A 57,671-nucleotide genomic window follows, 5' to 3' on the forward strand; every position below is an offset into this window, starting at 1 on the left:
TCGCCCTCGAACAGCGAGTCGCCCTCGAACAGCGAGTCGCCCTCGAACAGCGAGTCGCCCTCGAACAGCAGGTCGCCCTCGAGTAGGCCGCCGCCGTCCGGTACAGCGTCGGCGGGCGGTGTGAGCAGGGCGGGGAGTCTTGCCGCAGGCAGGGCGCAGTGGCCCTCGGCGGCCTGGATGACGGTCAGCCGTCCCCCTCTGCGTTCGTAGAGCGCATCGCCTCGTCGCCAGGTCGTCGGCCCGGTCGGTAGCCGGCCCCCCGGGCGGTAGATGACGGTGACCTTGAGCGCCGGGTTGGCGTGCAGCCAGTTCATCCATGCCTCGACGTCCGGCGGACCATAGGTGGAGTCCAACGCCCACACCTCCGCGAGCCGGGCGAGGGCGCCCTGCTGCATCTGCGGGTCGGCGTGCAGCTGAGCCAGCGGCTCCAGCACGTCGTAGGCACGCGAATGCCCGGCCACCACAAGGTTGCGCAGGGCGGGCGTGCTGCGCGACTGAACCCGGCCCACCTCGGCCAGAACCTCGGCGATCAGGCCGTTCATCGTGGCGGGCCGGCCCAGTGCGTGCCAGCGCCGCCGGGCCGGCCCGAACGCCCGTTCCCCGCCGGTGTCGGCCCAGTTGAGGTACGGCACGGCCAGCACGACCGGCCGGCCCGAGCCGGTCACCGCATCACCCAGCCGGAACGGTGCCTCCGTGACGAACCCCGCCGGTACTTTCCGCGGCCGAGGACATCCGTGCAGCAGCCCATGGGCGAACACGAGCACGTCGACCTCGTCCACGCCGATCGCGGCGGGCGGGCAGAACACGGCCACCTGCGTCGGGAGGCTCTTGGCGCCGAACGTCCAGAGCCGGCCGCCCGCGTACGGGCTCGACGGTGCCTGGCCCACACCGCCCGCGCCGGCCCGGCCCGGTCCGCGTGCCCGCTGATAGTTCTTGATCTCGGCGACCCAGGCATCGCTGACGTTGCCGTACTTCCAGGCTTCGGCAGTCCCGCGCACGTCGATGTGGGCGAAGGTGGCGGCGAGTCCGATACCGATGCCCGGGCCGTACGCGTCGATGGCCGCCCTGGCTATTTCGAGCCCGTTCATGCCCGGGATGGTGATGTCCGCCGCCCGTCCGCCGCAGTGCTGACTCGCGGTGGGTTCGGACCCGCGCTGCCGGTAGACGTCCCGGTTGCGTTTCCACGAGCGATAGCCCGAGGTGATGTGGACGGATCGGCCGACGTGCTCGCGCAGCCGTTGCAGGCACTCCACGAGCTTCGGGTCGATGCGTGCCAGGTCGGCGGAGACCCCGCCCGAGGTGGTGAGTTCGCGCACGGTGAAGTTCGCCGACAGCTTCTTGTGCTTGTTCGCCGGTCCGGTGTCGAGCAGCGGGTTTCCCGATCTGGTCGGGTCCCAGAACTCCTGGTCCTTGCCCTCCGGCTGGCCCGGCACCGTGCGCAGCGACTCGCCGCTGGGAAAGACCACCTCGGTTCCCGACGGGCCGCCGGCCGCCGACTCCGGCATTACCTCGCCGGCCGTCGTCCCGGACGGGGGCCGCAGGCCACCGGCGAGTTCCGAGGGCGTGACGTTGATCTGGAAGTGCATGGTGTCCTTGATGGTGTGCCAGCGGCCTCCCCAGGCGAACACCTGGTGCCCGTCGACCGTCCGGATGGCCTCCACGGCGGCGATCTGGGCGGGGGTGAAGCTGGTGTCGGCGCGGCCGTCGCGGACGTCCCGGCACCGTTCCGCCTTGGTGGCCGCGGGCGAGAACCGGACCGCCCGCCCGCCCGGCGTCGCCCGGTTCACGTTGCAGACCGGCCGGGCATGGTCGATGTCGATCGCGATCCCGCAGGCGTGCAGCGACCGGGTCCGCCGGCCGCTGATGTCGCGGGGGTTGTAGACCCAAGCCCGGTGCGGCTGATAGCCGGCGCTGCCGAGGGCCTGCTCGAACGCGCGCCAGGCGTCGACGGTCTCGGGGTTGACCGGGGTGTCCCATCCGAACAAGCGAAGCGTCCGCATCTTCGGCCCGGCGTTCTCGTAGTCCCGCCAGGCCGTCCGCAACTGCGCCGTCCGCAGAATCGGCGGGCGGGCGGCCGGCGCCACCTCGAGTTCCCGGTCGCCGACGTCCCGGCCCGGGTCGTGGGCCTCGTCGGCGACCGCCTCGTAGAGGGCGTGGCGAGCGAACTCCTCGGCTTCGAACAGGTCGTCGGACTCGTAACCGGACTCCGGCTCGGGGGATGACTCCAAGTAGGACTCGTCCTCTTCCTCGAATTCCCGGTCCGGTTCCGTTTCGGCCTGCGCGGGCGCGAACGGCGACTCCAACCGGCCGGCGCGGAACGCGTCAGCCGAGGCCTCACGGTCGGGTGGGTACGCGGGCCACGACGGCGGCAACACCTCCGCCTCCGACGACGCGTCCGGGGGTGCCTCGCCGGCGAACGGAGACTCCGCCAAGCCGGCATCCGAGAACCAGGTGCCGCTCATCTCGCCGCCTCAGGTTCGGTGGCCGTTGGTGGACGCCGCGGCCAGCGCCGGCGGTCCCGGAGCCGGGGTCGGCACCCGCAGCGGCTGAGCCGGTGGCCGCGGCGCCGCGGGTACGCCCGAGGCGTACGGCATGGTGGTCTTGATGCGGGTGCCGGTGGCCGACTGCCAGAGGTCGATGATCCGATTGACCTCGATGTTCAGCGTGGTCGGCGGCCCGTTGGGCACGTTGGGCAGGTACAGCGACTCCGGGGCCGCGCCGGGGTTGAACAGGCCCAGCTCGATTCCCCACAGCAACGAGGACATCGGCTCGGCGAGCTCGAACAGCTCCCGGGAACGCGGCGCCGGCGTCATACCGACCCGCTCACCGAGTTTGGCCAGTCGTTCGGCCGGGCTGGTGGCGGTGGCCTGCAGGTCCTGCACCAGCGGTGTGTCGAATTCGACGGTGAGGTGGCACAGGCTCAGGCCGGCCACGAAAGACAGTTCCTCGCGGGCGAGAAGCCCACCCTGCCGGCGGTTGCCCAGCATGTCGTCGAGGGCCTCGGCCAGCAGACCGACGTACTGCGCGTCGGTGGCGTTCGCACCGACCTGGTTGGCCTTGTTCTCGAAGCCGGTCCAGACCTGGGTGAACAGCTCGTTCAGGCGAGAGGCGAAAGCCGTGTTGACGCCGTTGCCGACGTCGGCTTTCCAGCAGGGTCCGGACGCGCCGCCGGCGCAACCGCAGGATGCCGACATCGGGTGCGGCAGATCAAAGGCGAACATCCGCCAGTACGCGTTGCGGCGCCGGCAGTCGCCGTCTCTGCGCAGGCTGCTGTGGAGGCCGGCGATCGAGAAGTTCGGCTGGGCGCGGAAGAGCAACTCCTCCATGACCCGCGCCCACTGCAAGGTCTCCGGTCGCAGCCGGCCGAGCGTCTCACCGCGCACGATCCGAGTGAGGATCTTGGCCAGGATCTCGTAGATGCCGGTGCTCTCGACCAGGTACGCGTAGATGAGGTGGTCCCACAGCAGCGGCGTGTTCTGCCGGCCGGGGGGTGTGAAGTCACCCGGCCGAGCGAGGTTGACGCCGGGCTCGAGGGTCTTCAGCAGAGCCTCCGGCATGTCGAAGTCCGCGATCACCGTCGGGCTGCCGAGCTGTGCGAGGGCCGGGGTGGTGCCGATGACCGGAACGTTCGGCGCCGCCGCCCACGCCGTCTCCAGCCACCGGCTCAGTTGCAAGGGGTGAACCAGAAAGAGGTCGGACGGGGACGCGAACTTGGCAGCGAGATGGCGGTACATGGTCACTCTCCGGAGAAGTCGATGGTCGCCAGGAGGGATGGGCCGAACGCCAGAAACCTGCCGTCGCAATCGAAGACCTCGACGCGCGAGATGGACATGTCCTGCGTGATCTCATCCAGGTTCAGACGGTTGACGGTGGGGTCCGCGATGACGCGTTCGGCCACCGGGCCCGACGACGGGGTGCCGGGGCTCTCGACGATCGCGTAGGTCGCTGACACCGGCAGGGGGTTGTCGACCACGATGTCGGTCTTGTCGCGGTGCATGCTCAGGCCGTGCGGCGCTCCAGCTCGGCCCAGCACGCCGCGCAGAACGTCGTAGTCCCGGGCGGCCCGGGACCGGACCGGGTCCGGCACCGGGCCGGTGGGGTGGGCGAGCGCCCGGGTGCCGTTCCCCTGGCCCGAGTCGATCGCGGAACCGATCGTCTCCAGCGCGGCGACCAGACGGGCGGCTAGGTCGGCGTCGAGGGCGATCGTCGAGGGCGTCGAACCCCCGGTCGATTTGTTGGTGGCCATGGTGGCTCCTCCGGCGTTGTTCAGGCCGCGGTGGTCCGCGCGAGCACGGGTGACGTGTCGGGTTGTCGCAGGCCGCCCAGGGCGGCGACCCACTCGCGCAAGGTGCGCCAGTGCACGGGGGCGTTGCCCGGGTCGTCCAGGGCGCGACCGACGAGCCAGGCGAGGATCCGCACCGGGTCCTTGCGGGCCAGGTAGCTGGACGTGAGCAGCGACGGCCCGGCCCGGCGGGCCAGCTCTCCCAGCGCCGCCGGCGCGGCCCGCCGGGGATCGGCCACCGCGCAGAACGGTCGGCCCTGGAAGGCCTGCATCGGCCGTCGGGTGCAGACGTCGACCAGGTCGCCCAGCGCGCCGATGCTGAGCCGGGCCAGCCGGGCTCCGTCGGAATCGTCCGGCCTGCTCAGATGCCGTTCGGTCCAGGTGCGGGCCATGCCGTCCCACGGTCCCGGCCCGAACCACACCCGGCAGAGCGCGGCGTTGAAGAGCACCCGGACCAGCGGGAAGGGATGCGGGTCACCGGGGATGATCCGCAGCACCGCGTCGGTCGGGCCGTCGACGACGTTGGCCAGCGCCGGCACCGGCGACCACCCGCACAGCGCGATGGCATGCACGTCGGCGGCCACCTCACCGGCCCAGCTTCGCCAGAGGGCGGCCAGCTCGACCGACCGCCCGGCCAGCACGGAGTCGAGCGCGTCCGCCAGCTCGGCAGTCCACCCGGTGAGGTGGGCGAACTGGTGGCCGGTCTCGTGGAACAGCGACGTCGGATGCGGCAGCGAGTGCCAGGTGAGCTTGATCGCCGCCGCGGGCGACGGATTGGCGTGATCCCAGAGGCGTACGCCGGCCCGCAGGATCGCGGCGCCGGCACCGGCGTCGAGGTAGCAGAGCACGGGCGGGCTGTCGATGCCGAGCGGCCGGAGCAGTCCCTCCAGGCCTTCGGCGGCGAGCGTGTCGAAGCCACGCAGCAGTGCGGCGAGGGCGGGGTTGCTCCGGGTGGCCACCGCGTCGCCGTAGAAACCCAGGATGGCCTCCGCCTGGAAGTACCGGCGACGGAGCCGCAGGACGCGATCGCGCAGGTCGCGGGGATCGTCCCGGCCCGCGGCCGCCGCCACCAGCTCGGCCGCCTCCAGCCGGAGCCCGGTGACGATCGCGGCCAGCCGGTCCCGCACCTGTAGTCGCAGGTACTGCTCCAGGCCGTCCCAGGCGACGGGGGAGGCCACGATGTCGAGGTCCGCCATCGCGTCCACCGCGTACCGCCAGTGCGCGAGTTCCGCGGTGAGCTGATCGCCGCGGTCAGTCACGATGCCGGCCCGGGCGCACGGTGAGGTTGGGTGCGTCCGGCCGGCCGGCGGCCAGCGCCGCCCGGTCCGCGAATCCGAACTCGAACGTGAGGGTGAGACCCTCGGCGGGGTCCCGGGCGGCCGCGGCCAGGGCGGGCGCCAGCGATCGCAGTTGCTGGGCGACGGCGACCACCATCCGCTCGCCGACGGCGGCGGCCAGCGTCTGCGTCTGCTCGGCGGTGAGCGCCACGTCCGGGGTGCGTTGCGCCTGGCGCGCGATCCGCGCTGGCAGCGACTGCTTGGCGAGGCCGAGGATGAGCGACCGGAACCCGGTCACGATCCGGACGTCGGCGCCCTGCGCCAGCAGTTCCGTGAGCCGATGCGCGGCGCGCTCGCTGAGGCGCAGATGCACCCGCAACACCGGGCGGGGACCGGTGAGCACAAGCACCACCACCGCGCGCTTGAACTGGCGCGGGTGCCGCCAGCCGCGCCCGGGCACCACCCGGAAGTAGCGGCGGCCGACGCCGTACCCGGCTCGCCCGACGCCGGGCTGGCCGAGCAGCAGTGCCGCCGTGCCCGGCGTGAGGAGCTCGAACTCGCTCGTGTCGGCCCGATCCTCGGACGCGGCGAGCTGGCCGAGATGGGTGCCGGGGAGCGCCTCGTAGAGGTGCACCTCCGCCTCGGCCGGCCAGCCGGCGGTTCCCTCGTCGAGGAAACGCTGCTCGAGCGTGCCGCCGTCGGCAAGCACGACGGCCCGTGCGACGTTGCGGCTGATCCGGACGGGGAACGTCCGCGAGCACTTGCGGTAGCGGTAACGCCGGCCGGGGCCGCGAGGCATCATCACCCACACCGCCGACTCGCCGTCGATCTCGTTCGTGTCGAGGTCCGCGCGAAGCAACTCGGCCGGCAGATGACGCGCGGCGGCCTCACCGAACGCCTCCTGCAGCTCGGCACGCACCCGCAGCGGCTCCGCCAGTGACTCCGCCGGCAACTCGCCGACGGCCCGGATCGTGTCCTCCAGCATGGATACCAGTGCTTCGGCGCCGAGCCGCCCGTCCGTGGCGGACTCCGCCTCCAGGCGCAACAGCGCCAGTCCCTTGTCGGCGATGGCGCGCGAGAGCACCTTGGTGGCGTCCGGGCCGACCCGGCCCTTGATCAGCTCGGCCAGTGGCCGAGCGATCAGCCCGACGACCCGGTCCCGGCCGATCACCCGGATCCCGGCGCGGATCAGCGGAAGGGCAGCCATCACGGCGGGAATGAACTGTTCCACCTCGGTGGTCAGCACCGAGCCGGTCTCGGCCGCGGCGAGCTGCTCGGTGAGGGTGGCGCGGGCGGCGTCCAAGCCGGCCACCGCGGACCGGCCGTCCTCCTCGACGGTGACCTGCGCCTCGGCGGTCAGCCGGCTGGTCGCCGGCTGGTCGCCGCCGAGGACGGCCTCGGCGAGGTGGGCGTCGAAGAGCTCGGCGAGCGCGGCGCCGGCGGTGGGTTCCGCGCCGGCGGCCGGGTCGGCGGCACCCGCGGGTACGGGTTCGGTGGCGGCCGCCGCCGGAGCTGTCGGGGCGGTGGGAAGGGTGATGCCGAAGCTCGCGGCCAGTGCCGCCGCGTCATTGCGCATATTCTCCGGCAGCAGGTTCAGTGCCTTGCGGAGAACCCAGTTCAGCAGCGCGGGAACGATCCGCCGCAGCGCGCCGACCAGCGGCCCGAGCACCAGGCGGCCGGCGAAGGCGACACCGCGCTTGGCCAGCTTGGCCGCGCCCTTGAGCAGCGAGCCGGCCTTGCGGGCCAGGGCACCGAAGAAGTTCTCCCCGTCGAGGCGGGGCCCGGCCTCGGCGAGAAGCTCGGCGAGGGCCGCGTCCACCTCGCCGTCGGTCAGCGACTCTGGCGTCCGGGCCGCGAAGTGCTGTTCGACGTGCTCCAGCATCCGGTCGGCCTCGGCGGCGAGCTCGGCCATCCAGTTCTGCACCTCACCCGTCGCCAGATAACCGGTGGCCTCGGACGACCAGGTGCCGGCCGACGTCAGGTGCCGGCCGGCGGCCTCGTCGACCAGGTCCTGCACGGCCTCGTCGAAGCCCTCGTCGGTCAGCTCACTCACCAGCGCGCCGAAGGCCTCGTCCGCCTCCGACCGGCCGCTGCCGAGCAGCCCGTCGGCGAACGGGCTGGACACCAGCCCCATCGGGCCCTGCTCGCCGGAGCGGTAGTCGGCGGCTTCGGCGATGCCCGGGGCATCCATCGAGCGCGCACCGCCGACGAAGGGCGACGACGACGTCTCGGTTGCCGGCACGTCGGGGTAGGTCAGGTTCGAGTGCCCGTTCATAAACGCCTCCTGAACAGTCCGGCCGACCGTACGGAGGCAGCGTCCCCGCCACCGTCAACGTCGCGTCAGCCGTACGTCTGCGCTGTCGTCAACGGCCACCGTCTTCGCCCGGCGGACCCGCCAGTTCCGCGAGCAGCGCCTCGACCACCGCGGCCGCCTGCTTCGCGCCGACGACGACCCATTGCCGCCGGGCGCCGTCGGACACCAGGATGCGGACGCGTACGCCGTCGTGCTCCAGCCATCCACGCAGGACGATGACCCGGTTCCCGGACTCCACGCGTTCAGTCTCCGCACCGGCGTGCCAGGCAGCGTCAACGTCGTGTCGGGCCCATGACAGCGGCGTTGACGCGCGCGCACACGGAGCACAAGCATCGTCGGTGAAGTCTCGGGCGCCATGTGACCAGGGGGAGGCGCCGATGTCACGGACAAAAAACGCGGCTGGCCCCGAAGCGATGCCGGACCGGCCGCGGATCTCCTTACTGGGCGGCTTCAGCCTGCAGGTCGCCGATCGGCCGGTGGCGCTGCCGGTCCAGGCCTCGCGGGTGCTCGCCTACCTGTGCCTCGACCGGTTGAGCCGGCCGGCCTGCGCCCGCCGTCAGCTCGCCGAGCGACTCTGGTCCGACGTGATCGCCGAACGTGCGCGAGCCAGCCTCCGGACGGCGCTGTGGCGGATCCGGCGGGCGGACCCCCACATACTGCTCGTCGGCCGCGAGTGGGTCCGGCTGGACGACGTCGTGGACGTCGACGTGCACCGCGGCCGGGCGCAGGCGACCCGGCTGCTCTCCGACGATCCCGACCTGCGCCCGGCGGACGCCCAGGTCACCACGCTGGTCGGTGACCTGCTTCCGGGGTGGGACGAGGACTGGCTGCTGCTCGAACGCGAGCGAATCCGGCAGCTGCAGATGCATGCGCTGGAGGCGCTGGCCGGCCGGCTCTGCCGGACCGGCTGCTACCTACAGGCGATCGACGTGGCGTACGCCGTCATCGAGGCCGAGCCGCTGCGCGAATCGGGACACTCCGCCTTGATCGACGTTTATCTGGCCGAGGGCAACGTGGCACAGGCGTATCAGCAGTTCGATCGCTACGCCACGGTGCTGCGCGACGAACTCGGCCTGCGGCCCTCACCCGCGTTGCTCGCCCGGGTCAGCCCCTCCGCTCCGGATGCCCGCCGAGCCCAGCTCCACCGGGCATGATCACCGGTTGACCGCCAAGGTACTCACACCGGTCCGCGCATTCGGCGGCCGTTGCCGTTCAGGCGCGCGGGGCCAGCCGGATGCCGTTGCCAAGGCGAAGGGCGTGGCGGAGCTCCACCGACTTCTGCCGCTCCAGCAGCGGCTGGCCGGCGACCTCGAGCGCGCCGCTGAAGTCGGCCGCGCCGATCCGGACGCGGGTGAGCCGGCCCGCCTCGACCACCGCCAGCAGGCCGCGCACCGCGATGTCCAGCTGGACGTGCACGGCCACCGTGGCGACCGCCAGGTTTGCCACCTGGATCTCGACGCCGGGATCCTGCTCGAACGTGACGCTGTGGGTGGCCAGCGGGACCACCTGCTCCGCCGGATCGTCCAGGCTGGCCTCGGCCGCCGCGCACAGTGCGGCGTGCTTGGTCCAGGCGGACCGGAAGATGTCGGTGACGTCCATCTCCAGCACCCCGGCGGCCACCTTGCCGGCCTCGCCGAGCACGGCGTCCTTGGCGGCGCCGGGCATCCGGCCCAGCCGGCCGCGCACCTCGTCCGCGGCCGCACCGGAGCGGAGGGCCGCACCGAGCGCGGTCGCCGCGTCCGCGGGGCTGTCGAAGAAGATGCTGCGAACCGTGGTGCTCTCGTCGGTCATGGTGGCTCCTCCCGGAGGGTTGCCCGGGGACTGCCGCCGATCGGGGACAACCGGATCACCGGATGCGGCTCCCGGGTAGGTGCACCGAGGTCGGTGCGGAACAGTCCGGCGTCCGGCAGCGGCCGGACGTCCACGTCGTCCGGCAGCTCGGCGGATCGAGCTCGACGTTGCTTCCATCGCTCCCGCACGCGGCTCCCGACCGCGCGGTACGCGACGAAGCCGACCAGCGCCACGGCGCCGAGGGTGATGCGGCCGCCGAAGCCGGCCAGCTTGCCCCAGAAGGACGGGCCGGCGGTCGGCATCACCTCGAGCCGGGTGAACCCGTCGGCCGTACCGGGACCGGCCCGGTCGTACGCGACATTCCACAACACCGCCCCGGTGCCGGCCGGCGCCTTCTCCGGCACCGTCACGTCGGCCACCCAGCCCTGCCCGGTGTCGCGGCAGCTTGCCATCGAAGCCCCCACGCTGAACCCCGCCTCGCACCCGGTGATGGTCACCCCGTCGTCCAGGGCGCTCTGGGTAACCGCGACGTGCTCGCCGGGCTTCGCCTTCGGCGGCGTCACCTGCACCCGGAAGGCCGGTTGCAGCCGGGTACCCGGCTCCGACACCCGATAGGCGATCGTGCCGGCCTCCCGGCCGGCGTGCCCGGTGGTGTCGCTCCAGGTGACGTGCCAGTCGAGCGGCTGGTCGCCGGGGCCGGCCGAGGTGGGCACCAACGGCCGGGCCGTCCACGCCCCGCCGCCGGCGCCGGAGCAGCCCGGGCCGGCCACGCCGCGGAAACCGGCGGTGCAGCCGGTGATCGTGACGCCCGGGGTGAGCGGCGCGACCGAAACGGTCACCGCCGTCCCGGGCGCGGCGGTCTCCGGGTCGGACGTCGCCACGAACGTCGGCGGCCGCGGGTCGGCGTCCCGCGGCGGCGTGAACTGCCGCACCGGATCTCCCGGCGGATTCCCGGGCGGACCGACCGGCGCGTCTCCGCCGGCGCGCGCCCGGACGGTGAACACGAACGCGCCCGAGTCGGCGATCGGCCGGCCGCCGGCCGTGATCGACGCCGCTCCCCAGCGCAGCAGGGTCGGCCCCGGCGGGGCGTTCGGCGGCACGTGCGTACGGGCGAACCAGCGTCGCGGCGACTTCTGGCAGATGCCGCCGGGGTCGTTCGGGAAGAACGCCAGGCATTCGACGATCGACACCCCGGGGCGCAGCGCGGCGAAGCTGAGCACGACCTCGTCGCCGGGGTACGCCTCCGCCGGCTGGACGGTCACCGCCAGCTCCGAGGTTTGTGCCTCGACCAGCAGGCGCAGCTCGCCCGTCGCCGTGGGCGCCGGGTCCGTCGGTTCGCCGGGTCGGGTACTGGAGTAGGTCAGGTCCCACGGAATCGTGAGCCTCGTGCCCGACGGCGTGTCCGGCGGGATCATCACGACCGCTACATCGGAGCTACCGCACGCGGAGCGGTCGCCGAGCGTGAGTCCACAGCCGGTGATGGTCACGCCGGGGGTGAGGCTGCGGAACGTCGCGATGAACGGCTGCCCGGGCCCGAGCGTGTCGGCCTGCCCGCGCACGTCGAACTCGGCCGGCGGCAACGGGCGGATCTTGACGCCGATGTTCCCTCCGGTCGAGTGCCCGAAGCCCCGCGGACCCGATTCGGCGTACCAATGCAGCGCGACGCTGCTGCCGGGGAGGGCGTTCCCCGGCACCGTGATCTGCGCCTGCGAGACGTCCGTCTCCGTCGGGCAGGCCGCCTTCACCGGCTCGTCGATGCCGCAGTCGCCGATGCCGACACCGGTGCCGACCGGGGTGAAGGTGACGGTTACCAGGTCGCCGGGCTCGGCCTCGACGTGGTCGGCGGCCGCGCGGACACCGTTGACGGTGAAGGGAATCTCGTCGCCCATGTGCTCGCCGTCCGGGCTGGGACTGGCCGGTGGCCCGTACTCCATCTCCCACCTGAGCCCGGTCGGCCCGGGCGGCAGATCGGGCACGTCGATCACGGCGTGGTGTTTCCCGTCGCAGTCGGCCTTCTTGTCCTCGGCCGCCGCCCAGTACAGGCGGCAGTCGACCACGTTGTACTGGGAGTTGGCGAAGTACACGTTGACCTGATCGCCCGGCCAGCCCGCGGTGATGCGGACCAAGGGCTTGAACGGCGCCGGGTCGGCATGAGCCGGCAGCAGGGCGATCACCATCGCCAGGGCGCAGAGCGCTCGGCGGGCGATCGTCGTGCGGGCAGCCAGGATGGGCACATCACTCAACGTCGCGCCGTGGCCGCGGGGCGTCAACGGATTTAACGGCCTTGTCGATGATTCGACAGGCTGCCGGACGATTGTCCCGGCCCGAGGGGGCGCCGTCGGTTTGGCCCTGTCCAGCCGATTCATCGTAAATATCACGCATCATCCACAAGTTTCAATGCCGCGCCAAGGCCCAGCTGATCGTCGTGGTGGTCCGAACCCAACCCGCTGGCCGCCTCGCGCGCCTGATGCGAGAATCAGCCGGTGGGTATCAACCAGAGGCTGGCCCGGACCGGGGACATGGCTGACCGGATTCCGGCCTGGGATGAGTTCGCCGGTCCGCAGAGCGGTGTCGTCGAACTACCGAATCGCCTTTGCTGGTCTGGTGCGCCGGACTTCGACGTGGAGAACCCGCCACGGCGCTTGACGCTGTAGACGACGCTGATCGGTGATGGTCAGCGTGCCGACCTGGCCCGGTGGATCAATCGTGACCTTCTCATCGGGGACTGGCCGAAGATCCGGATGCTGACCGCCGGTGTGCTCGTGCGGGCGTGGGAGAGCCTGCTGCCCGAGCTGGCTACGGCCTGACCTGCGTAGCCTCGAACGGCTCGGAGCGGCACATCTGCCTGACTTCTCGCTGCGAGAGCTGCTGTTCAAACTCGACGGACTGGCCTTCCTCGACGACAGCACATTCAGTGAGCCTTTTCCAACCTGATCATGCAGGTCAGGCCGGTGTGTATGTCCCGGTGATCGATGCTCGAAGATCTGTTCGCCTGATACGACCTCGTTTCACAAACGCCACCGAAGATCAGGGCGATCCCCCGCCAGTCGTGGAGCACGCCAGCGATGCAATCAGAGTCCGGAATCGTCAACGGTACGAACAGAAGCCACGAAAGCATCGGTACGGCGTTGAAGGCATCCCCAGGATCTGGGCGCGAGGTCGCCGGTCCATGCACCAGGAGAGGTGGACGGACCGGCGGGCCTTGCTGGAGGTGTCAGAGCTTTCCGGTGCCGGCGCCGGCCGTGACGGTGGCCTTCACGGTGTTGTTGGCCTCCGGGGTGTACGAGTACGGGATCGCGGCCACGCTGCCGGGGTTGCGGGTTTCCTCCGTACCTGAATTGACCTTGTAGTTGTTGAGGACCTTCAGGTTGCCCGGGTCGGATTCGGCGACGGTGGTGATCGTGGGCTTGGCGACGTTCTCGAAATAGTTGCGCTCCACGAAGACGCCGGCGTTCATGGCCGAGCCCACGCCGTACGATCCGATGTTGCTGTAGTAGTTGTTGAGGACGTGGACCGGGTTGCCGAAACGCACCCGCGGGTGGCGCTGGTTGGTGCCGTCGAACCAGTTGTGCACGTAGGTGACCCGCAGATGCCCGATGTCCTGGGCGCCGTTGGCGTCGTCGTGTCCGAGCAGCATCGACTTGTCGTGGTCGTGCAGGTGGTTCCAGGAGACGGTGATGAAGTCGGAACCGCGTTTGATGTCGATCAGCCCGTCGTAACCGTTCGACAGATCGTTGTGGTCGATCCACACGTTGGTGGTGCCGGACTGCACGTTGATCGAGTCGTCACTGGCGTTCTTGAACACCAGGTTCCGGATGATGACGTTCTTGACGCCGGAGAGGTTGAGTCCGCCGCCGGTGATGCCGGAGCTGGCGCCGGAACCGAGGACGGTCTTGTTCGAGGCGACGGTGTACATCCCGGCGATGGTGATCATCCCGGAGATCTTCACGGTCTGCGAGGTGGTGGAGGTCAGCGCGGTCTTGAGCGCGGCCGCGGTGGTCACGGTCACGACGGTGCCCTTGGCGCCGCCGGCGGTGCCGCCGTTGAGGCCGGCGAAGCCGACCGGGCTGGATTCGGCCGCGGACGCGTCGAGCTGGCCGACGGCGAGGAGGGTGCCGGCCGCGAGGACGGCCGCGGAGGCGGCGGCGACGGCGAGGACGCGGCGCCGGGGGGATGTTCCGGACATGGGGGTGTCCTTCAGTAGGGGGCGGTGGTGGGCCAGACGATCTTGCTGTCGGGGATGTTCATGTTGGTGAGCTGTTTGAACACCTCGGTGGGCAGGATGCCCTGGCTCTGCAGCGCGGTGCCGATCAGCCGGGCTACCTCGATCGCGCCGTGGGCCTGGAAGTGCGTGTTGTCCTCGACGCCGGTCGGGTAGTTGGCGCTCTGCCCGGCGGCCAGGAACAGGAAGCACGTCTTGGTTCCCTCGACGCCAAGCCGGCTCCACAGCGCCAGGCTGGACGCGCTGAGGTCGACCAGCGGCACTGCCTTCGCCGTGGCCAGCTGGCGCATCGCGGCCGGGTAGGCGCCGTGCGAGGTGGTGGCCACGCCGGCACTGGTGAACCGGCGGCGCTCGACCGGGGTGATCAGGACGGGCTTGGCGCCCTTGGCCCGGGCCTTGTCGATGTACTGGCTGAGGTACGACTTGTAGGTCGTCGACGGCTCGGTGTAGCGGGTCGGGTCGTCGACCTTCTCGTCGTTGTGGCCGAACGAGATCAGCAGGTAGTCGCCGCTCTTGATCAGGCCCAGGATGTGGTCGAGCCGGCCCAGGTCGATGAAGCTCTTGGAGCTGGCGCCGGACTTGGCCACGTTGACCACTGTGGCGTCGGGCGTCAGGAACAGCTGCAGCGCCTGCCCCCACCCGGTTCTCGGCTTGTACCCGGTGACGTACGTCGACGCCGTCGAGTCACCGGCCACGTACACCTTCACGGCGGTCGCGGCCGACGCCGGCAGCTCGCCGAAGGCAGCGGCGGTCACCCCGGCCAGGCCGGCCGCCAGCACGAATCTGCGGGTGGCCATCAGCGGGCGGGGTCGGTGTCGGGGACGGCCGGGAGCGGCCGCCTTCTTTTTCTGATCCCGGACATGTCCAGGTTCCTTTCGCATCGTCGGATGGCGGCGGCTCCCCCGGCCGAGGATGAGCCGGGGAGGACGCCTTTTCGGATACGTATTGGTAGATGCCGGTCGATGTCGCCGACAACCGGAAGTGGGCCCGGAATCTCGGTGGCGAGCAGCGGGCCGTACTTTGTTACAGACTATTACTAATCGATGACCAGGAAGTCAAGGCCGTCGATGGATGAGTCGGCGGGATGTGTTTATCCTGCTGACGGATCACGAGCTGGGAGAGGCGGTCGAGCCGTGCGTATCGAGCCGGCGGTGTTACGTCTCGGGGACCGGACCGTCGCCGAGTACGTGTGGTGCCCGGAGCTGCCGGCCGCCGCCGCACCACGTCCCTACCTGCATCCGGTACGGACGATGGCCGGCACCGTGGTCACCGCGCTGAAGCCGACCTCGCACCTGCACCACCTCGGCGCGAGCATCGCGGTGGCGGACATCGACGGCCACAACTTCTGGGGCAGCCGGACGTTCGTCGAGGGCCACGGGCCGGCCTGGCTGAACAACCACGGCACGCAGGAACACGTCCGCTGGGCGCAGCGCACGCCGAGCCGGCTGCGGCACTCGCTGCGCTGGTTGTCGATCGATCGCGAGCAGCTGCTGACCGAGCGGCGCACCTGGTCGGCCCGGCCGGTTGATGCCGGCGTGTGGGCGCTCACCTGCGAGTTCGACCTGACCAACAGCACCGCGCGCACCCTGCGGATCCAGAGTCCGGCCGCGGTGGGCCGGGCCGGGGCGGGGTTCGGCGGGTTCTTCTGGCGGGCGCCCTCCGGGCCGGGCGAGTGCCGGGTCGCGGCCACCTCCGGCGACAGCACCGATGCCATCCACGGCTCCCGATCCCCATGGCTCGCGGTGTCCGCCCCGGCCGGCGAACAGAGCTGGTGGACCCTGGTCTTCATCGCCGCGTCCCCACAGACCCGGGACGACCGGTGGTTCCTGCGCACCCGGGACTACATCGGCGTGGGTTCGGCGCTGTCGTGGGAGTCGCCGCTGATGCTCCCGCCGGACGCCACGCTGCGCCGCCGGATCGTCGTCGCCGTGGCGGACGGCCTGCTGCCGCCGGACCGGGCGGCCGCGCTCGCCGCGGAGCTCGCGACGTGACAATGCCCGTACGCCGCGCCGGATCCGACTTCGTGGCGCCGGCCCGGCAGGAGCACGTCCGCGCCCACAATCTCGGCCTGCTCCTGCAACGGATCGCCGCCGACGCGACCCCGGTCTCCCGGATCGAACTGGCCCGCGCCACCGGCCTGGCCCGGCCCACCATCTCCCGCCTGGTCGACGACCTGCTGACCGGTGGCCTGATCACCGAGGTCGGCCCGGACCGCTCGCGCAGCGCCGGCCGGCCCCCGATCGGGTTGACGTTGTCCCGGACCGGACCGGCCGGGCTCGGCCTGGACATGCGCACCGGCAGCCTGACCGCGTGCATCGTCGACTTCACCGGAGCGGTACGCCACCTGGAGTTCGCCCCGCGCACCCACCCGGTCACCGCACCGGAGCAGACCATCGACGACCTGGCCGCGATCGCGAAGAACGCCATCGGCACCGCGGCCGCCCAGGGGCTCACCGTCGCCGGTGTCACCCTCGCCGTCCCGGGGCCGGTGCAGGACCGCAGCCGGGTCCGCTTCGCGCCGGCCATCGGCTGGCGCGACTTCGACGCCGGCGCCCGCCTGCGGGCCGCGCTGGGATCGGACGAGGTGGCCGTCGCCGTCGACAACGAGGCCGGCCTGGCCGCTCTCGCCGAGTGGCACGCGAGCGACAGGCAACTGCGCAACTTCGTCTGCCTGTTCGGCGACTTCGAGCTGGGCGCGGGCATCGTCCTGGACGGCGAACTGCTGCGCGGGGCCCGCGGCTGGAGCGGCGAACTCGGGCACGTCACGGTGGAGCCCGACGGCTCGACCTGCGCCTGCGGCGCCAAAGGCTGCCTGCAGGAGTACGCCGGTCTGGCGGCGATCCTCGCCGCCGTACCCGACGCCGAGCAGCGGTCCGGTGCGCTGTCGCACCAGACCCCGGCGGTCACCATCGGCGTGCTGGCCGACCGGTTGCCGGAGGTCCGCGCCGCGCTCGCCCGAGCCGGCACCGCACTGGGCATCTCGGTCGGCGCGCTGATCAACCTGATCGACGTCGACACCGTCCTGCTCGACGGCAGCTACTCGCTGCTCGCGACCTGGCTGACCGACGAGATCCAGACCCAGATCCGCGACCGGGTGCTGACCGCCCGGTGGTCGCCGGTCGAGGTGCGGGCGGCGCCGATCGGCCCGGACGCCGCGGTGATCGGCGCCGCCCTCACCGTCGTCGACGACGTACGCCGGGACCCGTCCACCTGGATCACCCGTCCCCGGAGCTGAGGCCGGCCCGGCCGGGAGCCATTCGTCCGGACCGGCCTCAGCGGACTCAGCCGATCGGGTTCCAGCCGTCGGTGCCGGCCAGGTACTTCTGCGGGGTGTAGTTGGCCGCCTGCGCGTCGGTCAGCTGGGCGCGGTTGCTGTTGACGGTCGCGCCCGAGCCGGTGTTCTTGTATTCGTAGAACCGGGCGTTCTGCCAGGTGTTTGTGGACATGTCGGTCCACGGCTGGGCGATCTTGATGGTGGCGCTCAGCGACGACTCCCGGAAGGTGACCTGGGCGGCGGCGCCCCACGGCCGGCCGAGGTAGGTGAGGTTGGTGGGCAGGCCGGTGATCGTCGACTTGTAGATCAGGAAGCCGTACGTCTGGGTCGACGGCGTGTTGGCCGCCGTGAGGTAGCCGCCGGTGCTGCGCTTCTCGTAGATCTGGCAGGCGTTGAAGACCGCCTGGCCGTTGCCGTAGATGAAGTCGACGGTGCCCTCGATGTAGGAGTTCGCGATGTACGCCCTAGCGCTGTTGTAGATCAGCAGCGTGTCCTGGTCGGCGGTGATCCGTACGTTCTTGAGGACTGCTTTGTCCCCGTACAGTGCCAAAGCGAGGGCCTGCGAAGCGGCCACCGTCTCGTCGTAGTCGTTGTTGAAGGTCAGATTGGTGGCATTGAATTCCTTGGCCTGTACGTAGACGGTGGCCGAGCCGGTGGTCCCGGCGGTCGAGGCGGGTTTGTTGTTGACGATCACCGTGGCCGACGGCGCCGACCCGAGGCCCTGGAAGGTGATGAACGGCTTGGTCGACGGGATGACCACGCTCTCCCGGTAGGTACCGGCCTTGATGGTGATGGTCCGCCGGGTGGTGTTGCCGGCCGGCACCGCGTCGACCGCGGCCTGCACGGTGGTGTAGCTGCCGGTGCCGTCCTTGGCGACCGTGGGCTTGGTGCCGGTGGTCGGTGACGTCGTCGGCGCGGTGGGGCCGGAGACGTAGTTGAACGACCACTGCATCCGGGCGATGTCGGAGCAGGTCTCCTCGACGATCGGGTTGTTCCCCGCGGTCGACCCGTCCTTGTCGCTGATGCACAGGCCGCTCGCGACACTCTTGATCTGGTACTTGCCGGCGGCCGCGGCCGACGCGGTGAACGTCCACAGCTGGTTGTTCTTGGTGGCGTCGCCGCAGCTGTACTGCTGCAGCTGGGTGCCCGAGGTGGTGGACGAGCTGGGCACGTCGATGCACTTGGTGCTGTTGCCGTTGACGAGCTGGAACTGCCCGGAGTTCTGCGCGGTCACCGTCCATTGATGGTTGGTGGCCGCGGCGTTGCACGCGGTCTGGATCAGCAGGGCGCTGCTCGCGGTGGAGGCACCGGTGACGTCGACGCACTTGCCGCTGGCCCCGGACGCCAGGGTGTAGACGCCGGTCGCCACCGGGGCGGTGGCGGCGGCCGACGGCAGGGCCGCATAACCGATCAGGAGGGCCGGGACGGTCAGCACCACGGCGGCGAGGCGCAACCGGAACTTGGTTCTCGTGGATCCGGACACTGCGGGTCCTTTCTGCCACCGCGGGTGCACCGGGGCACGGCGCGGCTTCCGACGCGAGGACGGCGGAGAAGTCGCGGAGTGGCACGCCCGCAGGCGGCGAGACATATGGGAACGGAAATGCATCGTTGGTGGTCGATGCGCCGCCAGGCTATGCGGGCCTCAACCATTACGTCAACTGGTGTTACAAATAGGTTCGGCGGCGCTCACCCGACCTGGCTGACGGAAGTTCCCGCCACGGCCGCCAGTGATCCGTACCGGCCAGGTAGGTCCCGATGGTGAAGTCCGCCGCGGCGGCCGGGTCGAGCTGGGGGCGGTTCTCGCTGACGGCGGCGCCCGGGCCGGTGTTGCGGTATTCGAAGAACCGGGCCTGCTGCCAGGGGAAGCCGCTCATGTCGGTCCACGGCGGGTCGGCGATCTGCGGGCCGAGCCAGGAGTCACGGATGACCACCTGGGCGATGGCGCGCAGGTCGCCGCCCGGATGCCACGGCCGGCCCAGGTGGACGCTGCCCGCGGCGGCGTCGCTGGTGAACCGGCTGTGCGTGAACAGGAAGCCGTACGGGTTGTCGTCGCTGGTGCTGGCGGCGGTGGTCCAGCCGTTGTTGGCCGGCGTGCCCCGGTCGCTGGAGAAGATCTCGCAGCCGTCGAAGACCGCGGTGCCCCGGCCGTAGATGAAGTCGACGTCGCCCTCGATGTAACAGTCGTGCAGGTAGGTGCGGCTCACCCGGTCGCGGTTGGGGCTGTCGGCCTTGTAGGTGTCCTGGTCGGCGACGAAGCGGGTGCGGTCGAAGATCGCCCGGTCGCCGACCGTGCGGACGGCGAGGGCCTGGCTCGGCGTGACCGACTCGTCGTAGGAGTTGGCCAGCGTCAGGTTACGTACCGTCACGTCGTCGCCCAGCGTGGTGAACGTCGGGCTGCCGGCCGAGCCGTAGGTGCCGCCGTAGAACTTCTCGCCACCGGCCGGGAGGTCGTAGGTGATCACCACGTCGGACGGGTTCCGGCCGGCGCCGACGAGGGTCACCCCGGCCATGTCCTCCCAGACGCGGACAACTTCGCGATAGACGCCCGGCTTGAGCACGATGACCCGAGGGTGCGCGCCAAGCGCGCCCATCAGGCTGGCGTAATCGCCGCTGCCGTCCAGCGCCACCGTGACGACCCGGGCCGGCGGCCGGTGCGAGGCCGGTTGAGGTCCTGCTCCGGCGCGGACGATCGCCGGCACCCGGTCCGCCGGATCCAGCGCGAACGGGTAGAACGTGGCCGGATCGAACGCGGCGCCGGCGATGTCCCGGCGGCCGCTCGAGCCGTCGAAGACGTTGCCGGTCTGCACCAGTTCCGACGCGGCGTCCTTGGCCACGAGCGGATCGTTGACGTGGTCGAAGTAGGAGTTCTGGACGACCACCTTGGCCGCGTTGCGGCTCATCGTGCCGTACTGGCCGACGTCCTGCAGATAGTTGTTGTAGAGGTGCGCGGCGGCGGCGTTGTCGATGCTCCAGTTGCGCTGGAACGTGTTGCGGATCCAGTTGTGGTGCGCTGTCACGTGGGTGATCACGTTGGTGGTCCAGCCGAGGCCGAGCGCCTTGTTGGTGTCGGCGATGACGTTCCACGACACGGTCACGAAGTCGCAGTCCTTGCGGGTGTCGATCGCGCCGTCGCCGACCCGCTCGATGGTGTTGTGGTCGATCCAGATGTGGTGCGAGGTGTCGATCCGGATGCCGTCGTTGTCGTTTGTCGACTCCTTGCCGTCCCAGTCGCCCGGCAGATACGAGTCGCGGATGGTCAGGTTGCGCACGACGACGTTGTGCTGCTGATTGATGTAGAAGCCGCCGCCGACGATCTCCGCGCCCGGGCCGGCACCGACGATGGTCTTGTCCGACCCGACTTTGATCATGTCGCCGAACGGCGTCACGGCGATCGATCCGCGCACCCGGACGACGAGCGGTTCGGCCGCGGCGGCGTACGTCCGCAGGTCGTCGAGCGTGGTCGCGGTGACCGTCCGGCCGCCCGCCCCGCCGGTGGTGGTGGCGAGCCCGGCACCGGCGACCGCCGCGAAGCCGTCGACGGTGGCCGCCCTTTCAAAGCCGACGGCCGGGGAAGCGGGCGCGAGGATGGTGGCAGCGACAACCGCGGCCACGAGCAGGCGCGGCCCGATCATGACGCGCTCCCCGCGCCGTACTCGAGTGCACCGATGTCGGCGGCGCCGTTGTAGAGGGCGCCGCCGGTGTAGTCGACACCGCCGTTGCCGCTGATCGCCAGGCCGGTGTTGATGGCCGGCGAGCCGGCGGTCAGCGCGTAGGCCAGCGCCGTCTTCAGTTGGGGTCCGCTCGCCGCGGTGCCGTACGGGCCGGTCACCCCCGGGTTGACGAACTTCGGATCGCCCGTCCTCGCGCTGGTGTCGGTCGACGGGATGGTCAGCGTGCCCGCGTAGAGGTTGTTCTGGTACGTGATCGTGCTGCTGGCCGTGAGCACGGCGTTGGCCTTGGTGGAGTGGTAGATGTTGTTACGGATCGTGTACTTCGCGGTCAGCGAGGTGCCGTAGCCGTACGTCAGATAGCCGCTGACGTTGTTGTAGATCGTGTTGTTGTAGATGTCGGCGACCGCGGCCTTGTCCGAGTGCAGGTAGATCGGGTAACGGGTGTTGCTCTTGATGATGTTGTACCGGACGGTCACGCTGCCGAACGCGAACTGGCAGAGCAGGATGCCGTCGCCGTTGTCGTGCACGAAGTTGTACTGGACCAGGATGTTGGTGGTGGCCTTGTCCGGGTCGATGCCGTTGTAGTCGGCGCCGCCGGCCTTCTTGGACGTCTGGTAGATCTCGTTGTGCTCCACCGTGACGTTGTCGGCGAAGTACGCCTCGATGCCCGAGGTGCCGGCCTTGTAGACGGTGTTCCCGGTGATCAGCGCACCCCGGACGTCGGTGAGATAGACACCGTTGCAGCCGTACGCGGTGTTCGCCTGGGAGATGTAGTTGTTCCGGATCACCACGTTGGTGTGCGGCCGGAAGTTCGCGTCACTCACCGACGCGCGGTTGCCCCAGCCGGTAGCGGTGGCCCCCGTGGCGTCACCGCTGTACTGCTTGACGACAATCCCGGCGAACGACGTGTCGGAGATCGTCGAGTTCTGCACGGCGAGGTCGTTGAGGATGGTCGGCGTGCTGCCGGGGGCGGTGATCGAGGCGACGGTCGTGTCGAAGACTATGCCCCCGGTCTTCTTCGAGTTGTCCCAGCCGGTCTGGAAGGTGACGCCGGGTGCGTTGCCCGCGGCGTCGCCGCCGATCCAGTTGACCTGGCCGGTCACGTCGTGCACGTAGACGCCGTCGACGTACAGGTGATTGAGGGTGGTGCCGTTGTCGCCGTCGATGTGGATGCCGCGCAGGTCCTTCAGGTTCGCCCCGGCCGTGCCGGTGGCCGGCGCCGTGTTGGTGACCTCGAGGTTGCGGATCTCCCAGTACTGCTGGTTGTGCAGCTTCACGGTCGAGCCGACCTTCCCGGCCCCGTCGATCCGCGGGCGCGCGCCGGTGCCGTACGACGAGAGGACGATCGGGCTCCCGGTCACACCCGAGCCCTTCGGCCAGACGTAGCCGGACCAGACCTGCCCGGCCTTCAGCAGGATCTGGTCGCCGGCCTTGAACGTCGTGACGGTGAGCTTGCCCAGCGACTTCCAGGGCGCCGCCGAACTCGTGCCGGCATTCGCGTCGTTCCCGCCGGTGGCGTCCAGATAGTAGGTCGTCCCGGTGGCCGCCAGACCCGGTGTGGCCACCGAAACGGCAAGGACGCCGATGGTCACCACGACGGCGCCCAGGGCACCCCATCGTCGGCTGTTCACGAGCACGCTCCTCTCGAGGGATTCACCCCGTAGATGTCTATCGATGGTGTTTGACAACAGAAAGGCGCGCGCCTGCGCCGGCCGCCACCAGTCCCGGGACGGCCCGCGCCGGGTCGATGCGGGTGTGCAGGGTGGGTGCCCAGCCGACGTCGGGGCTCAGGTCCGGGTCGTTCGCGGCGTTGTAGGCGGCGAGAACGTCGACCGGCCGGCCGTTGACCAGCGTGCCGCTCTCGTGGATCGCGGTGCCGCTGGACACCCAGATGATGGTGGCGGCGGTGAACGGCGCGGCGAGCTGGAACGCGTTGTTCTCGGCGTACAGCTTGGACTCGATGCCGATGCCCCACGAGTACAGGTAGCCCGAGCCGGCGGTGGAGCGGTACAGGTTGTTGTAGACGTGCACCTGGCCGAACCGGACCCGCGGGCCTCGCTGCACGAGGTCCGTGATCTCGCTGTGGTGCATGGTGACGCGGATCTTGCCCCGGTCGGCGAGGACGGTGTCGCCGTTGCCCCACAGCATGCCCTTGTCGTGCCCGGAGAACCTGCTCCAGGAGATGGTGACCAGGTCGCTCTGCCGGGCGATGTCGAGCAGGCCGTCGTGGCGCAGCAGATGCTGGCCGAAGACCAGCGGCTCGGCCGCGTCCGGGTGATCGCCGTCGTCGATGCTCACGTGGTCGATCCAGACGTGCGAGGTGTGGCTGAGGGCCAGGTTGTCCCACTCGGTCTTCCAGGCGTCGCCGTTCCATCCCGGGAAGCAGGTGTACGCGTCATGCAGCGCCAGGTTGCGCAGGATGACGTTGTGCACCGACTCCAGCTCCAGCTGGGCCCCGGTGATGCTGGAATGCGGCAGTCCGACGATGGTGGTGTTCGACCCGACCAGGATCTTGACGCTTCGGCCCTGGTTGGCGTTGGAGGCCTTGCGGGCGTCTTCGAGGGGCCCGGTCGGCGCACCGGTCCAGACCGCCGGGTCGTACGCCTCAAGGTAGGCGCCGAGGTCCCAGCCGGGTGCGGCGTAGTCGGCGCAGTCCAGCGGGTTGCCGGCGGCGTCGACGTTGGCGTCGAAGCGTCCCGCCACGTAGACGATCTTCGGCTCGTCACCGGCCACGGCCGCGGCGAGTTCGTTGCGGTCGCGCACCAACCAGACGTGTTCGGCGGTGGCGGCCGACCCGCCGGTGACTCCCCCGTCGGCCGATCCCCAACCGTCGCGGGGCCCGAGGACCTCGCGCCCGATGTCGTGGCGCGGATCCGCGGCCCGCGCCGGGGCGGGTGCGATCCCGCCGGCCAGCAATCCCGCGATCAGCAGTACGGCTCGAATCCTCAGGCGCGCCATTCTCGTGTCCTCCTGACCTGACTGTCGAGGAAGGGCGCGACCAGGCCGGCCACCGCCCTCGCCCCGTTGTCCACGAAGTGGGTGTTGTCCTCGATGCCGTCCGGGTACCTCGGATACGTCGAGGCCGGGACGTGCAGGAAGTACTTCCTGGTGCCGGCCGGCCCCTCGGCGTTCCACAGCCGGGTGCTGGCCGCGGTCAGGTCGAACAGCGGCACGCTCCGGTCGGCGGCGAGGCCGATCATCGCGGCCGGGTACTTCCCATGGCTGGGCTCGATGGTCCCGGCGGTGTCGAAGTGACGGCGTTCGACCGGCGTGATCAGCACCGGGCTCGCTCCCCTGGCTCGCGCCTGGTCGACGTAGCGCGCCAGATGCTCCGGGTAGGTCGTGGCCGGCTCGGTGTACCGGGCCGGGTCCTCGGCCTTCGCGTCGTTGTGCCCGAAGGAGATGACCAGGCAGTCGCCCGCCGTGATCCGGCCCAGGATCTCATCGAGCAGGCCCAGGCCGATGAAACTCTTCGAACTCGCGCCGGGCCGGGCGACGTTCTCGACCTCGGCGTCGATGAGCTCCCCGAGGACCTGACCCCAGCCGGACTGGGGTGCCGCTTCGGCGGTGTACGTGGCGGCGGTGGAGTCACCGGCGATGTAGACGGTCACTGCGGTTCCCCTCCACGTCGGCCAGAGACAACGAAGTCTGTCGATGTCCGGCCACGTTATGCGAACCGCCGAGTTAAGGCAACTGGTGTAACAAATATCCGGTCGACGGTCGGCCTCGCCCCTGATCACGACCCCGGCGGGCCTTACCATGCCGACGGCTACCGGCCCGCGCTGTCAATGGCGTTGCGAGCGCCGACCGGCTTCGGCTTGGTGCTGGAGGCGCTTGTTCGCCTGTGCGCTTGCTGCGGTGAGGCGCGCCACGAACGCGGTTGCCTGACGAAGCTCCTCGGCGCTGGTGTTCTGCAGGACCTCGGCGATCTCGGCGCCCGCCGCGGCCAGGAACGCGCGGGCCTGTTCGCGAGCACCCGGCTCGGGCCGTAACGTGACGCGGCGCCGGTCGGCGTGTTCCCGGCTGCGGCGAACGTGACCCGCCGTCTCGAGCCGGTTGAGCAGCACGGTGGTGGCACCGGAGGTCATCCCGATCTGCCGGGAGAGATCGGCCGGCGTCAACGGCTGGTCGGCTTCGGCCGCCCAGATGATGTGCCCGAGCGCGTTCGCGTCCGAGTTCGGCAGACTCATCCACGCGGCCAGGTGCTGGTTGAGCTCGGCGAAGCTGACGGCCCAGTCCCGAAGTTGCTGCATCGCGGCCGTCTGTTCCGGCGACCAGTCGACCGTCAACGGATCTACGCTCACTGCCATCTTCCTTCACTCTGTAGTAGCTTCACTGTAAAGCATGACGGGAGCCGTCGTGCCCAGGAAGATCGGACAGACTATGACACCGCCTCGTGCAGTGATCTCCGGAGCCAGCATCGCCGGGCTCTCGGTTGCGTTCTGGCTGCGACGCACCGGTTGGAACGTGACCGTCATCGAACGCGCCCCGAGCTTCCGCGACGGCGGCCAGAACGTCGACATTCGCGGCGTCGCCCGCGAGATCCTCGACCGGATGGGCCTGTTCGACGCCGTCAAGGCCCAGAACACCACCGAGACCGGCACGGTGTTCGTCAACGCCACCGGCGAGGTACGCGCCGAGCTGCCCTCCGACGGCCCGAACGGCGCCACCGCCGAACTCGAGGTGCTCCGCGGCGACCTCGCCCGCACCATCCTCGACAACCTCCCCGAGGGAGTGACGTTCCGCTACGGCGACACCATCGAGGAGGTAACCGACGGCCCCGACGGCATCACCCTCACCACCGCCTCGGGCCGCTCTCTCGACGCGGACATGCTGGTCATTGCCGAAGGCGTACGCTCAACGACCCGCGACCGCCTCTTCGGCGCCGAGGTCGACCGCCGCGAACTGGGCATCACCATGGTCTTCGGCACCATCCCGCGCACAGCCGGCGATGACGACCGGTGGCGCTGGTACAACGCGGTCGGCGGACGCCAGATCCACCTGCGGCCCGACAACCACGGCACCACCCGCGCGATCCTCTCCTACGCCCGCGGCGACGACCTCACCCGCCTCGACCGGCCCGAAGCCCTGGCAAAAGTCCGGGAACGGTACGCCGACGCCGGTTGGGAGGCACCGCGCATCCTGGACGCGTTCGACACCTCCGACGACGTCTACATCGACCAACTCACCCAGATCCGCATGACCACCTGGCACCGCGGCCGAGTTGTCCTGGCCGGCGACGCCGGCTGGTGCGTCACCCCCATGGGCGGCGGAGGCGCCTCACTCGCCCTCACCAGCGGCTACGTCCTCGCCGCCTACCTCGCACAGGAACCCGGCAACCTGGAAACAGCCCTCACCGCGTACGAGAAATGGATGCGCCCGCTGGTCGACGACGTCCAGCACCTCCCCCGCGGACTCGAACACTTCGCCTACCCACAAACCCGATTCGGGCTGGCACTGCGCAGCCAGGTCGACCGGATCATGACCTCGCGTTTGCTCGCACCCCTGACCGCCAGGCTCACCCAGGTCGCCGAGACCAACCAGACCCTCCCGCAGATCCAGGTCGCAAACGTATGAGCCCGGCCATCGAGAGCTACGGACCTGCGTCCGAGGCCATCGACGCCCACACGGTGGGCGTCGAGGCCGCCCTCGCCGGGCATGAATTGGTACTGCGCAGGCTCAACGCTGGAGAAGCCACGACACGACAGCCCGATGCATCTTCGAGCTTTGCTTCTCACAGACGCGCCGCGAGTTCTCATCGATCGAATGACCAGAGCCGAACCACCGCCCTGGCACGCAGTCAACCCGTACTGCCCAGTGGACCCTTTCCGTTCGGCTTAGGCAGTTCGTCGTCCCAGCCATCGCCGTCTGCGGTCAGCTGAGAGGCTCGCTCCTCGCCGTCGGAGCGGAACCGTCTGCCTACGCTGATCACTTCGTCCGGCCGCATAAGGTTCTTGTCCGCCAGGTACTTGGCGCGTTCCCAGTCCCGGTTTTCGGAGTCCACGTCGTACTGGTGCTGCTGGGCCTGAACCTCGGCGGTCATCCTGATCGCACCCTCGATGTCTCCCGGATTGTTCTCCAGGTGCATCGCGATCAGGTCCTGCAGGCTCCTCGGGCGGCCGGCCAGCGCCTCCCGCTCACGGTCCGTCTGCTCCAGGCGGCCACTCTGTTCGATGAGGGCGAGGAGATTCTGGCGACGGGCCTCTTCAGCTTCCCGCTGGTGCTCCGCGGTTCGCGCCCGGTTCTCCAGCCTCGCCGCCTGCTCCCGGCGCAGGAGTCCGGCGGCCTCCGGGTCCGGATCCAGCCGGACCCGGCACCCGTATAGCTCGATGCAGCCCCCGACCGTGGCGGGGAGCCGGAACCGCTGGTTGACCGCGTCTTCGGCCTCCCGGACCTCGTCCACCCCGAACTTCGCGGTGACCCCGTGCAACAGCGGAGTGACGTAACCGGCCACCACAGCGATCCCGTTCTCGATGTTGCGACGGACAACCTCGATCGGATCGACGACCCGGAAGCCGACGTTCACCTCGGCTGGGAAGCGGTAGATGCCGCCCTGGGCGGGTGGCGCCGACCGGCGAAGGTGATAGCGGTGGTGATGGTCGCTCACGTCGACCTCGTAACGGTGCCGGAAGCGGCGGTTCCTGAGCTGCTCACCCCACGAGAGAGGCCGGCCGCCTTCCAGCATCTCGGCGCAACCGTCGGCCGTGGTGTAGACGATCGCGACGCTCGGCGGCCGGGAACGTTGTGCAGGCCCGTCGAATGCGGACACGTGGTCGCGCCGGAGAATCAGCGGAACTTCCATGGTGGTGTTCACCTCTCAATGCGCTCATGCGCCAGTACAGCCTGCGTAGCCGCGGCGACCTTCGGCATGGGAGTCAGACCGCCTTCGTCGCCCCACTTGCGGGCTTGACGCTCGATTGCCGAGCCTGCCCAACGGTCCGCCTCCGCGACCGCGCGGATGAGCCGGGCGAAAGCCGCTAGGACCGAGGGGTCGGACTCGGCGTCTCTCGCCCAAGAACGCAGCACCGTTTCGGCGTAGTAGATGTAGTCGCCACCCGCCAACATCCTGGCCCAGAGGAGGGAGAGCGGCCGGCGCAGATAATCGTGTTCTTGGGCGAGGAGCAACAGGGTCGGCCACCGGATGAGTTCGCCCTGTTCTCCGGGCACCTCGGTCGTCACGGTGTTGGCGACACGCAGGAAGATCAACTGCGCGCCGGCGACGCGGCGGGAGTCGAGCAGGCCGCGTTGCAGCACGTCGTACATAACGGGAGCGATCGTCTCGACCTCCTGAACCAGGAGGTTGGCAAAGGCCATGCCGACACTTCGGCGCACGTCCGGATCGTCGACTGCGGCGAGACGCTCCAGCGACCGGACCGGTGCGGCAAGATCCGCGTGTCCGAGCCGGTTGCCGAGCGCGAGTGCCGCGGTGCATCGTGCTCCGACCCCTTCCGAGCGGTAGAGGAGCTCTACGAACGCGGCGATCGCGGGCTGCAGCGCCGCCGACCGCGCCGCCACTCGCAGGACGTCCGCGACCGCCTCGTGCCGTTGGCTGTTACCGCTGGTTGCCCAGCCCAGCAATAGTCTGCGTCGTACGTAGTCGAAGCCGAAGGTGGCAAGCACGCCGACCGCGACACCGGCGCGGACCCGGACCTGCTCGGAGGACGCGACGACCAGCTCGCCCAGCCAGTCGAGCAGGTGCCCTTGAATCCGGTAGCCCTTCCAGGCCCGAGCAACAATTCGCGCTGAGTAACTGGTGTCGCGATAGGACACTGCGGTGGCGGGCACGTAGCCGGTGTCGGTACGTACCTTGGTATCGATCACCCGTGCCTGAAGCATCCGCCACAGCCGGTCCGGGGAGGTGCGGAAGGGGTTGTGGTGGAGGTCCTCCACCCGCAGCGTCCGGTCCGGGGCCAGTACGACCGGACCGCCGCTGGACAATCGCTCGCGTAGACGGCTCGCGGCGTCGGCCACATCCTCCAGCGGCAATCCGTCCAGCACGGCCAGCGCGATGGCGAAGCTCCACAGCTCCAGATCGTCGAGATTGTCGAACCAGGTATCGAATTCATCGGCGTGCCGGCGCAGCAACATACTTTTGATCTTGAGCGCGTCGACCGGGTCACCCGCTCGGCTCAGGAGCCTCGCCAGATCGGCCGTCACCTGACAGGTTATTCCTTCGCGTTCGAGCGTGTCCGTGATCAGCCCGGCCACGTCGGGCTCCGCCAGTGTTACTGCCGCTCGAGCCTCATCGTCCAGCCAATGGCCAAGATGTCGCCGGAGGATCTCCCGCAACGGCGGTGCGGACGGGAGAGTCATTTCGTATTGCAGCAGACCGCTGTCCCCCAGCGGGGAGTCCTGGGCCATGGTGATGACGAGACGCGCATCAGCAGCCTTGAGCGCCGCCTCCAGGCTGTTGACAAGATAGGCGTTAAGCTGAGCCGACTTCTCCGGGAGACAGAGCAGGAATCCCGCCCCGCGCGTCACTCGCCCGTGGGTCAGCTGCTCGGCCATCTTCTCCAGGTCGATGTGCGGGTCCAGGCTGTAGATGACGGTCGTCTCCACCGTCTGGAGGAGCCGAATGGCCATGGTGGAGCGGCCCTGTCCCACCGTGCCGCGCAGCAGCACCGTCCGTCGGTCACGGAAGTCGAGCCGGTAGCCGGTCCACCCGTCGGGCTCGACGAAGGCGAGACGGGCAACCTCCTCCAGAGTCGGCGACAACGGCCGAAGCGTCGTCGTCTGCCCGCTCGACAACTGGACGACGATCTTGTCACCGCTGACCGCGTCGCCGGCGATACGTTGCTGCGCGTCGCGAACCGAGCGGTACCGGTCTGACGCGGAGCCGGATCGGTCTTCCTCCAGCCCTTCAGCGGCCTTTGCCGGCGCCTCCGACGCGTTGTCACCACCGGCCGTGTCCGCCGTGCCGCCGCTCTCACCCGCGTTGCCGTGGCCGTCCGCGCCGCTGTCAGCCCCGCCGCTCGAGGACTCGTCGGACGCGGGCGCCCCATCGAGCTTCTCATCCGCGCTCACTGATGACCCTGCTCTCGGCTGGGTGAATGCTTGTCACCCCGCACGTAGTCACCGGCGATCTGGTTCTCGATGATCGAGTCGTAGTTGTTGAAGTGCACGCCGGCACCAGTGGGCGGCGTCGGCGTCGGCTTTGACGCGAGCCGCAGGCCGGGCGGCGACGAATAGCCCGGCACGTGCACCCATGACCGAGGCATGCCATCGTCGGAGGGCACCGGAAGGTAGGTAGCGGGGTCAGCCAGCTCAGGGTGGGTCCGCACATGCGCGTCGTAGAAATCGTTGGGGATGACCAAGACGAGGCCCGCACCGGTCGCACGGCGGCGCACAGCGGTCACGGCCGGTTGTGCCAGGAGCCGGGTCAGCTGGTCGCGCGGGTCCACGCCACGCGTTGTGGCGCTCTGTACGCCAACCAGCACCCGTAGCGGGGCGCCGTCTGGTGCGGAGCGCGTTGACAGGGCGTGTTCCATTGACGACAGGAACCCGGACACCACTCGGATCGGCTCTACGGTGGACGGGAATTCCGCGATCAGCCCGAACACCCGGCGAATGATCTCGACAGCGGGCAGGCCGGCATCAGAAGCCGCCAAGGTCACCGCCTCGCTCAGCCCAGACAAGTCCGCCTCGTGACCGGCAGGCTGCAAGACCATCACCGTTCCGGGCACTGACGTATCGGAGACGATCGACGCGATCTCGTCGATCAGTTGCGGAATGTCACGTTGCATCCCCCGGGTTCGCAACCGCCACCGCTGCCGATGCGCGAGGTCGGCAATGCCGCTCGGCAGATCCGACACCTTGAGGTCAGGCACGTCGCCGACCAAGACCGGTACAACGGCGATCCCCATGGTGAGGGCCCATTCAATCTCCCGGCGAACGAAATCATCCGGGTCGTCCACGCGCCGCCTGCCGTGCTCATCGGCGGCCAGCCACCGGGCTCCGCAGACCACCATCAGCACAGAGCTCTTGGCGAGTCTGCCCCACAGCTGGGGACGGAAGTCCACCCCGAGCCCGATCGAACGGTTGTCGCGGAAGACACGGTCCCGCCCGAAGCGCTCGCAGAGTTTCTCGTCGAGCAGGACGGCAACGCCAGGCTCGTCGTCGCTCCGATAATTGACAAAGATGTCCCCCACAAGCATTCCTCACCGTGATTGGTACGACGTTGATCGCAACGTGTCGGACGCGCGAAGCAATCGTTTCGAGGTCCCCGCCGGTCAACAAGGGATTCCTGGTGCCATGGCAAACGGGCAACGGGAAACGGCCACGCCTCACTCGACGGCGTTCGTCATCGGTGAATCGAAAGTCTGTAAAGGGTTCGCGCTGCCGACGACGGCGATGATGGGCTGCGGGTGACTCCCAAACCGAATTGTCGAAATTTGGACTTCAGGTTTGGGCCTCGTGCAGGCGGAGCAACATGCGCGCAGCCGCAGGCTGTGCGTGTCGACGGCGCAGGACCCCGCCTAGACGGTGCAGATCGGCGGCGATCGTGGACGAGCGCAGCACCGCCTGGTCGTCCAGCACCCCGTCCGCCACCGCGCAGGCCTCTTCCACTTGGTCCGAGGCCGCCAGAGCGAGGGCGCGCCGGGCGGCGAATCGCGCTCGCGCCCGTAAGGCATGCGGCGGCGTTCGCCGCACCGTCTCGTCCAGCATGGTGGCCGCGCCGGACGCGTCGCCCAGGTCGTACAGCGACCAGCCGGCAGCCGCCTGCGTGAGGTCGTCGACGTGGGTGCAGCCGATGATCGGCGCCTGCTTGCGTGGCGGGTCGGCCGCCAATAGCGTGCGAGCCGCGTCGAGCGCCCGGAGACAGTCGTCGCGCCGGTGCGCCAGGGCGTGTCCCTGAGCTTCCCGCTGCGCCCCCAGGCCTCGAATCCGAGGGCGGGATCCGCTGTGCTGAGCTTGCTGGGCCAGTTTGACAGTTTCCGACGCGTCGCCTCGGTACATCGCGATCAGCGCGCGACGGACCATCGCATACCCGGCCATTCCCTCGTTCCCCGCCGCGCCGGCGTAACGCACAGCCTGGTCGGTCCACCACAGCGCGCCAGCGTCGTCACCCGCTTCCTGCGCCATCCAGCCCGTGAATTCGGCGTAATCGGCGACGAGCGCCAAAGCGCGCCTGCGGTCGCTGCCGCTGTACCGGCCGGCGAGCAGGCTGAGGCTGTGCGCGTGAGCGGTCAGGATTGGGATCACCAACCTCGCGTCGACCTGCTGCCCGAGTGCGCGGAGCTGTTGGAACCAGCAGCTGAAGGTCTCCAGCGGCGACGAATTGACCAGAAGTGGTCCGGCGGTCGAATCTGCCGGGTCGCCCAGCCCGGCCGCGCTCAACAGACCGGTGGCAAGCAATTCACGACGGGTGGCCATCAGAAAGCGCATGCGTTCAGGCGAATTCAGGTTGAACACCAGCACCTCGATCTTGTTGCCGTCGACCAGGCGATTTCGCGCTCGGTCGCCTCCGCCTGCCACCATTGCGTCGCCATCGGCCAGCGAGATCAAGGCGCCGTCACATCCGAGGGCCCTGTCACACAGCCGGGCAAGATCTTCACTCGGCCCTTTGACGGCGTTCTCCACTTTGCTGAGGTGCCCCTTGCTGTAGTGGACAATCCGGGCAAGAGCATCCAGCGACAGACCCGCCTCCACGCGCCTCCGGCGCAGCTCGATACCGAACAGTCTGCCGATCTGCCCCACGAAAATCACCGCGTTTCCCGTTGTCGGCCTTACGCCATCGTGGGTGCATCGACGGGGATCGTCATCCCGAGGTAGTCGTCAGATCAAGGACAGTCGCTCGCTGAGCACTGCAAGCGCGGTCTGACAGGAGGCGGGCTACCACCCCCCTCTGCAGCGCGACCTGCACCGCCTGGGCGTCACGGTCCAGATGCCTGCGTCGAAGGTGACCGGATCATGACTGCAGGGCCGTCACCAGGGTGAACGTGAGCAGCAGGGTCAGCCAGTAGAACGCTTCCCGGCGGATCAGGAACCAGGCCGCCGCGGTCGCGGCGAGAAGGAAGGCGAAGACCACCGCGACCGTACGGGGTGCTACCCCGAAGATCTCGATGAGGTTGTCCGCGACCAGCGTGCCGAAGACGCTGACCAGCACCACGACCAGCCAGTGCAGCCACCGGACGTACCGGTCCACCGAGAGCTGGACCACCATCATCACGGCAAGCACCGTCGTGGTGAGCATGGTGGTGATGCCTAAACCGAGCACGGCTCGCAGTGCGTCGGTCACCGGCTCCCCCACCGCGGCCGCCACCACCAGGAGGATCCAGAAGAGGACGGTGGCCCTCGGCGTCTTGCTGGTCATGGTGGCACCCTCGCAGCGACTCGCTAAGAGATCGCTGAACGCCGGGCGTACAGCACCGCCGATCGTGACGCCGGCCCGCGACCCATGTCTGTTGCCGTTGCTCCACCATGCCGACCACCTTGCGACGGTCGAGCTGAAGGGGGGCTGAAGTCAGCCGGCGATGCGGTACCCCGCTCCGCGGACGGTCTCGATCGCGGCGGCGCCGATCTTCTTGCGCAGGTAGCCGATGTAGACCTCGACGATGTTCGGGTCGCCGCTGAAGTTGGCGTCCCACACGCTCTCCAGGATCGCCATCTTGGTCATCGCCTGCCCTCGGTGGCGCATCAGGAACTCCAGCATCGCGAACTCCCGCGGCGTCACCGCGACCGGCTCGCCCGCCCGGGCCACCCGCCGCTCCCCCGGGTCCAGGGTGAGATCGCCGGCCGACAGCACCGCCGGCCGCTCGGGCGCACCCCGCCGGATCAGCGCGCGCAGCCGGGCGATAAGCACCACGAACGAGAACGGCTTGGTCAGGTAGTCGTCGGCACCGAGATCGAGCGCGTCGGCCTGGTCGTACTCGCCGTCCTTGGCGGTCAGCATCAGGATCGGCGTCCAGACCTCGCGTTTGCGCAGCGTGCGGCACACCTCGTAACCGCTGAGGCCGGGCAGCATGATGTCCAGCACCACCACGTCGTACACCCCGTGCGGCTGCTCGGTGGCCTGCCACAGGCCGTCCACGCCGTCGTGCACGACATCCACCGCGAAGCCGGCCTCGACCAGCCCGTCCCGGATCGTCTCGGCCAGGCTGATCTCGTCCTCCACCACCAGAACACGCATGTGTCCACCCTGCCCGGTCCGGGGCTGAAAATGCGCTGAAGATCGCCACCGGGTCACCCTCGGCGCGGATACCGTGACGGCCATGCTGGGTTTCCTGCGCCGCCGGCGCGGCGAACGCCTGCGGCGCCGGCTCGGCGTACGCCTGCGGTCCGCGCTCGCCGCGGCCGTCGTGGTGGCCGTCGCGTCGCTGCTGGCCGGCGGCGTGCTGCTGGTCGCCGTGCGCGGCACCCTGCTCGACAACATCAACACCGCCGCCACCGACCGGTCCGCGCAGGTCACCGCGGCGGTCAAGGCCGGCTCCGACCTCACCACGCTGCTGCGCCCGACCGCCCGGGAGCGGACCGTCGTCCAGGTCCTCGACGCCTCCGGCCAGGTGGAATCGGCCTCGGACGCGCTGACCGGGCAAGGCCCGATCTCCGCGCTGCGCCCGGCCGACGGCCGCCGGGTCCGGGAAAGACACCATTTGCCGGGTACGGCGGACGAACCGTTCCAGATCGTCGCGGAGGGTGTCAGCACCGCCTCGGGCACCAAGACCGTGCTGGTCGCGGAGTCGCTGGACACCGTCGACGACGGCACCGAAGCCATCCTCATCGCACTGCTGCTCGGCCTGCCGATGCTCGCGGTGGTGGTCGGGTTCGCCACCTTCCTGTTCGTCGGGCGCACCCTGCTGCCGGTCGAGGCGATGAGCCGGCAGGCCGCCCTGATCACCTCGCGCAATCTGCACCAACGACTGCCGGTGCCGTCCGCCGACGACGAGATCGCCACGCTGGCCGCCACCATGAACACCATGCTCGACCGGATCGAGGCCGCCTCCGACGCCCAGCGCCGGTTCGTCGGCGACGCCAGCCACGAGCTGCGCAGCCCGCTCGCCACCGTGCAGGCCAACGCCGACCTGCTCACCGGCGCCGACCTGCCGGAGCAGGCAGTCCGCTCGATCGGCCGGATCCGCACCGAGAGCGCCCGGATGGCCCGCCTGGTCGAGGATCTCCTGCTGCTCGCCCGGATGGACGACGTCGGCCTGCGCAGCCGGCAGCAGGACGTCGACCTCGACGATCTGGTCTACACCGAGCAGGAACGCCTGGCCCTGGAACACCCTTCGCTCCAGGTACGGGCGACCGTCGAACCGGTGCGCATCACCGGCGACGCCGACGCGCTGCTGCGGGTGGTGCGCAACCTGATCGACAACTCGGCCCGGCACGCCGTTTCCACCGTCACGATCAACGTCAACAGCCGCGACGGGTACGCCGAAACAGTGATCGGCAACGACGGCCCGCCGATCCCGGCCGCCGACCGGGACCGGATCTTCGACCGGTTCGTCCGCCTCGACGACAGCCGGGCCCGCTCCGGCGGCGGCACCGGTCTCGGCCTGGCCATCGCGCGCGACATCGTCGCCGCCCACGGGGGCACGCTCACCGTCGACGACCTCGATGCCGGCGCGGCCATGCGGATTCGGCTGCCGCTTCCGGTGTCGTGACACAGACCCGCCGTTCGGCCCGGATATCCTGGCCGAGGAGGTCAGCGACAGTGACGAGCAAGGACGGCAGGCGACCGCCTGGAGGCCTGGAGGCCGCGGTCATGGGAGTACTGTGGGCCGCCGACGCCCCGATCACGGCGACGGAGGTGCAACAGGAACTCGGCGGTGACCTGGCCTACAACACCGTGCAGACCATCCTGTCCCGGCTGCACGACAAGAACGCCGTCGAACGGAACCGCACCGGGCGCCGGCACTCCTACTGGCCCACCCGGGACGCCGCCGCCGAGGCCGCGTCGCAGATGCAGGCCGCCCTGGCCGATCGACCGGACCGGCTGGCGGTGCTCCAACTGTTCGCCGCGTCCCTGGCGGACTCCGACGCCGCGCTGCTGCGCCAGGTGCTGGCCGACGGCGAACGGCCGCACCCCTAGCTCCAGATGTCCGGCAGGCCGGCGCGGCGCTGGGCGAAGCCGGTGAGCGGCAGACCGTCGGCAGCCGGCGATAGTCCGCCGGGAACGCGGTGTACGGCTGATTCGCCGTCGCCGGCACGTTGCTGAAGTTCACCCACGGGTTGTGCCGCCACACGTAACCCTGATCGGCGCAGCCCTGCCACCCGGCCTGCGGCAGGTCCTCCGAGTAGCCGGCGAAGGTGTGGCCGGCGTCGAGCAGCTGGCGGCCGAGGTTCGGCCGGGCGCCGAGATCGTGCGGGCAGTTGTTGTCGGTGACGGGACGGCCGCGCTTACGGCGTACGCCATGGGGCTGGAACCGATCACGGCGACCACCGCGGCAGCAAGCAACGCTCGCATTTTTGTCTCCCTCTGTCCGGTTACTCCTACATCTTGTAGGAGTAACCGGATTCAGTCGCGGGAGAAACGCCGGGAGCGCAGCAGTTCCACGCCGATCGGGATCACCGACAGGACCACGATGCCGATCAGGATGAACTCGATGTTCGACTTCACGAACGCGATCTGGCCGAGGAAGTAGCCGAGGACCGTCACGCCACTGCCCCAGAGGGTGCCGCCGATCAGGTTGTAGATCAGGAACGTGCGGTAGTGCATGTGGCTCGCCCCGGCCACGATCGGGGTGAACGTCCGCACGATCGGCACGAACCGGGCCAGCACGATCGAGCGGGCGCCGTACTTGGCGAAGAACTCCCGGGCCTTCGTGAGGTTCTCCTGTTTGAACAGGCGCGAGTCGGGGCGGCGGAACAACGCCGGCCCGAACCGGCGCCCGAAGAAGTAGCCGAACTGGTCCCCGGCCACCGCGGCCACCGACACCAGCAGGCACATCAGCCACAGCGGCTGGTGCAGGTAGGTGCCGTCGGCCACCAGCAGCCCGGCCGTGAACAACAGCGAGTCACCCGGCAGGAAGAAGCCGATCAGCAGGCCGGACTCGGCGAAGACGATGGCGAGGATGCCGATCAGGCCGAACGTCGAGATCAGCCGCTCCGGGTCGAGAAACGACGGGCCCAGCGCGGACGTCATCAAAAGGGAATTCCTCTCCATCGGCACCGCGGCTCACATGCCCGGCCTGAGGGCACGTAAACCTACATGCTGTAGGAGAGTACTTGACAAGCTCCTACATTCTGTAGGAGCTTCACCGAAGTCAGGCAAGCCTCACCAACTTCGGGAGTACGCACGTGGGCGGCGCCTTCTTCGCCAGTTATCTCATCGGGCTTCGCGACGGACTCGAGGCGGCGCTCGTCGTCTCGATCCTGGTCACCGTGCTCGCCCGGGCCGGCCGCGGGGACGGACTGCTGCCACTGTGGGCCGGGGTCGCCGCCGCTGTCGTGTGCGCCGCGGCGCTCGGGGTGGTGCTCACCTACGTGGCGACGTCACTGCTGTCCGGCGTACGCCTCGAATTGTTCGAAGCCGTCACGTCGCTGATCGCCGTCACCATGGTCACCTGGATGATCTTTTGGATGCGCAGCAGCGCGCGCACCATCAAATCCGAGATGACCGGAAAGCTCACCACGGCCCTCGGGCTGGGTAGGGCGGCGGTGGCCGGCCTGGCCTTCATCGCGGTGATCCGCGAGGGCGTCGAGATGGTCCTGCTGGTCTTCGCGGCCGCGCAGGCCGCCAGCGAGACCGTGGCGCCGCTGCTCGGCATGATCGCCGGGGTGGTGACCGCGGTGCTGCTCGGCTGGCTGATGTACGCGGCGGTGGCCCGGGTCAACCTCGGCCGGCTGTTCACCTGGACCGGCGCCCTGCTGGTGCTGGTCGCGGCCGGGATCATCAAGTACGCCGTGCACGGCTTCCAGGTGGCCGGCCTGCTGCCCGGCTCGACCACCGTCGCCTACGACATGTCCGGCGTCATCGAGCCCACCTCCTGGTACGGCACCCTGCTGGCCGCGACGATCAACATCACGGCCTCGGCCACCGTCCTGGAGGTCACCGCCTGGCTGGCGTACGCCGCCATTGTCCTGGTCCTGTTCTTCCGGCCCGCACCGAAACGCACCCCGGCTACCGCCTGACCTCGCTCAACCGCCCGGCGGCGCGACCGATACGGGGGTCATGCGTGCCCACCATGCCCTGCTCGGCCTCGCCGCCGTCGCGACCCTGAGCGGTTGCGCGACCGCCGCCACGACCACCACGACGGCGACCGCCGCGCCCGCCGCGTCGGTGAGCGGGTCGCCCAGCCCGGCCCGGGTGATCACGATCGCGATCCCCAAGGCCACCTCGGCCGCGCCCGCCCTCACGAACACCGGCACGTCCTGGATGCCGATCCTGACCTCGCTGTCCGCGTACGGGCAGTGGCTGCTGGCCAACCCCAACCCGGCCCTGGTCAGCAACATCGCCACCCCCGGGTGCGCGGTCGCGAACCTGCTCACCCAGCAGATCAACGGGCTGCTGAGCAGCAACGCGTACGTCCGGACGTCGCCGGCCGTGTTCACCAGCGTGCTCGGCCCCTCGCCCGCGCCCGGCCCGCAGGCGGTGATGGACGTGATCGCCTCCCGGCCGGCCGAGCCGGTGCTCAGCCGCACGGGCGCGAAGGTCATCAGCACGTTCAACGCCTACCCGCAGTCGACGCTCCAGGTCACCCTCGACCTGGGCGCCGACAAGCGGTGGCGGTTCTGCTCGGTGCAGGCGGCCACCGACGAGGGCTCGACCGACGACCCCTCGGTGCCGCTGATCTAACGGGCGACCACGCCGGTTTAGCGGGCGACCACGCCGGCGACCCTGCTGATCGGCTCGGACACCGCGTTGATCACGTCGGACAGTTCCTTCAGGTCGGCCTTCGACAGGTCGGTGTGCAGGCGGTAGCCGTCGCCGGCGCGGTGTTTGGCCAGGGCCGCGTCGACCGCCGTGAAGCCGGTGTCGATCTGCTTCACCAGGTCGGGGGCGCGTTCCTGGAGGACCGGGCGCAGCGCGGCGATCGCCGCCTTCGAACCCTCGACGTTGGCCGCGAAGTCCCACAGGTCGGTGTGCGAGTAGCGGTCCTCCTCGCCGGTGATCTTGCCGGTGGCCACCTCGTCGAGCAGCGACTTGGCCCCGTCGGCCAGGTTGAGCGGGGACAGCGTCGCGGTGTCGGCCCTGGTGGCGATCTCGGCGACGTCGGCGACGAGGCGGTCGGCGATCGGGCCGTCCTTCGCGACGTCCTTGGTGGACCAGAGGTCGCGTTCGAGGCGGTGGTAGCCGGTGAACTCGGCACCGGGCTCGACCGCGTCCTCGCGGCCGTCGATCTTCGGGTCGAGGTCACCGAAGATCGACGCGACCGGTTCGATCCGCTCCCAGTAGGTGCGGGCCACCGGGTAGAGCGCCTTGGCCTTGGCGAGGTCGCCGGCCTTGACCGCGGCGGCGAACTCGCCGGTCTTCTGCCGCAGGCCGGCGCTCTCGGTGCTTACGAATCTCTTATCCGGGCACCGTCACCGCACTTAGGAACCGGGCGCAGGCTGATTCCCGCCGACCGGGCAATGACCGGTACGAGAGGGTAGGTCCATGCGAGTACTGGTGGTTGACGACGACACCGCGGTCCGTGATTCGCTCGCGCGCACGCTGCGCTTCGAGGGACACGACGTCGAGACGGCGGCCGACGGCGGCGCGGCGCTGGAGGCCGTGCGCGGCAACCCGCCCGACGCGGTGATCCTCGACGTCAGCATGCCGGTGCTGGACGGGCTGGAGACCTGCCGGCGGCTGCGCGCCGACGGCATCCTCGTGCCGGTCCTGATGCTCACCGCCCGCGACGGCGTCGGCGACCGGGTCTCCGGCCTGGACGCCGGAGCCGACGACTACCTGGTCAAACCGTTCGCCCTGCAGGAGCTCCTGGCCCGGCTGCGGGCGTTGCTGCGCCGTTCGCTGATCACCGCGGCGCCCGCACCCGACCTGCTCAGCTACGCCGACCTGCGGCTGGACCCGAACACCCGGGAGGTCTGGCGCGGTTCCCGGCCGCTGCGCCTGACCCGCACCGAGTTCGGCATCCTCGAAGCGTTCCTGCGGCACCCGAAGCAGGCGCTCACCCGGACCGTGCTGTTCGAGCAGGTCTGGGGCTACGACTTCGGCGAGGACTCCAACAGCATCGCGGTGTACCTCGGCTACCTGCGCCGCAAGCTGGAGGCCGAGGGCGAGCCGCGACTGCTGCACACCGTGCGCGGCGTCGGTTTCGTGCTGCGCGAGGAGCCGTGGTGAGTGCCTGGTGGCGCCGGCGGACCCTGCACAGCCGGGTGGCGCTGCTGGTCACCGCCGCGGTCTCGGCCGCGCTGGTCGCCCTGTCGGTCGGCGCCTGGCTCGCGGTGGCCGAGATCCAGCACCATCAGACCCAGTCGCAGCTGACCGCGGACGCCAGCGCGATCGCCGCCCAGCCCGACCAGTGGCTGTCCGCCGGTGGCACCCTCCCCGACCCCGGGCAGGGTCACGGCGACGGGCACGGACCGCATCAGCTCGGCCCGCGATGGCAGATCCTCGACCGCACCGGCGCGGTCATCAGCGACACCAGCACTCCCCTGCCGGTCACCGCCCGCGCCCGCCAGATCGCGGCCGGCGGCAAGCGCTCCGCCGAGGAGAAGGTCGGTGATTACCTGATGCTCACCGTGCCGGCCACCGGCGGTGGCGCCGTTCAGGTCGCGATCAGCCAGGAACAGGACGACGACGTACTGCAGCTCTTCGGCGCGCTGCTCGCGGCCGGCTGCCTGCTCGGCGCGGCCGGTGCGGCCCTGCTCGGCCGGCTGGTCGCCCGGTCCGGGCTGGCCCCGGTGCAGCAGCTGACGGCGGCGGTGGAGAACGTCACCGTCACCATGGACCTCGAACAACACCTGGCCGTCGAGGGCACCGACGAGGTCGCCCGGCTCGGCACCAGCGTCAACACCCTCCTCGAGGCCATCGATGCCGCGCGGCAGGCCCAGCGGACCCTGATCGAGGACGCCAGTCACGAGCTGCGCACGCCGCTCACCAGCATCCGCACCAACATCGAGCTGCTGCTGACCGTCGAACGCAACCCGGACCTCGCCCATCGACTGCCGCCCGAGGAACGCGAGAACCTGCTCGCGGACCTCGACGCCCAGATCCGCGAACTGGCCACCCTGACCACCGAACTGGTCGAGCTGGCCCGGGCCGAATCCACCCGGGAGGACCCCGAGGAGGTGGACCTGGCGGAGGTGACCGAGGCGGCGATCAACCGGGTACGGATGCGCGCGCCCGGCCTGACCTTCGACGCCGACCTGCACCCGAGCACCGTGCACGGCCGCCCCGGCGAACTGGAACGCATGATCGTCAATGTGCTCGACAACGCCGCCAAGTTCAGTCCGCCGGCCACGACCGTACACATCAGGTTGTCGGCCGGCGACGACAGCGGAACCTGCACGCTCACCGTGGCCGACCGCGGCCCGGGCATCGATGCGGCCGATCGGCCGCATGTCTTCGGGCGCTTCTATCGCGCGACCGCGGCCCGTTCCATGCCCGGCTCCGGACTCGGCCTCGCCATCGTGGCGCAGACCGCCGCCCAGCACGGCGGCACCGTCACAGCCGAACCCAACACCCCGAACGGAACCGTCGTCACGATCCGGCTGCCGCGGCCGGCCTACCGGTGACACCGTTTGCGGTGCTGGTGGGCAAACGGTGTGAAGACCCCGAAAGTGGTCTTCAGCCAGATTTCAGGATCACCACCTCATCGTGGTGATCCTGAAGGCCGCCGCCGGCGGCCCGGGTCACTGACAGGAGACACGATGGGGTACGCCCGCGGCTGGCTCACCAAGGTTCCGGCGATCACCGCCACCTTCTGGGTCATCAAGGTGTTGTCGACGACGGTGGGCGAAACCTTCGCCGACTACCTGACGGTGAACGTGGGCCTCGGCCCGCTGGTCACCGACGCCGTGATGATCACGGTGCTGGCCGTCGCGCTCTTCATCCAGCTCAGGACTCGTCGCTACACCCCGTGGATCTACTGGCTGTGCGTGGTGCTGGTCAGCATCGTCGGCACCCAGATCACCGACTTCCTCACCGACACCCTGGGTGTCAGCCTGTACGTGAGCACCACGCTCTTCGCGGTCGTCCTCGCCGTGGTGTTCTTCGCCTGGTACCGCCAGGAGGGCACCCTCGCGATCGCCTCGATCGACACGCGGCGGCGTGAGGCCTTCTACTGGGGCGCGATCCTCACCACGTTCGCGCTCGGCACCGCCGCCGGTGACCTGGCCACCGAAGCGCTCAGCCTCGGCTTCCGGAACGGCACACTGATCTTCGCCGGGCTCATCCTGCTCACCTGGATCGCCCAGCGCGCCGGGGCCGGCCTGGTGCTGACCTTCTGGATCGCGTACGTCCTGACCCGCCCGCTCGGCGCCTCCCTGGGCGACCTGCTCACCCAGTCCACGGACTTCGGCGGCCTCAACCTCGGCGCCAGCACCACCAGCCTGCTGTTCTTCGGCGTCATCCTGATCCTGGTCGCCCGCGAGCAGATCCTGGCCAACCGGCACGGAGTGGCCGTCAAGGGCGACGGCCCGCTCGGCGGACGCCGCGCCGACTACTCCTGGGCGGCCGCCGGAGCGCTGGCGATCGCACTCGCCGGGGTGGGCCTGAGCACGCTGCACAGCACCCCGGCCGGCACCGCGGTCACCGCCGCCGACCGCACCACCGTCAAGCAGGCGCACCCCGCCACCCAGCTGGGCGATCTGACCAAGTTCGCCACCATCACCGCCGACCTGCAGTCCAAGGTCGCCGCCAACGACCTGGCCGGCGGCAAGACCCGGGTCAAGGACCTGGAGGTCAGCTGGGACGACGCCGAGGCCGGCCTGAAGCCGCGCGACTCCGCCAAGTGGCATGTGCTCGACGGCGAGATCGACGCGGTGCTGACCTCGCTGCGGGCCGCAAACCCCAGCCAGGCCGACTGCGCCGGCAGCCTGACCGCACTCACCACGACCCTGAACCAGTACGACGGCGTCTGACCGCTGGTGTCGCGCGGGGCTGAAGGCAGGCTGAAGAAACGTTCAAGCGACGCGGTCGTGAGTGCGCAGCTGCTGCAGCCAGCGAAGAGTCGCCTTCGCCACCTCGGTGTCGAAGGCACTTCGCGCCTCGGCCGGCGTGGTGACTCCAGCCCGGCGCGCAACGCGCGGGCGACGCCCCTCGAACCTGGTCAGGCAGGACTCGACGACGGCCTCGAAGGTGGCGCGATCGGTCGCCGCCAGGGCGATCAGCACCCGGGCCACGAGGTCCTCGACCGCTTCCTCCGGGCCGACGTCAACGATCCACGATCGTTGCCGGTGCCGGCCGGCCTCGGTGATCGACCACACCCGCTTCGCCCCGTGGGACAGGACCTGATCCGTGTAGACGTGGCCGACGCGCTGCAGGCGGACCAGCGCCACCTCCACCCGCCGGACGTCGAGCCGGTGGGCCGCGCCCAGGGCCTCGGCATGCCGCTGGCGCAACTCGTACGCGCTTGCGGGCCGGTCACCCAGCATGACCAGGAGAATGTCACCCAGAGTGGCGCTCACCGCGAGGCACGCCTCCCCTCTCCTACAAGATGTAGAAGGTAACACGCGGTCAGCTCGGCGCCGACCTTGCGCACGGCGAACCTCGGTCGAAGCTGTAGCGCGCCTCGATGGTGAAGGTGCCGGCGGCCGGGGCCACCAGTTCGGTCCACTCGCCGTTCTGGGTGAGGCACGCCCGCGGGGTGGCATCGTCGTCGACACCGTCGATCGCCAGCCACGGTGACCAGGCCACCCGCAGCAGTGTGGAGCCGGCCCCGGGCAGGTGGACCGTGACGGCCGCCGAGCCGACATAGGTCACGGTCGCGGGCGCGGACGCCAGCGGCGTGGAGTCCTGCACCCGGTACACCTGCCAGTCCGGGTCCGACCACACCAGCGACATCCACGGCTGACCGGCGGTGATGATCCGCGCCTCGGCGACCCCGGCACTGTCCGGCTCGGCGGTGGGCAGCACGACGTATCCGACGCTCCAGTCCTGCAGCCACCGCCGATAGGAGCCGGCGGTGAGCGTGCCGTCGTAGAACAGCGGGTTTCGCTCGACGTCCGCCTGCCGGTTCCACCCACGGGCCAGGTTGACGTGGGGTGCGATGCCGAACGCCTCCCAGTGCGTGCGCAGCGGCACCACCTCGACCCGGCCCTGCTCGGCGCCGAGGTTGCGCAGCTCGCGGATCAGCGGTTCGGCATCGGCGACGGTGGCCGCCACCGGCGCCGTCTTGACGTAGTCGGCGACCGGCTGCAGCGCCGTCCAGGCCACCAGCCCGGCGGCCGCCACGTACGTCATCGTCGCCCACCGGACTCCGGGACCACGCTCGGCGATGACGCTGATCATGATGGCCGCGCCGGCCAGCAGCGCGAGCCGTTCGACGTTGCTGCCGATCGGGGTGGGAATCGCCCAGCACAGGACGACACCGGCGAAGTACACCCAGGCCCCGGCCCGTACCGTCCGCCAGGCCGGCGGTGCCAGCACCGCGACCGCCACCGCGGAACCGGCGGTGACCAGCGCGGCGTACCAGGGAAACGGTTGCACTCCGGAGAACGGGAACAGCAGCGAGGTCGCCCCGATCACCAGCGGCGGGCCCGCGGCGAGCAGGTAGGCATGCCGCCGCCGACCGGTCAGGAACAGCGCCGCCGCCAGCACCTCGACGAACAGGCCGGCGACCGGGCTGCACAGGGTGGCCACCGTGCCGAGCACCGCCGCGAGCACCGGCCGGGGCCGGCGACCATCGGCGCCGGGCAGCAGGAAGAGGGCCGCCATCAGGGCGAACACCACGCCCAGCAGGTAGGTGACCCGGCCGGCGGCCAGATTGCCCCACACCGCGACCGCCAGCCCGAGGGCCGGCCAGAGCGGCCGGCGAACCCCGGACCGACTCAGCAGCAGGCCACCGACCACCGCGCCGGCCGTTCCGGCCAGAACCCCGGTGGTCCGAACACCGAACAGGGCCATGACGTACGGCGAGACGATGCTGTACGAAGCCGGGTGAATCCCGCCGTACCAGGACAGGTTGTACGCCGATCCCGGATGTTGCCGGATGAAACTGGTCCAGGCGTACTGGGCGGCGAGATCGCCGGCGTTGCGAGCCAGCCAAACTCCCCACAGGACACTCAGCACCCCGCCGAGCAGCCCGGCCAGCACGGCCGGGACGTCCCACCGGCGCGCGAGCAGAAATCGGATGGCTGAACCCACGCGGCGCAGGCTATTGGATCAAACCCAGGGAAACGCTGAGAGCCCCCCTCCCCGACGCTTGAGAATACTCACTGATCAACTCAACAGATTTGCGTTGATCTATCTTGTTCGGCTTTCTATCGTGAGGCCGAACGGGGGTAAGTCGATGTCGATCGAAGTTCACCTACTCGGTCCGGTGGAGTTACAGGGAGACGACGGTCCGGTTCAGCCGGGCCCGGCGAAACGGCGGGCGATCCTCGCCGCGCTTGCTCTGGAAGTCAATCGGCCGGTCACCTTGGACCGGCTCGTCGGTCTGCTCTGGGCCGGGCAGGCGCCCGCGTCCGCGGTCGCGAACATCCGTAACCACGTCGCGGCCCTGCGCGGCACGCTCGGCGACCGCATCGTCTCGCGGCCGAGCGCGTACCAGTTGAATCTGGAGCCGCATGAGCTGGACGTGGCGCAGTTCCGGCGGCTCGCGGCACAGGGCCGCGACGCGCTGGCCCGCGGCGAGCCGGCCGGGGCCGAACCGGACCTGGCGGCGGCCCTGCGGCTGTGGCGCGGGCCGGCCGGGCTCGGGCTGTCCGGCGGGGCCGAGCTGGACGTCCTGATCGCCGGGCTGGAAACCGACCGGCTGCGGGTGGTCGAGGATCTCGCAGACGTGCGCCTGACCCTCGGGTACACCGATGAGCTGGTCCCGGCGCTGCGCGATCACCTCACCGCCCACCCGCTGCGGGAACGGGCCTGGGCTCAGCTGATGCTGGCGCACTACCGCTCCAGCGATCTCGGTGCCGCCCTCGCCGCCTACCGCCAGGCGCAGGCCGCCCTGCAGAGCCAGCTCGGTGTCGAGCCGGGCAGCGCGCTGACCGGCCTGCACGTGGCGATGCTGGACCGCGCGCCACAGCTCGACCTGCTGGTCCGGCCGCCCGCCGGCCGCAGCCAGGCCGGCGGCCTCGAGGTGCCTCGCGAGCTTCCACCGGACCCGGCGCTGTTCACCGGGCGGGCCGGCGAACTGGCCGCGGTGCTGGCCGCCGCCCGGCCGGCACCGGGCCGGCGGGCGCCGGCCGTCGTGGTGGTGCACGGGCCGCCCGGCAGCGGCAAGACCGCGCTTGTCACCCGGGCCGGGCACCGGCTGGCGCACGCCTTCCCGGACGGGCAGGTCTTCACCGAGGCCGGCCCCGATGTCTCCGCGGCCGACCTGATGGCCCGGGTGTTACGGGCGTTCGGCGTCCCGGCCGCCGAGGTACCGGAGCACGTGGACGAGCGGATCGGCCGGTACCGGTCGCTGCTCGCGGCGCGCCGGGTGCTGATCGTGGTGCACGGCGCGGCCTGCGCCGGGCAGGTGCGGCCGCTGGTCCCGGGTTCGGCCGGATCCGCGCTGCTGGTGACCAGCCGATGTCCGCTGCCGATGCCGGAAGGCGTGCCGCACGTCGAACTGCGGGTCCGGCACCACTGATGCCCGGAAACGGTGAAGCCCGAGGCGACCAGCGCCTCGGGCTTCACCGTGGTTACGGGTTGGGTACCGGACCGGGTTGTGGGTTCGGCACGGTCGGAGCCGGCGGGGGCATGCTCGACGGCGGGGACATGTTGGGTGTGAACAGGCGGTAGAAGGACCGGAACTTGGTGCCTCGCGACCTGGTCAGCAGCTGGCCGCCGAGTTCGACCCGGTTGCCGAGCTCGGCGTTGCAGATGTACATGCACACGGCCCGGTTGGCGCCGCCCTCGACGATCACCTGGGTGTCGCCGAGGCTGCCGATGATGGTCTCCTCGGCGTGCTGCCCGGAGTCCTTCGGGTTGGTGACGAACTCGATCTCGATCTCGTTGCCGTAGACCGCCCGGATCTTGTCCTCCCAGCCGGCCGGCATGGTCGCCTCGGCGTCGTCGGGCTGAGCCACCGCCACCTTGATCTTGTAGGTGTTGGTCTCCGAGTCCCACACCTTGATCACCGAGGTGGTGCTGTTCTTGGCGAGGTACGGGCGCCGGGAGTCGTTCAGCTCCGTGGCCAGGTCGGCGGCCTGCTCGGCACCCTCCTCGGTGCCGTGGATGCCGGCCTGGTCGGCCTTGTCGTCGGCGCTGAGCTCGCCGTCGTCGGTGGCGATCGACCAGATCATCCAGCCGATTCCGCCGAGGGCCAGGGTCACACCAGCGACTATCGCCAGCTCGACCGCCGCCGCGGCCGCCGCCGCGAGCACGGCCTCGACGAGTCCGGCGATGATCGGAGCCGGGACGTCGGTGTGCCCGTTCAGCTCCACCCGGTTGATCGGGTTACCGCCGGCGAAGGCGTACCGGTTGCCGGTCCACGGGTCGAGCCCGAGGTTCATGTCGGCCAGGGCACCGTTGTAGCTGTCCCGGGTCTGGAACCGGTTCAGGCCCGGGTTGTAGTCCCGGAAACCCATGTCGTAGGTGCCCGCCTGCTGGTCCCAGCGCTTGGCGTTGAACCGGTAGACGTTGTAGGCCTCCTTGGTCGGGTCGGCGGCGTCCGGCTTGTCGATCCCGGTGAACTCGGCGTCGGCGTTCCGGCCGTACGCGGTGTAGCCGTACGTGGCCTTGGTGTTGCCGCTCTGGTCGGTCAGCTGGTCGACGTCGGAGTGCGCGTTGTACCCGTAGTAGTCGGTCTCGGTCGACCCGTTGTCGCCGTAGGTGATCTGGGAGAGCCGCTCCCCCCACGGCGAGTACTGATAGGACTTCTCGACGGTGCCGGCGACCTCCTCCTCGAGGACGTCACCGCCCAGGCCCAGGTAGTTGAAGACGGTGGTCTTGGCCTTGGATGTGCCGACGTCGGTGCTCTTCGACGAGGTCCGGTCCATCGGGTCGTAGGTGTACTTCGTGGTCGACGTTCCGCTGCCGTCGTTGCGCCGGTTCTGCACGATGTGGTCGAAACCGTCGTAGGTGTTGCGCTCGACGACCTGACCACCCGAGGTGACCGTGTCGAGCCGGCCGTACGGGTCGTAGTTGTACTTGGCGGTGGCCCCACCGGCCGTCGAGGTGAGCAGCCGGTTCCGGTCGTACCGGAAGGTGGTTTGAAGGCCGTTGACCGTCTGGTCTATGACGTTGTTGTTGGCGTCGTGGACGTAGGTCTCGGTGGCCGGATGGTCGCCGGTCTTGGTGACCTTGGCGATCCGGTCCTGCGGGTCGTAGTTGTAGTCGGTGCTGCTGGAGAGGTACGCCGCGTTGTTGTCGGCGTTCATCTTCTTGGCGACCTCGCGGGACCGGTTGCCGTTCAGGTCGTAGTCGAGCGTCGACTCCGAGACGAGCGTGCCGTTCGGCTTCTTCTCGGCCTGCGACTTGAGCAGCCCGTCGAGGAAGTACGTGTAGTCGACCGTGTTCCCGTTGCCCTTGACCTCCTTCAGCCGAGCGCCGTCGTCGGCGTACGTGAAGGTGGTGTTCTTCGCCGTGGTGTCCGTGGCGGACTTGCCGTTCGTCACCTTGGCCAGCTGGTCACGAGCGTCGTACTCGTACTTCGCGAACTGCTTGTCGTGCGTGGTGGTGACCGCCGCACCGTTCTCGTTGTAGGTGAACGAGCTGGTGTTGACCGTCGTGCCGGACTTCGACTCGACCACCTTGGCGACCTGGTTCAGGCCGGTGTACTCGACGGTGTAGGCGTCGGCCCGGGCGGCCGACGAGGCATCGGCGATCTTCGTGAGGTTGCCGTTGGCGTCGTAGGTGTAGGAGTAGTCGCGCTTCTCGGCGTCGATGTCGGTGGCGTTGTTGCGCACCAGCTTCACCGCGTCGGCGACCACGATGCCGCCGGCCTTGTCGGTGAGGGTCACCGCGTGCGTGTTGTCCTCGGCGAACTTGTAGCTGCCGAGGCTGACCCAGCCACCCGAGCCGGTGGTCTGGTTGACGGTGCGGGTGGCCGTCCCGTCGGCGTGGCTGATCGTGAAGGTGGCGTCGGTGGCCGCACCGGAGACGTTCGGGTAGCGGGTGAACACCTCGTAGGTGCCGTCCAGCGGGACGTTGAGCTGCCAGCTGAACGCGTTGGTGCCGGTGCCGGCGGCGTGGGTCGCGTAGTCCGCGCCGTACTTGCCGGTCGCGGTCTCCCCCGTCGGCCAGTCGCCGGTGGCGGTGGTGTTGCTGAAGTCGGCGTTGTCGACCAGCACGACCTGGTTGCCGACCGGCACACCGTCGTCGGTCCGCGCCTTGAGTTTGCCGTCCGGGTAGTACGACCAGCCCATCGTGCGGCTGGACGAGCCACCCGCGGCCGTGACGGTGCGAGCGGCCTGCTGACCGAGCGCGTCGTAGTCGTACGTCGTCGTGATGTCCAGCGGGTCGGTGCTGGACTTGTTCCACCCGTTGTCGAAGTAGGTGTAGTCGGCGTCGTTGCGGACCTTCTGCCCGTTCGACGGCGGCGAGCTCGACTTCGTCAGCCGGCCGGCCGCGTCGTAGGTGTAGAGGGTTTTGTCCGGCGTGTTGTAGCGGGAGTCGTCCTTGTCGTACGCCGACTGGGTCTCCTTCACCCGGTTCAGCGCGTCGTAGACGCTGACCTCGGCGAAGTCGTCCGGATCGTCGGTGGTGGCGACACCGCGCGGGGTGATCATCCGGGTCCGGTTGCCGGCCTTGTCGTACTCGTAGCGCATCGTGCGGTAGGTGATCGTGCCGCTGTCGTTGCGGTACGGCACCTTCATCTCGACCGTGTTGCCGCGCACGTCCCGGGTGACCCGGGTGGTGTTGCCGAGCGCGTCGGTCGCGGCCGAGACCAGGCCGTCCCGGTCGAACTCCGAGGTGCTCGTCTTGCCCAGCGCGTCGGTGGTGCTGATCCGCCGGTGCGCCTTGTCGTAGGCGTACTTGGTGGTGTAGTCGGTGGTGTCGCTGGTGGCGTTCTTGCGCGGGTCGACCACCGTGACGACGTTGCCGACGTTGTCGTACGCGTAACTGATCTTCTGGCCCAGCGCGTTGACCACCGAGGTCTGCTGGTAGATCTCGTCGTAGCCGACGGTCGTCGTGTAGTCCCCCACCGTGGAGGTCAGGTTGCCCTTCGGCTCGGTGGTGGTGAGCAGGTTGCCGACCTTGTCGTAGGTGTACGACTCGGTGCTCACCGGGTCCGACTCGACGTCCTTCGGCGCGGTGGCCGACTTCAGCTGGTCGGCGGCGTCGTAGACCGCGGTGGCCACCGCGCCGTTGGCCGCCGTGTCCTTGGTGATGTTGTCGTTGGTGTCGTAGACCGGAGCCGGCGTGGTGATGAACACGCCGTTCGCCTGGTCCTTCGGGACCTTCTGCTCGAGCGGCCGGCCGAACACGTCGTACGTCAGGGTGGTGGCCTTGCCCAGCGGGTCGGTGACCTTGACGGTGTTGCCGCGGATGTCGTACCCGTACTTCGTGCTGTTGGTCAGGGCGTCGGTGATCGTCTGCGGGAAGCCGTTGGCGTCGTAGGCGCTGTACCCGGTGAGGTTGCCGTTCGGGTCGGTGGAGGTCAGCGGCTGACCCCACGTGTCGTACGTGGTCTTGGTGACCGCGCCGGACGGATCGGTGACGGTCGCGATGTCACCGGCGGTGGTGTAGCTGACCTGGTACTTGCGGCCCTCCGGGGAGGTCTTCGTGGCCACCTCGGCCACATAACCGCCGAGCTGGGTGAAGTAGGTCAGAACCGTGCCCGCGGTGCCGTTCGCGACGGCGACGGCGTCCTTCTTCTCGGTCGGGTACCCGGTCTTGGCGTCGTATTTCCAGGTGGAGACGGCGCCGTTGGCCTCGGTCAGCGACACCACGTTGTGGTCGTCGTCCCAGCCGAGCTTGGTGACCTGGCCCTTCGCGTTGACGGTCTGGAAGGCCCGCCCGTACCCGTCGTGGTAGTAGGTGGATTTGTGGTTCTCGGCGTCGGTGACGGTGGCCTCGGCGTTGCCGCCCTTGACGTAGCCGAACTTGGTCACGCCGCCCAGCCGGTCGGTGTACGACTTGGTCCGCCACTCCGGGTTCTTGTCGTCCCCGGCCGCCGAGTAGGTGTAGGCCACGTCGGTGGCGTTGCCCCGCGGGTCGGTGACCTTGACCAGCTTGACGTTCTTGTTGCCCTGGGTCCGGTCGTACTGGAACTTGAACGTCTTCGACGCGCCGTTGGTCGAGCCGGCGCCGTCCACCAGCTCGCCGAGCAGACCCTTCTCGGTGTACGTGAAGGTCAGCTTCCGGCCGCTGACGTCGGTGATCGACCGGACGTGGTCGATGATCCGCGGGTTGCTCAGCCGGGTCGCCGACTTCCGCGTCCAGGTGTCGCCGTCGATGTAGTCGTAGGAGTCACCCTTGCCGAAGTAGTCGAGCGTGATGGTCTGCCGGCCGGCCGGGTCGGTGACGTACCGCAGGAACTTCTCCGGCGAGTTGTCGCACCTACGCTCCTCGTAGGTGAACGTCATCGTGTTGCCGTTCTTGTCCACCGTGGCGGTCAGGTAGCCGTCGCAGTCGTAGAAGAACTGCGTGCGGTCCGGCCGGGTCAGCGACCAGGCCCGCGGCTCCTGGGCGTTCCGCTTGCAGCTGACCCCGGCCTTCTGCTGCAGGTAGAGGTGCACGCCCTTGGGGCTCACCCAGGTGCCGGTCTTCTCGTCGAGGGTGAACCAGTGGCTGGTGCCGTCACCGTCGGTGAAGGTCACCCGCTTCGCCTTGGAGAAGCTCGGGTGGAAGTCCAGCGGGCTGCCCAGCCGCATCATCGACGAGGTCTGCAGCGACCAGCCGTACCCGGCGACCGCGTCGCTGGAGTCGAGCGAGTTGTAGGCCAGCCGGACGAAGCTGGACAGGCCCCGGCCCGGGTTGGCGAACGCGTTGTACTGCCAGACCGTGTTGCCGGAGTACAGGTTGTTCATCAGGCTGCTGCCGGCGCCGGTGTTCTTGCCGGCGTAGGAGTAGAAGTTCTCCAGGCCGAGCTGGTCCGACGTGGGCTCGACCACCGGGAAGTGGTGTGACAGCGGCGCGATCGAGGCGAGCTGCGACAGCGTCTGCCCGGTGGTCTTGTTCTTCAGCTCCCAGCTGATCGTGTAATCGGTCTTCAGGTTGCCCTCGGTCGTCGAGGGCGGCGTCGTCACGGTGGCGGTCAGGTCGGCGGTGCCGCCGGACGGCACGTCGGCCGGCAGCGCGGTGACCTCGGTCGAGCCGGTGACCGCCTCACCGTCCTCCCTGGTCCAGGCGTACGACAGCTGCCAGTCGGCGGCCGTCCAGGTGTCGGCGGTGGGGTTGGAGACCGACACCGGGGTGGTGAAGGTGGTCGCCGGCGGCGCACCGTCGGGCAGCTCCGGTGCGTAGTAGGTCGACTCCGGGGTCTGCTCCAGGTAGGTGACCTCCAGCGTCGGGCGCAGCAGCGGCTCCTGGGCCTCCGCCGACAGCAGCATCGCCCGGGCCGTCTGGTTCACCTCGTCGCGCTGCTTGAGCAGCAGGCCGAAGTTGGCCGCCGGGGTGGTCACCCAGTTCTTGGCGGCCGCGGTGACGTTCCAGGTCGCCCACTCCGGGTCGTTGGTGAAGCTGTTGCTGGCGGACAGGGCGGTGCCGTTGTAGTCACCGCCCGGCGTGCTCCAGGCGGTGGTGCCGTCGCTGGTGTTCCAGGTCGCCTTGGTCTGATCGAACGCCTTGGTCAGGGTGTGCACGTCGACGTTCTCGTCGGTGTCGGTGCCCGGGTAGAGCGCGACGTTCCACATCCGCAGCTGCGCGTCGGTCACCCGGGCGTTGGCCGGGATGTCGGCGACCGGGAACTTGACCAGGCCGCGGGTGTCGCCGTAGACCGTCGAGTTGTTGCCCGGCGAGACGTACGGGTCACCGGCGTAGGTGTCGACGTTGACCGCGGGCTGGGCCGCCGACAGCGTCGTGTCGGTCACCCCGGACCGGAAGATCCTGGTGACGTTCCCGGCCTTGGGCAGCATGGCCGGCACGGTCGGGCCTGGGATCAGCTGCCCGTCGGTGGTCTTGACCACGACCATGTAGTAGAAGAACTTGCGCTTCATCGGGTCGGTCTCGGCCGCCGCGGTCGGCTCGGCCGTGGTGTCCTGGTAGGACGTGGTGCCGGCCGGCAGCGGTGCGACGAGGGTGGCCGCGGACGGCGTCCAGGTCTGGTAGACGCTGCGGTGCACCTGGTACTCGGCGATGTCGGTGCCGGTGTAGGCCGGCCAGTCCAGCAGCGCACCGGTCGCGGTGACCGTGGTCGGCGGGTTGACCGTCACCCCCGGCTTGCCGTACGTCACCACGAGCTTCGGCAGGTTGGCGTCGCGCCGGTCGTTGTTGTAGGCGTACTCCGACGCCTCGAAGATCGCGCCGCCCCGGTTGAGCGTCTCGTCGATCGCCTTGACCATCAGGCCGTTGTTCGGCTGGGCACCGTTCACCCAGTCCTGCACCGCGCTGCGCACCGGGAACGAGGTCCAGACGCTCGACTTCGACGCCTGCTTGACCACGCCGTTCTTGGTGAACCGGACCGCGTCGGCGATCACCGCCTTGCTGGCCACGTCGCCGAGCACCACCTTGCCGGTGGTGCCGGCCACGAACGGGTGCACGCCCAGGGACTTCCAGGCACCGTCGGCGACCGGCGTGGTCTGATCGACGGTGTAGGCCTTCGACCCACCGTTGAAATAGACGGTGTACGGCGCGTTCGCGGCCCGGTCCGACTCGCCGACGTAGTGCACCTCGACCAGGTAGTCCCCGGCCTCGGTGATCGTCGGGACGTACGAGTACGTGCTGCCGGTGGCCGCGTCGTTGTTGACCCGGTAGTCGTTACCGACCGCCTTCGCGATCAGCGCCGTGTTCGTCGACGCCGTCCAGGTCCCGGACGCGGCGGTGTTGCTGTCCCCGTCGTCGACGGTCACCGTGTTGGCCGCCGGGGTGGCCGAGTAAGCGCTGTTGGTGGTCGCCCAGGTCGCCCCGGCCTCGGTCCACGCCGCGGTGATCGGGCGGGCCTCCAGAGGTACGTCGTTGGCCGACGGGGCAATCGACTGGTCGTAGTACAGCTGCAGCTGGGCGTCGTCGATCGCGGTGCCGGCCGGGATCGAGCCGGTGTCGAACTTCACCAGCGACCGCCAGATGCCGGCCGTGTCGGTGCCGGCCTTCAACTGGTAGCCGGAGCCGTAGTTGGTGGTCGCGGCGGCCGAGGAGATCTGCGTCTCGACCGCGTCGGTCGGCACCGGCTGCACCCGGATCGTCGGGTCCACCACGACCGGGTACTTACGGGCCGGATCGGCCAGCCAGGCCGCGTCCGCGGTCACCGTGACCGTCGAACCGGACACTGTCTGAGTCACCTTGGTGCTGGTGCCGGCGGCACTGTCGTACATGTACGGCGCCGGCATGGTCAGCACGCTCGCGCCGGCCGCGCTGCGGAACACGATCGACCCGTCCGGCTGAGGCACCGCGGTCAAACCCTGGGTGTCCAGCGAGAACGCGTACGAGGCCGGGCCCTTCGGGGCCTGCTTGAGGACGATCTTCTCCTTCAGCTCGGTCGAGCTGACCTCGTAGACCAGGTCCGCGCCGCCGACCAGCCCCGGATAGGTGACCGTCGAACCCTTGACGACCGGCTTCACCGTTGCGGCCCCGCCGAGGCCCAGCTCGATCGACCGGCCGTCCTTCTCGAACCGCACCAGATTGCCGGTGGTGTCGCCGAACAGACTGGTGAACGAGTTCGCCGAGCTGCCCTGCACCCAGCCGGCCCGGCCGGTCGCCTTGACGGTCGTGTCGATCGGCCGGAACTTGCCGTCGGCGCCGCGGTAGTTCACCGGCACCGCGGAGATCTCGGACTGCAACCGGCCGTCCGACAGGGCGAAGACCCGGCCGTTCGCGGTCCGTCTCGACGCCACCTCCCGGACCCGTTTCGCCGCCGCCCACTTCCTACCGGCGGGCATCGACTCGCTCAGCGCCAGACCGGCACTGATCGGCTCCACCTTCGGCCTCGGATCCGCGCCGACCAGGTTCGCGGCGGCGCCGCGCACCCGATCCAGCAGACTTTCGGTGTTCTCCGGCTGGGCGGCGTCGTCCCGGGTTACGCCGACCACAGCTGAGCCGGCCACCAGAGACAATGTCAGCGCCGCGATGAGCAGCCCCCGCGTTCTTCCCATCGACTTTTCTGCCCTTCGTTTACCGAAATGCGTCGCTGGGAAGATACGAAGGTTTTATATACGTCGACGCATATTGCAGATACATCAGCGACTATGTCTGCCGCCGCCGGGTTCTGCGCCGAACACCCCCATGGCATGATCGATGCCGTGAAAGTTGCCGGGTACGAGGAATTTCCGCTGACCGACGGTGCCCCGTTCATGGCCGATCCGCTGTTCTGGCCGACCTACCTGTCGGCGCTGATCGCGCCCACCGACGATGAGCTGGTAACCGCCGCGTTCGGGGTCGCGGCCGCCGACTGCTACGCCTATTACGACCGGCTGACCGACCCGGAAACCTGGCCGGTCCTGCGTCTCGGGCTGCGCGACGAACACGAGATCGACATCGTCTTCTACAACGAGCCCGGCGAGTACGGCGTCGACTTCCTGCTGTGCCGCTCCGGCGGCGAGAACCCCGTCGAGCTGGCCACCCTGGGCGGTCACGAGCTGCGTCCCGGCCTGAGCTGGCCCGAGCTGATCACCGCCGCCGGCACGACCGAGCCGAACACCCGGCTACTGCTGCTGATGCCCGCCTTCGGCGACCTGGACCTACCCCCGGATGCGGCGGCAACGGTGACCGCCGCACTGGAATCCGTCGGCGCAGGCGCCGGAGCCGCCGACCTGGCCGCCTACATGCTGCGCAAGCCCCCATGGTGGCCACACTGGCGCCGAACCACCGACGGAGCCCTGGTCAGCGACGGCCGCTACAGCCGCCGCAACCCCGACGGCCCCGCCGCCCTACCGGCCCCCGACCTCCTGACGATCTCCACCGCCCTCGCATGAGCGTTGATCCGGTAGCGCACAACCGGGTCGCCTGGGACCGGGAGGTCGAGCAGGGCAACGAGTGGACCCGGCCGATCTCCGCCGAGACGGTCGCCCGGGCGCGGGCCGGCGACTGGTCGATCGTGCTCATCGGCCACCGGCCGGTCGACCGCTCCTGGTTCCCCGCCGACCTGGCCGGCTCGGACGTGCTGTGCCTGGCCTCCGGCGGCGGCCAGCAGGGCCCGACGCTCGCCGCAGCCGGCGCCCGGGTCACCGTGCTGGGCGGCCCGCTCGCCGCGGGCTTCCTCCTCACCGCCTTCGAGGAGGCACCACGCCACGCCGACGCCACCGCAGGTGGGCTGCCCGGCTACTTCGCCACCCGCGCTGTCAAACCATCGGGGTCGCGAGAATCAAAACCCTTTGCCGGTACGGGCAACACCGTCGACAACCGCAATTAACCCCCGACCGCCGCCACCGCGCGACCAGCGTGCAACACCGGCACGTGCCGCGTCTTTCGCGCTACCGACCACCCATCCCGCGGGGGCTTTGCTTTGCTCACCAATACGCGCTGCTCTGCGCACCTCCGGTAAGCGCGCGAGTTCAGGCCCGTTTCAGGCCGGCCGCACACCATGGGAACCGGGCGCCGGCGACGCCAACGCCGCCGCCGGAACCGGCGATTCCCGCATGACGGCCGCCGCGCCCGGTTCCCGCGCCGGTGTCCCGCGTCGCGGAGCCCGGTCCTGCTTTGTGGACAGTGCCGCCAGCGCATAAGACGCTCCCTGCCGGCCCGCCTGGCGCTTACCCGAAGTGCGCAGAGCAGCGCGTATAGGTAAGCAGTGCAAAGTGCCGAGCAGGTTGGTGTCTATGCTGGTCGGCGGGGTGGGTGGGGGTTGGGGTCTTGGGTCGGGACCGCCCGGGGCGGGCGCGCGGAGGGTGAGTCCCGCCCGGCGGGACCGAGTGCCACGGGAGTGGTCCGGCGCGTACGGAAAAGGGATCTTTCTTTTTGGGCTGAAGCCGCCAGACCGCGAGCGCGAAAGGTGTCTAGCATGGGGCCCTGGCCGGGCGGTTCGGGGGAAACCACATGACCGAGTTCTATGTAGACGCTCAGGGTTTGAACGGGCTGTACAACCAGCTGGTGCGCGCGTCGCAGGACGCGTCCGACACCGTTGACTACACCAAGCAGCACTGTGCGCTCTCGATCACCGCTGAGGGCTACCTGATGATCATGCTGGGGCCGCACGCCACGGCGTACGCGAACATGGTCAAGGCGATCCGCAAGCTCGAGGAACTCGCGCAGGGCACCGGCACCCAGATCAACCTCGCCCAGCGCGACTACGCCCGCACGGACGCCTCAGCCGCGGCCCGGCTGGACGCCGGCTATCCCGGCGCCACCGATCCGGGCCTGTTCTCGCACGGCCGGACCGATCTGTGGCCGCAGACGTCCCGGGCGGCCTTCGCCGACGTCACCGAACCCACCACCGCGTTGCGCAGCCCGGAGTACGCGACCGAGGTGGTGATGTGGTCGATCAACCCGCTCGCCGACCTGATCAGCCCGTCCGCGTGGTTGCGGCAGGTGAGCATCTGGCTGTTCAGCTACGACCCGTTCGAGGCGTGGGCCAAGCAGTTCAGCGGCGACTGGGACGCCTACGTGCACTGCGCCGTCGCCTGGCAGTACATCGGCGCGGCCTGCGAGAACATCGGCCGCAACCTGATCGCCGGGGCCGGCGACGTGCCGGCCGTGTGGCGGGGCAACGCCGCCGAGGGCGAACAGGAATACCAGCTCAACCTCGGCACCGCGGCGATCGCCCTGAAGACCGCCTGCGACCAGTACAACGACCTCTACAACCAGGCCGCCGAGGCCACCAAGAACCT

Annotated in this window: 42 protein-coding genes and 1 pseudogene (1 of these 43 running past the window's edge); 15 read left to right on the plus strand and 28 right to left on the minus strand. The window is 69.7% G+C overall.

The window, feature by feature from the left end; translation table 11 throughout:
• The 6 genes from Ate02nite_RS30740 to Ate02nite_RS30765 form a co-directional block, all read right to left on the minus strand.
• Positions 1-2,462 (minus strand): D-Ala-D-Ala carboxypeptidase family metallohydrolase (locus tag Ate02nite_RS30740; protein WP_203811350.1); only part of this gene is annotated, 2,462 nt, incomplete at its 3' end.
• A 9-nt stretch (positions 2,463-2,471) separates the two neighbouring features.
• Positions 2,472-3,734 carry a hypothetical protein gene (locus Ate02nite_RS30745; RefSeq protein ID WP_203811351.1) on the minus strand — a complete coding sequence of 421 codons (1,263 nt, stop codon included), beginning with the start codon at positions 3,732-3,734 and terminating at the stop codon, positions 2,472-2,474.
• Positions 3,735-3,736: 2 nt separating this feature from the next.
• Positions 3,737-4,246, minus strand: a complete 510-nt coding sequence (locus Ate02nite_RS30750; RefSeq protein ID WP_203811352.1) for a hypothetical protein — start codon at positions 4,244-4,246, stop codon at positions 3,737-3,739.
• 20 nt (positions 4,247-4,266) lie between these two features.
• Entirely contained in the window at positions 4,267-5,541 is a 1,275-nt protein-coding gene (locus tag Ate02nite_RS30755; RefSeq protein ID WP_203811353.1) for a hypothetical protein, read from the minus strand.
• Entirely contained in the window at positions 5,534-7,834 is a 2,301-nt protein-coding gene (locus Ate02nite_RS30760; protein ID WP_203811354.1) for a hypothetical protein, read from the minus strand. Before Ate02nite_RS30760 ends, Ate02nite_RS30755 begins: the two co-directional genes overlap by 8 nt.
• A gap of 88 nt (positions 7,835-7,922) precedes the next feature.
• A complete protein-coding gene (locus Ate02nite_RS30765) occupies positions 7,923-8,111 on the minus strand; it encodes a hypothetical protein (RefSeq protein WP_203811355.1) in 189 nt (62 codons plus the stop codon).
• Between the two features lie 139 nt (positions 8,112-8,250).
• On the opposite strand from Ate02nite_RS30765, the gene Ate02nite_RS30770 reads away from it, so the two are divergent.
• The gene (locus Ate02nite_RS30770) at positions 8,251-9,027 is read left to right on the plus strand and encodes an AfsR/SARP family transcriptional regulator (RefSeq protein WP_203811356.1); all 777 of its coding nucleotides are present in this window, start codon (positions 8,251-8,253) and stop codon (positions 9,025-9,027) included.
• Positions 9,028-9,085: 58 nt separating this feature from the next.
• On the opposite strand, the gene Ate02nite_RS30775 is transcribed toward Ate02nite_RS30770, so the two are convergent.
• The 4 genes from Ate02nite_RS30775 to Ate02nite_RS30790 form a co-directional block, all read right to left on the minus strand.
• Positions 9,086-9,664 (minus strand): hypothetical protein, encoded by a 579-nt coding sequence (locus Ate02nite_RS30775; protein WP_203811357.1) that lies wholly within the window; start codon positions 9,662-9,664, stop codon positions 9,086-9,088.
• A complete protein-coding gene (locus Ate02nite_RS30780) occupies positions 9,661-11,898 on the minus strand; it encodes a hypothetical protein (protein WP_203811358.1) in 2,238 nt (745 codons plus the stop codon). The genes Ate02nite_RS30775 and Ate02nite_RS30780 overlap by 4 nt, the downstream gene beginning before the upstream one ends.
• A gap of 980 nt (positions 11,899-12,878) precedes the next feature.
• Positions 12,879-13,850 carry a pectate lyase family protein gene (locus Ate02nite_RS30785; protein WP_203811359.1) on the minus strand — a complete coding sequence of 324 codons (972 nt, stop codon included), beginning with the start codon at positions 13,848-13,850 and terminating at the stop codon, positions 12,879-12,881.
• A gap of 11 nt (positions 13,851-13,861) precedes the next feature.
• A complete protein-coding gene (locus Ate02nite_RS30790) occupies positions 13,862-14,683 on the minus strand; it encodes a rhamnogalacturonan acetylesterase (protein ID WP_203811360.1) in 822 nt (273 codons plus the stop codon).
• 354 nt (positions 14,684-15,037) lie between these two features.
• Between Ate02nite_RS30790 and Ate02nite_RS30795 the strand changes: the two genes are divergently transcribed.
• Entirely contained in the window at positions 15,038-15,877 is an 840-nt protein-coding gene (locus tag Ate02nite_RS30795; RefSeq protein ID WP_203811361.1) for a DUF6807 domain-containing protein, read from the plus strand.
• Between the two features lie 2 nt (positions 15,878-15,879).
• Positions 15,880-17,121 carry an ROK family transcriptional regulator gene (locus Ate02nite_RS30800; protein ID WP_203811645.1) on the plus strand — a complete coding sequence of 414 codons (1,242 nt, stop codon included), beginning with the start codon at positions 15,880-15,882 and terminating at the stop codon, positions 17,119-17,121.
• Between the two features lie 46 nt (positions 17,122-17,167).
• Here Ate02nite_RS30800 and Ate02nite_RS30805 read toward each other — a convergent pair whose 3' ends face one another.
• The 6 genes from Ate02nite_RS30805 to Ate02nite_RS30830 all read right to left on the minus strand — a co-directional run bounded on the left by Ate02nite_RS30805 (position 17,168) and on the right by Ate02nite_RS30830 (position 25,135).
• Entirely contained in the window at positions 17,168-18,643 is a 1,476-nt protein-coding gene (locus Ate02nite_RS30805; RefSeq protein ID WP_239147817.1) for a pectinesterase family protein, read from the minus strand.
• Positions 18,644-18,824: 181 nt separating this feature from the next.
• Positions 18,825-20,792 carry a pectinesterase family protein gene (locus Ate02nite_RS30810; RefSeq protein ID WP_203811363.1) on the minus strand — a complete coding sequence of 656 codons (1,968 nt, stop codon included), beginning with the start codon at positions 20,790-20,792 and terminating at the stop codon, positions 18,825-18,827.
• On the minus strand, positions 20,789-22,462 hold the full coding sequence (locus Ate02nite_RS30815; RefSeq protein WP_203811364.1) for a right-handed parallel beta-helix repeat-containing protein: 1,674 nt from the start codon (positions 22,460-22,462) through the stop codon (positions 20,789-20,791). The genes Ate02nite_RS30810 and Ate02nite_RS30815 overlap by 4 nt, the downstream gene beginning before the upstream one ends.
• A 37-nt stretch (positions 22,463-22,499) precedes the next feature.
• On the minus strand, positions 22,500-23,789 hold the full coding sequence (locus Ate02nite_RS30820; RefSeq protein WP_203811365.1) for a pectate lyase family protein: 1,290 nt from the start codon (positions 23,787-23,789) through the stop codon (positions 22,500-22,502).
• Positions 23,777-24,442 (minus strand): rhamnogalacturonan acetylesterase, encoded by a 666-nt coding sequence (locus Ate02nite_RS30825; RefSeq protein ID WP_203811366.1) that lies wholly within the window; start codon positions 24,440-24,442, stop codon positions 23,777-23,779. The genes Ate02nite_RS30820 and Ate02nite_RS30825 overlap by 13 nt, the downstream gene beginning before the upstream one ends.
• Positions 24,443-24,616: 174 nt before the next feature.
• On the minus strand, positions 24,617-25,135 hold the full coding sequence (locus Ate02nite_RS30830; RefSeq protein WP_203811367.1) for a MarR family winged helix-turn-helix transcriptional regulator: 519 nt from the start codon (positions 25,133-25,135) through the stop codon (positions 24,617-24,619).
• Between the two features lie 79 nt (positions 25,136-25,214).
• Between Ate02nite_RS30830 and Ate02nite_RS30835 the strand changes: the two genes are divergently transcribed.
• Positions 25,215-26,408, plus strand: coding sequence for an FAD-dependent monooxygenase (locus Ate02nite_RS30835; protein WP_203811368.1), 1,194 nt, complete (start codon positions 25,215-25,217; stop codon positions 26,406-26,408).
• A 223-nt stretch (positions 26,409-26,631) separates the two neighbouring features.
• Here the strand turns inward: Ate02nite_RS30835 and Ate02nite_RS30840 are convergent, their stop codons facing one another.
• From Ate02nite_RS30840 to Ate02nite_RS30865, 6 genes are all read right to left on the minus strand, one after another.
• Positions 26,632-27,633, minus strand: a complete 1,002-nt coding sequence (locus Ate02nite_RS30840) for a hypothetical protein (protein ID WP_203811369.1) — start codon at positions 27,631-27,633, stop codon at positions 26,632-26,634.
• A gap of 8 nt (positions 27,634-27,641) precedes the next feature.
• Positions 27,642-29,855, minus strand: coding sequence for a hypothetical protein (locus tag Ate02nite_RS30845; RefSeq protein WP_203811370.1), 2,214 nt, complete (start codon positions 29,853-29,855; stop codon positions 27,642-27,644).
• Positions 29,852-30,979, minus strand: a complete 1,128-nt coding sequence (locus Ate02nite_RS30850; RefSeq protein ID WP_203811371.1) for a toll/interleukin-1 receptor domain-containing protein — start codon at positions 30,977-30,979, stop codon at positions 29,852-29,854. The genes Ate02nite_RS30845 and Ate02nite_RS30850 overlap by 4 nt, the downstream gene beginning before the upstream one ends.
• Before the next feature lie 250 nt (positions 30,980-31,229).
• Positions 31,230-32,537: a helix-turn-helix domain-containing protein gene (locus tag Ate02nite_RS30855; protein WP_203811372.1), complete on the minus strand. Its 1,308-nt coding sequence runs from the start codon at positions 32,535-32,537 to the stop codon at positions 31,230-31,232.
• A 202-nt stretch (positions 32,538-32,739) separates the two neighbouring features.
• Positions 32,740-33,144 (minus strand): hypothetical protein, encoded by a 405-nt coding sequence (locus Ate02nite_RS30860; protein ID WP_203811373.1) that lies wholly within the window; start codon positions 33,142-33,144, stop codon positions 32,740-32,742.
• Between the two features lie 150 nt (positions 33,145-33,294).
• Positions 33,295-33,960 carry a response regulator transcription factor gene (locus Ate02nite_RS30865; protein WP_203811374.1) on the minus strand — a complete coding sequence of 222 codons (666 nt, stop codon included), beginning with the start codon at positions 33,958-33,960 and terminating at the stop codon, positions 33,295-33,297.
• Between the two features lie 82 nt (positions 33,961-34,042).
• Between Ate02nite_RS30865 and Ate02nite_RS30870 the strand changes: the two genes are divergently transcribed.
• Together Ate02nite_RS30870 and Ate02nite_RS30875 are read left to right on the plus strand one after the other, a co-directional pair.
• Positions 34,043-35,434, plus strand: coding sequence for a sensor histidine kinase (locus Ate02nite_RS30870; RefSeq protein WP_203811375.1), 1,392 nt, complete (start codon positions 34,043-34,045; stop codon positions 35,432-35,434).
• A 50-nt stretch (positions 35,435-35,484) separates the two neighbouring features.
• Positions 35,485-35,862, plus strand: a complete 378-nt coding sequence (locus Ate02nite_RS30875; protein WP_275422973.1) for a BlaI/MecI/CopY family transcriptional regulator — start codon at positions 35,485-35,487, stop codon at positions 35,860-35,862.
• Here Ate02nite_RS30875 and Ate02nite_RS30880 read toward each other — a convergent pair.
• Positions 35,859-36,014 (minus strand): hypothetical protein, encoded by a 156-nt coding sequence (locus tag Ate02nite_RS30880; protein WP_203811377.1) that lies wholly within the window; start codon positions 36,012-36,014, stop codon positions 35,859-35,861. The genes Ate02nite_RS30875 and Ate02nite_RS30880 overlap by 4 nt on opposite strands.
• A gap of 274 nt (positions 36,015-36,288) precedes the next feature.
• Positions 36,289-36,915 carry a DedA family protein gene (locus tag Ate02nite_RS30885; RefSeq protein ID WP_203811378.1) on the minus strand — a complete coding sequence of 209 codons (627 nt, stop codon included), beginning with the start codon at positions 36,913-36,915 and terminating at the stop codon, positions 36,289-36,291.
• Positions 36,916-37,070: 155 nt separating this feature from the next.
• Between Ate02nite_RS30885 and efeU the strand changes: the two genes are divergently transcribed.
• Both efeU and Ate02nite_RS30895 read left to right on the plus strand, forming a co-directional pair.
• Positions 37,071-37,904, plus strand: a complete 834-nt coding sequence (efeU, locus tag Ate02nite_RS30890; RefSeq protein ID WP_203811379.1) for an iron uptake transporter permease EfeU — start codon at positions 37,071-37,073, stop codon at positions 37,902-37,904.
• 40 nt (positions 37,905-37,944) lie between these two features.
• Positions 37,945-38,568: a hypothetical protein gene (locus tag Ate02nite_RS30895; protein ID WP_203811380.1), complete on the plus strand. Its 624-nt coding sequence runs from the start codon at positions 37,945-37,947 to the stop codon at positions 38,566-38,568.
• 17 nt (positions 38,569-38,585) lie between these two features.
• Here Ate02nite_RS30895 and efeO read toward each other — a convergent pair.
• Positions 38,586-39,272, minus strand: a pseudogene (gene efeO / locus Ate02nite_RS30900) (iron uptake system protein EfeO); the annotation flags it as partial.
• A 97-nt stretch (positions 39,273-39,369) separates the two neighbouring features.
• On the opposite strand from efeO, the gene Ate02nite_RS30905 reads away from it, so the two are divergent.
• From Ate02nite_RS30905 to Ate02nite_RS30915, 3 genes are all read left to right on the plus strand, one after another.
• Positions 39,370-40,056, plus strand: coding sequence for a response regulator transcription factor (locus Ate02nite_RS30905; protein ID WP_203811381.1), 687 nt, complete (start codon positions 39,370-39,372; stop codon positions 40,054-40,056).
• Complete coding sequence (locus tag Ate02nite_RS30910) at positions 40,053-41,453, plus strand: HAMP domain-containing sensor histidine kinase (protein WP_203811382.1); 1,401 nt, start codon at positions 40,053-40,055, stop codon at positions 41,451-41,453. Before Ate02nite_RS30905 ends, Ate02nite_RS30910 begins: the two co-directional genes overlap by 4 nt.
• Positions 41,454-41,588: 135 nt before the next feature.
• On the plus strand, positions 41,589-42,800 hold the full coding sequence (locus Ate02nite_RS30915; RefSeq protein WP_203811383.1) for a COG4705 family protein: 1,212 nt from the start codon (positions 41,589-41,591) through the stop codon (positions 42,798-42,800).
• A gap of 42 nt (positions 42,801-42,842) precedes the next feature.
• On the opposite strand, the gene Ate02nite_RS30920 is transcribed toward Ate02nite_RS30915, so the two are convergent.
• Both Ate02nite_RS30920 and Ate02nite_RS30925 read right to left on the minus strand, forming a co-directional pair.
• On the minus strand, positions 42,843-43,346 hold the full coding sequence (locus tag Ate02nite_RS30920; RefSeq protein ID WP_203811384.1) for a PadR family transcriptional regulator: 504 nt from the start codon (positions 43,344-43,346) through the stop codon (positions 42,843-42,845).
• 49 nt (positions 43,347-43,395) lie between these two features.
• Positions 43,396-45,024: a DUF8823 domain-containing protein gene (locus Ate02nite_RS30925; protein WP_239147818.1), complete on the minus strand. Its 1,629-nt coding sequence runs from the start codon at positions 45,022-45,024 to the stop codon at positions 43,396-43,398.
• 145 nt (positions 45,025-45,169) lie between these two features.
• Between Ate02nite_RS30925 and Ate02nite_RS30930 the strand changes: the two genes are divergently transcribed.
• The gene (locus tag Ate02nite_RS30930; RefSeq protein WP_203811385.1) at positions 45,170-46,456 is read left to right on the plus strand and encodes an AfsR/SARP family transcriptional regulator; all 1,287 of its coding nucleotides are present in this window, start codon (positions 45,170-45,172) and stop codon (positions 46,454-46,456) included.
• Positions 46,457-46,508: 52 nt separating this feature from the next.
• Here Ate02nite_RS30930 and Ate02nite_RS30935 read toward each other — a convergent pair whose 3' ends face one another.
• On the minus strand, positions 46,509-55,001 hold the full coding sequence (locus Ate02nite_RS30935; RefSeq protein ID WP_203811386.1) for a golvesin C-terminal-like domain-containing protein: 8,493 nt from the start codon (positions 54,999-55,001) through the stop codon (positions 46,509-46,511).
• Between the two features lie 147 nt (positions 55,002-55,148).
• On the opposite strand from Ate02nite_RS30935, the gene Ate02nite_RS30940 reads away from it, so the two are divergent.
• From Ate02nite_RS30940 to Ate02nite_RS30950, 3 genes are all read left to right on the plus strand, one after another.
• A complete protein-coding gene (locus Ate02nite_RS30940) occupies positions 55,149-55,820 on the plus strand; it encodes a hypothetical protein (RefSeq protein WP_203811387.1) in 672 nt (223 codons plus the stop codon).
• Positions 55,817-56,257 carry a hypothetical protein gene (locus tag Ate02nite_RS30945; protein ID WP_203811388.1) on the plus strand — a complete coding sequence of 147 codons (441 nt, stop codon included), beginning with the start codon at positions 55,817-55,819 and terminating at the stop codon, positions 56,255-56,257. The genes Ate02nite_RS30940 and Ate02nite_RS30945 overlap by 4 nt, the downstream gene beginning before the upstream one ends.
• Positions 56,258-56,880: 623 nt before the next feature.
• A protein-coding gene (locus tag Ate02nite_RS30950) for a hypothetical protein (RefSeq protein ID WP_203811389.1) crosses the window boundary here: on the plus strand, positions 56,881-57,671 show its 5' portion. 298 nt of this gene lie beyond the right edge of the window; only the first 791 of its 1,089 coding nucleotides appear in the window; its start codon is at positions 56,881-56,883; the stop codon falls past the right edge of the window.

It is taken from the genome of Paractinoplanes tereljensis (genome assembly GCF_016862435.1).
Lineage (GTDB): Bacteria > Actinomycetota > Actinomycetes > Mycobacteriales > Micromonosporaceae > Actinoplanes > Actinoplanes tereljensis.

Excerpts from the sequence above, each read along its gene's own strand:
- Ate02nite_RS30820 (WP_203811365.1), bottom strand. The coding sequence starts at position 23,789 with ATGGCGCGCCTGAGGATTCGAGCCGTACTGCTGATCGCGGGATTGCTG.
- Ate02nite_RS30810 (WP_203811363.1), bottom strand. The coding sequence starts at position 20,792 with ATGATCGGGCCGCGCCTGCTCGTGGCCGCGGTTGTCGCTGCCACCATC.
- Ate02nite_RS30835 (WP_203811368.1), top strand. The coding sequence starts at position 25,215 with ATGACACCGCCTCGTGCAGTGATCTCCGGAGCCAGCATCGCCGGGCTC.
- Ate02nite_RS30770 (WP_203811356.1), top strand. The coding sequence starts at position 8,251 with ATGTCACGGACAAAAAACGCGGCTGGCCCCGAAGCGATGCCGGACCGG.
- Ate02nite_RS30840 (WP_203811369.1), bottom strand. The coding sequence starts at position 27,633 with ATGGAAGTTCCGCTGATTCTCCGGCGCGACCACGTGTCCGCATTCGAC.
- Ate02nite_RS30790 (WP_203811360.1), bottom strand. The coding sequence starts at position 14,683 with ATGGCCACCCGCAGATTCGTGCTGGCGGCCGGCCTGGCCGGGGTGACC.
- Ate02nite_RS30750 (WP_203811352.1), bottom strand. The coding sequence starts at position 4,246 with ATGGCCACCAACAAATCGACCGGGGGTTCGACGCCCTCGACGATCGCC.
- Ate02nite_RS30905 (WP_203811381.1), top strand. The coding sequence starts at position 39,370 with ATGCGAGTACTGGTGGTTGACGACGACACCGCGGTCCGTGATTCGCTC.
- Ate02nite_RS30760 (WP_203811354.1), bottom strand. The coding sequence starts at position 7,834 with ATGAACGGGCACTCGAACCTGACCTACCCCGACGTGCCGGCAACCGAG.
- Ate02nite_RS30945 (WP_203811388.1), top strand. The coding sequence starts at position 55,817 with ATGAGCGTTGATCCGGTAGCGCACAACCGGGTCGCCTGGGACCGGGAG.
- Ate02nite_RS30800 (WP_203811645.1), top strand. The coding sequence starts at position 15,880 with ATGCCCGTACGCCGCGCCGGATCCGACTTCGTGGCGCCGGCCCGGCAG.
- Ate02nite_RS30775 (WP_203811357.1), bottom strand. The coding sequence starts at position 9,664 with ATGACCGACGAGAGCACCACGGTTCGCAGCATCTTCTTCGACAGCCCC.
- Ate02nite_RS30860 (WP_203811373.1), bottom strand. The coding sequence starts at position 33,144 with ATGACCAGCAAGACGCCGAGGGCCACCGTCCTCTTCTGGATCCTCCTG.
- Ate02nite_RS30885 (WP_203811378.1), bottom strand. The coding sequence starts at position 36,915 with ATGACGTCCGCGCTGGGCCCGTCGTTTCTCGACCCGGAGCGGCTGATC.
- Ate02nite_RS30745 (WP_203811351.1), bottom strand. The coding sequence starts at position 3,734 with ATGTACCGCCATCTCGCTGCCAAGTTCGCGTCCCCGTCCGACCTCTTT.
- Ate02nite_RS30935 (WP_203811386.1), bottom strand. The coding sequence starts at position 55,001 with ATGGGAAGAACGCGGGGGCTGCTCATCGCGGCGCTGACATTGTCTCTG.
- Ate02nite_RS30895 (WP_203811380.1), top strand. The coding sequence starts at position 37,945 with ATGCGTGCCCACCATGCCCTGCTCGGCCTCGCCGCCGTCGCGACCCTG.
- Ate02nite_RS30870 (WP_203811375.1), top strand. The coding sequence starts at position 34,043 with ATGCTGGGTTTCCTGCGCCGCCGGCGCGGCGAACGCCTGCGGCGCCGG.
- Ate02nite_RS30785 (WP_203811359.1), bottom strand. The coding sequence starts at position 13,850 with ATGTCCGGAACATCCCCCCGGCGCCGCGTCCTCGCCGTCGCCGCCGCC.
- Ate02nite_RS30930 (WP_203811385.1), top strand. The coding sequence starts at position 45,170 with ATGTCGATCGAAGTTCACCTACTCGGTCCGGTGGAGTTACAGGGAGAC.
- Ate02nite_RS30865 (WP_203811374.1), bottom strand. The coding sequence starts at position 33,960 with ATGCGTGTTCTGGTGGTGGAGGACGAGATCAGCCTGGCCGAGACGATC.
- Ate02nite_RS30915 (WP_203811383.1), top strand. The coding sequence starts at position 41,589 with ATGGGGTACGCCCGCGGCTGGCTCACCAAGGTTCCGGCGATCACCGCC.